The 55,485-nt window shown below is 68.5% G+C and carries 56 protein-coding genes (2 of these 56 only partly in view); 31 read left to right on the plus strand and 25 right to left on the minus strand.

Annotated elements, in window-relative coordinates; genetic code table 11:
• From ACFV2O_RS06670 to ACFV2O_RS06680, 3 genes are all read right to left on the minus strand, one after another.
• Positions 1-394: the 5' portion of an MspA family porin gene (locus tag ACFV2O_RS06670; RefSeq protein ID WP_379250705.1), read on the minus strand. It extends 371 nt beyond the left edge of the window; 394 of the gene's 765 nt are visible here — the first part of the coding sequence; it begins with the start codon at positions 392-394; its stop codon lies off the left edge, out of view.
• A gap of 378 nt (positions 395-772) precedes the next feature.
• The gene (locus tag ACFV2O_RS06675) at positions 773-2,014 is read right to left on the minus strand and encodes a hypothetical protein (RefSeq protein WP_379250707.1); all 1,242 of its coding nucleotides are present in this window, start codon (positions 2,012-2,014) and stop codon (positions 773-775) included.
• A 5-nt stretch (positions 2,015-2,019) separates the two neighbouring features.
• Complete coding sequence (locus ACFV2O_RS06680; protein ID WP_379250708.1) at positions 2,020-2,781, minus strand: crotonase/enoyl-CoA hydratase family protein; 762 nt, start codon at positions 2,779-2,781, stop codon at positions 2,020-2,022.
• A 66-nt stretch (positions 2,782-2,847) separates the two neighbouring features.
• Here ACFV2O_RS06680 and ACFV2O_RS06685 point away from each other — a divergent pair, with 66 nt between their 5' ends.
• Both ACFV2O_RS06685 and ACFV2O_RS06690 read left to right on the plus strand, forming a co-directional pair.
• On the plus strand, positions 2,848-3,498 hold the full coding sequence (locus ACFV2O_RS06685; protein ID WP_379250710.1) for a TetR/AcrR family transcriptional regulator: 651 nt from the start codon (positions 2,848-2,850) through the stop codon (positions 3,496-3,498).
• Positions 3,485-5,104, plus strand: a complete 1,620-nt coding sequence (locus ACFV2O_RS06690) for an acyl-CoA dehydrogenase family protein (RefSeq protein ID WP_364428727.1) — start codon at positions 3,485-3,487, stop codon at positions 5,102-5,104. Before ACFV2O_RS06685 ends, ACFV2O_RS06690 begins: the two co-directional genes overlap by 14 nt.
• 90 nt (positions 5,105-5,194) lie before the next feature.
• Here ACFV2O_RS06690 and ACFV2O_RS06695 read toward each other — a convergent pair whose 3' ends face one another.
• Positions 5,195-6,352, minus strand: a complete 1,158-nt coding sequence (locus tag ACFV2O_RS06695) for an alpha/beta fold hydrolase (RefSeq protein ID WP_379250712.1) — start codon at positions 6,350-6,352, stop codon at positions 5,195-5,197.
• 111 nt (positions 6,353-6,463) lie between these two features.
• Here ACFV2O_RS06695 and ACFV2O_RS06700 point away from each other — a divergent pair, with 111 nt between their 5' ends.
• Positions 6,464-7,057 (plus strand): TetR/AcrR family transcriptional regulator, encoded by a 594-nt coding sequence (locus ACFV2O_RS06700; protein ID WP_379250714.1) that lies wholly within the window; start codon positions 6,464-6,466, stop codon positions 7,055-7,057.
• Between the two features lie 10 nt (positions 7,058-7,067).
• Here ACFV2O_RS06700 and ACFV2O_RS06705 read toward each other — a convergent pair whose 3' ends face one another.
• Positions 7,068-7,469, minus strand: coding sequence for a nuclear transport factor 2 family protein (locus tag ACFV2O_RS06705; RefSeq protein ID WP_379250716.1), 402 nt, complete (start codon positions 7,467-7,469; stop codon positions 7,068-7,070).
• Positions 7,470-7,540: 71 nt separating this feature from the next.
• Between ACFV2O_RS06705 and ACFV2O_RS06710 the strand changes: the two genes are divergently transcribed.
• The 3 genes from ACFV2O_RS06710 to ACFV2O_RS06720 all read left to right on the plus strand — a co-directional run bounded on the left by ACFV2O_RS06710 (position 7,541) and on the right by ACFV2O_RS06720 (position 10,053).
• Positions 7,541-8,461, plus strand: a complete 921-nt coding sequence (locus tag ACFV2O_RS06710; RefSeq protein ID WP_379250718.1) for a LysR family transcriptional regulator — start codon at positions 7,541-7,543, stop codon at positions 8,459-8,461.
• Positions 8,462-8,705: 244 nt separating this feature from the next.
• A complete protein-coding gene (locus ACFV2O_RS06715; RefSeq protein WP_379250720.1) occupies positions 8,706-9,422 on the plus strand; it encodes a nucleoside/nucleotide kinase family protein in 717 nt (238 codons plus the stop codon).
• An 82-nt stretch (positions 9,423-9,504) separates the two neighbouring features.
• Positions 9,505-10,053 (plus strand): potassium channel family protein, encoded by a 549-nt coding sequence (locus ACFV2O_RS06720; protein ID WP_355074669.1) that lies wholly within the window; start codon positions 9,505-9,507, stop codon positions 10,051-10,053.
• A gap of 19 nt (positions 10,054-10,072) precedes the next feature.
• On the opposite strand, the gene pgi is transcribed toward ACFV2O_RS06720, so the two are convergent.
• A complete protein-coding gene (pgi, locus tag ACFV2O_RS06725) occupies positions 10,073-11,710 on the minus strand; it encodes a glucose-6-phosphate isomerase (protein WP_355074667.1) in 1,638 nt (545 codons plus the stop codon).
• A gap of 214 nt (positions 11,711-11,924) precedes the next feature.
• Here pgi and ACFV2O_RS06730 point away from each other — a divergent pair, with 214 nt between their 5' ends.
• The gene (locus ACFV2O_RS06730) at positions 11,925-13,382 is read left to right on the plus strand and encodes an NAD-dependent succinate-semialdehyde dehydrogenase (protein WP_356963818.1); all 1,458 of its coding nucleotides are present in this window, start codon (positions 11,925-11,927) and stop codon (positions 13,380-13,382) included.
• Between the two features lie 199 nt (positions 13,383-13,581).
• Positions 13,582-14,790, plus strand: a complete 1,209-nt coding sequence (locus ACFV2O_RS06735; RefSeq protein WP_379250723.1) for a hypothetical protein — start codon at positions 13,582-13,584, stop codon at positions 14,788-14,790.
• A 110-nt stretch (positions 14,791-14,900) separates the two neighbouring features.
• On the opposite strand, the gene ACFV2O_RS06740 is transcribed toward ACFV2O_RS06735, so the two are convergent.
• Positions 14,901-15,194, minus strand: coding sequence for a chorismate mutase (locus ACFV2O_RS06740; RefSeq protein ID WP_062977356.1), 294 nt, complete (start codon positions 15,192-15,194; stop codon positions 14,901-14,903).
• A 384-nt stretch (positions 15,195-15,578) separates the two neighbouring features.
• Between ACFV2O_RS06740 and pcrA the strand changes: the two genes are divergently transcribed.
• Complete coding sequence (gene pcrA, locus ACFV2O_RS06745) at positions 15,579-18,164, plus strand: DNA helicase PcrA (protein ID WP_379250725.1); 2,586 nt, start codon at positions 15,579-15,581, stop codon at positions 18,162-18,164.
• A gap of 57 nt (positions 18,165-18,221) precedes the next feature.
• On the plus strand, positions 18,222-18,647 hold the full coding sequence (locus ACFV2O_RS06750; RefSeq protein ID WP_379250727.1) for a hypothetical protein: 426 nt from the start codon (positions 18,222-18,224) through the stop codon (positions 18,645-18,647).
• A 190-nt stretch (positions 18,648-18,837) separates the two neighbouring features.
• On the opposite strand, the gene ACFV2O_RS06755 is transcribed toward ACFV2O_RS06750, so the two are convergent.
• Complete coding sequence (locus ACFV2O_RS06755) at positions 18,838-19,152, minus strand: hypothetical protein (protein ID WP_379250729.1); 315 nt, start codon at positions 19,150-19,152, stop codon at positions 18,838-18,840.
• A 682-nt stretch (positions 19,153-19,834) separates the two neighbouring features.
• Between ACFV2O_RS06755 and ACFV2O_RS06760 the strand changes: the two genes are divergently transcribed.
• On the plus strand, positions 19,835-20,149 hold the full coding sequence (locus ACFV2O_RS06760; RefSeq protein WP_379250731.1) for a hypothetical protein: 315 nt from the start codon (positions 19,835-19,837) through the stop codon (positions 20,147-20,149).
• Between the two features lie 112 nt (positions 20,150-20,261).
• On the opposite strand, the gene ACFV2O_RS06765 is transcribed toward ACFV2O_RS06760, so the two are convergent.
• Positions 20,262-21,644 carry a DUF1731 domain-containing protein gene (locus ACFV2O_RS06765; RefSeq protein WP_379250733.1) on the minus strand — a complete coding sequence of 461 codons (1,383 nt, stop codon included), beginning with the start codon at positions 21,642-21,644 and terminating at the stop codon, positions 20,262-20,264.
• Positions 21,645-21,864: 220 nt separating this feature from the next.
• Positions 21,865-23,154, minus strand: a complete 1,290-nt coding sequence (locus ACFV2O_RS06770; RefSeq protein ID WP_379250735.1) for a M23 family metallopeptidase — start codon at positions 23,152-23,154, stop codon at positions 21,865-21,867.
• A 537-nt stretch (positions 23,155-23,691) separates the two neighbouring features.
• On the opposite strand from ACFV2O_RS06770, the gene sucC reads away from it, so the two are divergent.
• From sucC to purH, 6 genes are all read left to right on the plus strand, one after another.
• Entirely contained in the window at positions 23,692-24,858 is a 1,167-nt protein-coding gene (sucC, locus tag ACFV2O_RS06775; protein WP_039801161.1) for an ADP-forming succinate--CoA ligase subunit beta, read from the plus strand.
• Between the two features lie 26 nt (positions 24,859-24,884).
• Positions 24,885-25,799, plus strand: a complete 915-nt coding sequence (gene sucD, locus ACFV2O_RS06780; RefSeq protein WP_379250737.1) for a succinate--CoA ligase subunit alpha — start codon at positions 24,885-24,887, stop codon at positions 25,797-25,799.
• 410 nt (positions 25,800-26,209) lie between these two features.
• On the plus strand, positions 26,210-27,283 hold the full coding sequence (locus ACFV2O_RS06785) for a DUF5336 domain-containing protein (protein WP_379250739.1): 1,074 nt from the start codon (positions 26,210-26,212) through the stop codon (positions 27,281-27,283).
• A 92-nt stretch (positions 27,284-27,375) separates the two neighbouring features.
• Positions 27,376-28,869 carry a DUF6350 family protein gene (locus ACFV2O_RS06790; RefSeq protein WP_379250741.1) on the plus strand — a complete coding sequence of 498 codons (1,494 nt, stop codon included), beginning with the start codon at positions 27,376-27,378 and terminating at the stop codon, positions 28,867-28,869.
• Between the two features lie 87 nt (positions 28,870-28,956).
• On the plus strand, positions 28,957-29,583 hold the full coding sequence (purN, locus tag ACFV2O_RS06795) for a phosphoribosylglycinamide formyltransferase (protein ID WP_379250743.1): 627 nt from the start codon (positions 28,957-28,959) through the stop codon (positions 29,581-29,583).
• Complete coding sequence (gene purH / locus ACFV2O_RS06800) at positions 29,580-31,151, plus strand: bifunctional phosphoribosylaminoimidazolecarboxamide formyltransferase/IMP cyclohydrolase (RefSeq protein ID WP_355074642.1); 1,572 nt, start codon at positions 29,580-29,582, stop codon at positions 31,149-31,151. The genes purN and purH overlap by 4 nt, the downstream gene beginning before the upstream one ends.
• Before the next feature lie 219 nt (positions 31,152-31,370).
• Here purH and ACFV2O_RS06805 read toward each other — a convergent pair whose 3' ends face one another.
• Positions 31,371-31,832, minus strand: a complete 462-nt coding sequence (locus tag ACFV2O_RS06805; protein ID WP_379250745.1) for a hypothetical protein — start codon at positions 31,830-31,832, stop codon at positions 31,371-31,373.
• A gap of 212 nt (positions 31,833-32,044) precedes the next feature.
• Here ACFV2O_RS06805 and ACFV2O_RS06810 point away from each other — a divergent pair, with 212 nt between their 5' ends.
• Both ACFV2O_RS06810 and ACFV2O_RS06815 read left to right on the plus strand, forming a co-directional pair.
• The gene (locus ACFV2O_RS06810; RefSeq protein ID WP_379250747.1) at positions 32,045-32,629 is read left to right on the plus strand and encodes a LysM peptidoglycan-binding domain-containing protein; all 585 of its coding nucleotides are present in this window, start codon (positions 32,045-32,047) and stop codon (positions 32,627-32,629) included.
• 140 nt (positions 32,630-32,769) lie between these two features.
• Positions 32,770-33,981, plus strand: coding sequence for an IS30 family transposase (locus ACFV2O_RS06815; protein WP_379250852.1), 1,212 nt, complete (start codon positions 32,770-32,772; stop codon positions 33,979-33,981).
• Positions 33,982-34,057: 76 nt separating this feature from the next.
• Here the strand turns inward: ACFV2O_RS06815 and rpsR are convergent, their stop codons facing one another.
• From rpsR to rpmB, 4 genes are read right to left on the minus strand one after another with little or no spacing between them, the layout of a single operon-like run.
• Positions 34,058-34,312, minus strand: coding sequence for a 30S ribosomal protein S18 (rpsR, locus tag ACFV2O_RS06820; RefSeq protein WP_011211513.1), 255 nt, complete (start codon positions 34,310-34,312; stop codon positions 34,058-34,060).
• A gap of 34 nt (positions 34,313-34,346) precedes the next feature.
• Positions 34,347-34,652: a 30S ribosomal protein S14 gene (rpsN, locus tag ACFV2O_RS06825; RefSeq protein WP_379250749.1), complete on the minus strand. Its 306-nt coding sequence runs from the start codon at positions 34,650-34,652 to the stop codon at positions 34,347-34,349.
• 1 nt (position 34,653) lies between these two features.
• Positions 34,654-34,824, minus strand: coding sequence for a 50S ribosomal protein L33 (gene rpmG, locus ACFV2O_RS06830; RefSeq protein ID WP_327110225.1), 171 nt, complete (start codon positions 34,822-34,824; stop codon positions 34,654-34,656).
• 10 nt (positions 34,825-34,834) lie between these two features.
• Positions 34,835-35,071: a 50S ribosomal protein L28 gene (rpmB, locus tag ACFV2O_RS06835; RefSeq protein ID WP_379250752.1), complete on the minus strand. Its 237-nt coding sequence runs from the start codon at positions 35,069-35,071 to the stop codon at positions 34,835-34,837.
• Positions 35,072-35,173: 102 nt separating this feature from the next.
• Here rpmB and mrf point away from each other — a divergent pair, with 102 nt between their 5' ends.
• From mrf to rpmF, 3 genes are read left to right on the plus strand one after another with little or no spacing between them, the layout of a single operon-like run.
• Positions 35,174-36,520, plus strand: coding sequence for a ribosome hibernation factor-recruiting GTPase MRF (gene mrf, locus ACFV2O_RS06840; protein WP_379250754.1), 1,347 nt, complete (start codon positions 35,174-35,176; stop codon positions 36,518-36,520).
• Positions 36,517-36,777: a type B 50S ribosomal protein L31 gene (locus ACFV2O_RS06845; RefSeq protein ID WP_356963833.1), complete on the plus strand. Its 261-nt coding sequence runs from the start codon at positions 36,517-36,519 to the stop codon at positions 36,775-36,777. Before mrf ends, ACFV2O_RS06845 begins: the two co-directional genes overlap by 4 nt.
• Position 36,778: 1 nt before the next feature.
• Positions 36,779-36,952, plus strand: a complete 174-nt coding sequence (gene rpmF / locus ACFV2O_RS06850; protein WP_355074628.1) for a 50S ribosomal protein L32 — start codon at positions 36,779-36,781, stop codon at positions 36,950-36,952.
• 423 nt (positions 36,953-37,375) lie between these two features.
• Here rpmF and ACFV2O_RS06855 read toward each other — a convergent pair whose 3' ends face one another.
• The 6 genes from ACFV2O_RS06855 to ACFV2O_RS06880 all read right to left on the minus strand — a co-directional run bounded on the left by ACFV2O_RS06855 (position 37,376) and on the right by ACFV2O_RS06880 (position 43,598).
• Positions 37,376-38,473: a glycoside hydrolase domain-containing protein gene (locus ACFV2O_RS06855; RefSeq protein WP_379250756.1), complete on the minus strand. Its 1,098-nt coding sequence runs from the start codon at positions 38,471-38,473 to the stop codon at positions 37,376-37,378.
• A 119-nt stretch (positions 38,474-38,592) separates the two neighbouring features.
• The gene (locus ACFV2O_RS06860; RefSeq protein ID WP_355074624.1) at positions 38,593-39,402 is read right to left on the minus strand and encodes an MHYT domain-containing protein; all 810 of its coding nucleotides are present in this window, start codon (positions 39,400-39,402) and stop codon (positions 38,593-38,595) included.
• Positions 39,395-39,952 carry an ATP/GTP-binding protein gene (locus tag ACFV2O_RS06865; protein ID WP_039801302.1) on the minus strand — a complete coding sequence of 186 codons (558 nt, stop codon included), beginning with the start codon at positions 39,950-39,952 and terminating at the stop codon, positions 39,395-39,397. Before ACFV2O_RS06865 ends, ACFV2O_RS06860 begins: the two co-directional genes overlap by 8 nt.
• Positions 39,953-40,052: 100 nt before the next feature.
• Positions 40,053-40,424, minus strand: coding sequence for a DUF742 domain-containing protein (locus tag ACFV2O_RS06870; protein ID WP_040782732.1), 372 nt, complete (start codon positions 40,422-40,424; stop codon positions 40,053-40,055).
• A gap of 7 nt (positions 40,425-40,431) precedes the next feature.
• Positions 40,432-40,842 (minus strand): roadblock/LC7 domain-containing protein, encoded by a 411-nt coding sequence (locus ACFV2O_RS06875; protein ID WP_355074622.1) that lies wholly within the window; start codon positions 40,840-40,842, stop codon positions 40,432-40,434.
• Entirely contained in the window at positions 40,839-43,598 is a 2,760-nt protein-coding gene (locus tag ACFV2O_RS06880; RefSeq protein WP_379250759.1) for an ATP-binding protein, read from the minus strand. The genes ACFV2O_RS06875 and ACFV2O_RS06880 overlap by 4 nt, the downstream gene beginning before the upstream one ends.
• A gap of 356 nt (positions 43,599-43,954) precedes the next feature.
• On the opposite strand from ACFV2O_RS06880, the gene ACFV2O_RS06885 reads away from it, so the two are divergent.
• The 8 genes from ACFV2O_RS06885 to ACFV2O_RS06920 all read left to right on the plus strand — a co-directional run bounded on the left by ACFV2O_RS06885 (position 43,955) and on the right by ACFV2O_RS06920 (position 52,162).
• Entirely contained in the window at positions 43,955-44,641 is a 687-nt protein-coding gene (locus ACFV2O_RS06885) for a response regulator transcription factor (RefSeq protein ID WP_355074618.1), read from the plus strand.
• Between the two features lie 10 nt (positions 44,642-44,651).
• On the plus strand, positions 44,652-46,106 hold the full coding sequence (locus tag ACFV2O_RS06890) for an ATP-binding protein (RefSeq protein WP_379250761.1): 1,455 nt from the start codon (positions 44,652-44,654) through the stop codon (positions 46,104-46,106).
• 247 nt (positions 46,107-46,353) lie between these two features.
• Positions 46,354-47,724: a S1C family serine protease gene (locus ACFV2O_RS06895; protein ID WP_379250763.1), complete on the plus strand. Its 1,371-nt coding sequence runs from the start codon at positions 46,354-46,356 to the stop codon at positions 47,722-47,724.
• Between the two features lie 29 nt (positions 47,725-47,753).
• Entirely contained in the window at positions 47,754-48,320 is a 567-nt protein-coding gene (locus ACFV2O_RS06900; protein ID WP_355074614.1) for a MogA/MoaB family molybdenum cofactor biosynthesis protein, read from the plus strand.
• Between the two features lie 693 nt (positions 48,321-49,013).
• Positions 49,014-49,688: an MspA family porin gene (locus ACFV2O_RS06905; protein ID WP_355074612.1), complete on the plus strand. Its 675-nt coding sequence runs from the start codon at positions 49,014-49,016 to the stop codon at positions 49,686-49,688.
• Between the two features lie 66 nt (positions 49,689-49,754).
• Positions 49,755-50,426: an MspA family porin gene (locus ACFV2O_RS06910; protein WP_364428815.1), complete on the plus strand. Its 672-nt coding sequence runs from the start codon at positions 49,755-49,757 to the stop codon at positions 50,424-50,426.
• Positions 50,427-50,750: 324 nt separating this feature from the next.
• Complete coding sequence (locus ACFV2O_RS06915; protein ID WP_379250765.1) at positions 50,751-51,425, plus strand: MspA family porin; 675 nt, start codon at positions 50,751-50,753, stop codon at positions 51,423-51,425.
• A 65-nt stretch (positions 51,426-51,490) separates the two neighbouring features.
• Complete coding sequence (locus tag ACFV2O_RS06920; protein ID WP_356963840.1) at positions 51,491-52,162, plus strand: MspA family porin; 672 nt, start codon at positions 51,491-51,493, stop codon at positions 52,160-52,162.
• A 66-nt stretch (positions 52,163-52,228) separates the two neighbouring features.
• Here ACFV2O_RS06920 and mscL read toward each other — a convergent pair whose 3' ends face one another.
• From mscL to ACFV2O_RS06940, 4 genes are all read right to left on the minus strand, one after another.
• Positions 52,229-52,633, minus strand: a complete 405-nt coding sequence (gene mscL, locus ACFV2O_RS06925; RefSeq protein ID WP_379250767.1) for a large conductance mechanosensitive channel protein MscL — start codon at positions 52,631-52,633, stop codon at positions 52,229-52,231.
• Positions 52,634-52,750: 117 nt separating this feature from the next.
• Complete coding sequence (locus ACFV2O_RS06930; protein WP_356963841.1) at positions 52,751-53,413, minus strand: SAF domain-containing protein; 663 nt, start codon at positions 53,411-53,413, stop codon at positions 52,751-52,753.
• A gap of 87 nt (positions 53,414-53,500) precedes the next feature.
• On the minus strand, positions 53,501-53,800 hold the full coding sequence (locus tag ACFV2O_RS06935) for an FmdB family zinc ribbon protein (protein ID WP_355074600.1): 300 nt from the start codon (positions 53,798-53,800) through the stop codon (positions 53,501-53,503).
• A 69-nt stretch (positions 53,801-53,869) separates the two neighbouring features.
• Positions 53,870-54,478, minus strand: coding sequence for a 5-formyltetrahydrofolate cyclo-ligase (locus ACFV2O_RS06940; protein WP_364428823.1), 609 nt, complete (start codon positions 54,476-54,478; stop codon positions 53,870-53,872).
• 67 nt (positions 54,479-54,545) lie between these two features.
• Between ACFV2O_RS06940 and ACFV2O_RS06945 the strand changes: the two genes are divergently transcribed.
• Positions 54,546-55,485, plus strand: the 5' portion of a protein-coding gene (locus ACFV2O_RS06945; RefSeq protein WP_356963843.1) for a UTP--glucose-1-phosphate uridylyltransferase. The gene runs 17 nt beyond the window's last position; the window shows 940 of its 957 coding nt (coding positions 1-940); its start codon is at positions 54,546-54,548; its stop codon lies off the right edge, out of view.

Consider the following 55,485-nt stretch of genomic DNA (forward strand, 5'->3'; position numbering starts at 1 on the left):
ATGTAAGGGAGCCCTCCAGGCCGAAGGAGGGCGCGATCCCGGCGTTGATTCCGACGCTGGGTGAGATACCGATCGAGATGCCGTTGGAGATGTCGACCGCGCAGCCGACCAGATATCCGACGGCGATCTCTCCGCCGCGCAGCGCCGTGGGGCCGTCGAGAGACACCGAGAAGTCTCCGGACACCCGCACCGAGTGCACGAACGGAATTCCCGGCGCGATGTCACCGGCGGCCGCGAAGTTATTGGCGTTCGCCGACGCGATCAGATGCAGTCCACCGGCGTTGATCTCTCCTGGCGCGGCGCCCGCTGCGGAATCGGAAACAGCGAAAGCGCCGGTAGCGGTCACAACCACCGCGATGATCGCGGCGAGAGTACGTGAATGCCTTCGGTTCATCATGCTCCAGTCGAGTATCGATGGAATCGGAACTTCTTGCGCGAAACGGACTTGCACGGCAAATGGGTCGTCGCGGCCCTCGCTCGGCATACGCCGCAGACTTTATCGGGCAGTGCCGCCGCCGACGGTGATCCTGCCGACACGGCGAGTCGGCCGACCCGACCGATCGCGGTCGTCGGCATTCGCGCGAACCGCCGTGAGCGGCGAGCGAAACTATCGGATTTCATACCAGGTCGACAAAACTCACCGCTGTTCGCCGAAATTTTGCGCGTGTCGGGTGAACTCGCCGCGCGAAAATCCGTGAGTCGGCTGCGCGCCCGTGGATATGCCCGCCGCTCGGCGGGCGCGCCCGTGGCTCGGCGCGTCAGTTCGCGGGATTCACCACGCGGAGGCGTGCAAGCCCGCGGAATTCACCGCGCGCACCGCCAGTTCGCGCAGCGTACCGGCGGACTCGATCCGCTCCGGGTCGAGGGAGACCAGGCTGAGCACGTAATCGTCGCCGATACGGCAAAGGTATCCGGAGAGGCGGGTGCGGGGCAGTCGCGCGGTGGTGAGGCCGGGATGGATGGCGCGAGCGGCGACGCCGGTGCAGCGGTGCGGGCCGAGTTCGAGCAACGATGCAGGGAGCGTGCCGATATTGGAGCACAGGATGTCTCGTTCGCCCGCTCCCTTCGACAGCGCGTAGGCCCAGCGATCCGGAATCACCTGAAGGAGTTCCTCGGGCATGCCGCCCGGTGCGGACATGCGGTGCTCGTAGGCGGAACGAGCCAGTGCGCGGATCGTCGCCGGGGTGTCGGCGCGGGTGATCGCGATGCGCGTCATGGCGAGGTCGTTGTCGACGCGGGGTTCGTCGCGTGTGTCGACGGGCAGACTGGTCTCGATCGTGTCGCCGGGAAAACCGCTGTCCCGGAGCACGGTCGCGACGAGGTGGATGAACAGGCTGTTGGCTGTGCCGCCGTCGCGCGCCGCCACACGATCCCACTCCGCAGCCGGGCATTGCAGGATCGCGCTGTGGGTCGCGTTGTCGGCCCCGCGCGGCTGCTCGTCCCGGCTCGGTGCGCCCGGTTGCCGCGGAACCCCGTGCCGTAGCGCCGCCGCGGTACCGCGCAGGACGATCGACCACTGGCGGCGGGCGTCGGCCCAATCCGATTCCCGTCCGGAGAGATCCGCCGGACGTACCCGAGCGCCGCCCAGTGCGTCGTCCACCGCGAGCACCAGCGCGCGCCCGTCGGCCAGCACGTGCGAGCACGTGAGGGAGACGACCGAACCGCCGTCATCCAGCGCCGCGGTCGAAAGCCGCCACCCCGGGCCGTATTCCGGATCGAGCCCGGCGCCCTGCGCGTCGGCCCAGCCGAGCAGGTCCGCGACCGGGAGGACGCCCTCGGCGCGGCGTATCGGATACGCCCGGACATTCGGCCGCCAGGCCCGGCGAGCTCCCGGCACGCGCGGGCGAACCACTCTGCGTCCCAACGGGCCCGACCGCAACGCCTCGTGCACCCGCACCAGCAGCGCGGGGTCCACCCGGTCGGCTGTCCGCCACAGCCCCTGCAAGGCGATCGGCGTGCCGAGCCCTCGGTGGCCGCGCAGGAAGATCTCGTCGACGACGCTCAGCCGGCCCATGGGGCTCAGGCGCGAGCGCCGTGCCGGCCCGCGCCGGCCGCGAAGCGCTGCGCGCCGTCCAGCGCGCCGCCGGCCAGCGCCGTCAGCCCGTGGCGGAATTCGTTGCGCAGCGCGGACTCCTCGGTCATCCCCTCCTGCTCCAGCATCGACATCCGGTCCGAGCGCAGGCAGGTCTGCGGCAGCGCGGCCAATTCGGCGGCAAGCGCCTCCGCCGCGCGGCGGGCTTCACCGGTGGGCACCACGCGATTCACCAGCCCGATTCGCAGCGCCTCCTCGGCGTCGACCGCGCGGCCGGTGAGCACCAGGTCCATGGCGCGGCCCGCGCCGATGATCTGCGGCAGCCGGACGGTGCCGCCATCGATCAGCGGGACGCCCCAGCGGCGGCAGAAGACGCCGAAGGTGCTGTCCTGTTCGGCGACCCGCAGATCGCACCACAACGCGAGCTCGAGCCCGCCCGCCACCGCGTAGCCGGAGACCGCGGCGATCACCGGCTTGGACAGCCGCATCCTGGTCGGTCCCATCGGGCCGTCACCGTCCTCGGCGGCCCGGTTGGAGCGCTCGGTACCGAGTGCCTTCAGGTCGGCTCCCGCGCAGAAGGTGCCGCCGTCGCCCCATAGCACCGCGACCGCCGCATCGGGGTCGGCGTCGAACTCACGGAAGGCGTCGGCCAGCGCCGCGGCGGTCGGCCCGTCCACGGCGTTGCGTGCTTCGGGCCGGTGCAGGATCACGGTCGTCACAGGGCCGTTGCGTTCGATGAGTACCGTCACGCGCTCGACCATACGCCCGTGAAAGCACCCTTGTGTGAAGAAATGAATTCATGCTTCACTTCTTGGGTGGCCTACCGCAGAACTCCCGCTGTGCAGGCCCGCCTGGACGCTCAGGCGGGGCTGATCGTGCAGGCCGCGACGAAGGTGCTTTCGCGCGGCGGCTACGCCGCGCTGTCCATGGCGGCGGTCGCGACCGAGGCGGGCTTGGCCACCGGCACCGTCTACAAGAACTTCGATGGCAAGTCCGCGTTGGTGCGCGCGGTGTTCCGGAAGGTGGTCGCCCGCGAAGTCGCCGCCGTGGCCGCGGCGGGCGCGCTCGGAACGGCCGTCGAGCGGGTCACCGCGGCCGTGGAGACCTTCGCGGGCCGCGCGCTGAAGAACCCGAACCTGGCCTACGTGCTGCTCGCCGAGCCGGTCGACGCGGCCGTGGACAGTGAACGCCTGCACTTCCGGCGGGCGTTCGCCGAGACCTTCGAATCGGCGGTGGCCGAGGGCATCGCGCGGGGCGAGATCCCGCCGCAGGACCCGAGGATCAGCGCGGCCGCGTTGGTCGGCGCGATCGGCGAGGTGCTGGTCGGGCCGCTCGCCGACGCGCCGCACGGCGAATCCGTCGTCCCCGAACTCACCGCTTTCGCGATGCGCGCACTTGGCGTGCGCGACGACCCGGGCGCGGGTGGCGCCCGGCTGGAATCAGGAGTGTCAGATGCAGACGCATGAAGTCTTCAACCAGGTGCCCGACATCGTGCCGTTCGACGTGTCGCGCAATCCGGCGCTGCTCGAGGGTTTGCACCGGGAAGGGGCGGGCTGGGCGGAAGCCGAAGTGCGAGAACTGGGCGCGCTCGCAGGCGGCGCGCAGGCGCAGGAGTGGGGCAGGCTGGCCAACGAATACCCGCCGGTGCTGCGCACGCACGACCGTTACGGGCACCGCATCGATGAGGTCGAGTTCCATCCGCACTGGCACGACCTGATGCGCGTGGCCGTCGAGCACGGCCTGCACGGCGCCCCGTGGCTGGACGACCGGCCGGGCGCGCACGTGGCGCGTGCGGCGAAGTTCTACACCTGGGGCACCGCCGACGCGGGCCACATGTGCCCGATCTCGATGACCTACGCGGTGGTCCCCGCGTTGCGGCACAACCGGGAACTGGCGGCGAAATACGAGCCGCTGCTCGGCTCCCGCGTCTACGAATTCGGGTTGCGCGAGCCGTCCACCAAGGCCGGGCTGATCGCGGGCATGTCGATGACCGAGAAGCAGGGCGGCTCGGACGTGCGCGCCAACACGACCACCGCGACGCCGCAGCCGGACGGCTCCTACCGGATCGTCGGCCACAAGTGGTTCACCTCCGCGCCGATGTCGGACATGTTCCTCACCCTGGCGCAGGCGCCCGGCGGCCTGTCCTGTTTCCTGCTGCCCCGGGTGTTGCCGGACGGCACCCGCAACCCGATCCGCATCCAGCGACTGAAGGACAAGCTGGGCAACAAGTCCAATGCCTCTTCGGAGATCGAGTACGAGAACGCCTCGGGCTGGCTGGTCGGCGCGGAGGGCGCGGGCGTCAAGACCATCATCGAGATGGTGAACATGACCAGGCTGGACTGCGTGATCGGCTCCGCGACCGGGATGCGGGCGGGCGCGGTGTACGCGGTGCACCACGCGCGGCACCGGAAAGTGTTCGGCGCCGAGCTGATCGACCAGCCCGCCATGCGCAACGTGCTGGCCGACCTGGTGATCGAGTCCGACGCCGCGACCACCGTGATGATGCGCCTGGCCGGGGCCACCGACCGGGCGGGCGGCGATCCGGCCGAGGCGGCACTGCGGCGCATCGCGCTCGCGGTCACCAAATACTGGGTGTGCAAGCGGGCGCCCGCGCATGCGGCCGAGGCGCTGGAATGCTTCGGCGGCAACGGATATGCCGAGGAATCCGGTATGCCACGGCTGTACCGGGAGGCGCCGCTGATGTCGATCTGGGAGGGGTCGGGCAATGTCGCGGCGCTGGACGCGCTGCGTGCCATGGGGCGTCAGCCTGAGACGGTCGAGGCGTACTTCAACGAAGTGTCGCTCGCCAAGGGCGAGAATCCGCGCCTGGACGACGCGATCGCCCGGGTCGGCAAGGAGTTGTCGGATCTCAACGACATCGAGTACCGCGCGAGGCGCGTCGTCGAACTCATGGCGCTGGTGCTGCAAGGCGCGCAGCTGGTCCGGCACGGTCATCCCGCCGTCGCCGACGCGTTCTGCGCGACCCGGCTCGGCGACGACTGGGGCATCGCGTTCGGCACACTGCCCACCGGCGTCGACACCGGCGCGATCATCGAACGGGCATTCGTCTGAGCTTGCCGAGCAACCGGGGACCGATTCAGGTGAAGCGGTCCCCGGAGGCGAGGTGTTCGAATCGGCCCAGGAGACCCCACGCCGCAGATCTCAGAGGGCGTCGAGCCAGGTGAACATGTGGTGGAGCAGGGTGGAACGGGCGCCGTAGGCGCAGTGCTCCCCGGCGCCATCGACACTGTGCAGGGGAACCAACGTTGTGGGGCAGGTCAATTCGCGGTGTAGGCGCTCGGGCTGGCCTGCGAAGAAGTGGTCGTTGTCCGGGGCGAAGATGAGGGTGGGCGCCGTGATGCGATCGGCGAGGCCGTCGAGGGTGTATTCCCTTGTGCGGCGCAGATATTCGGAAATGGTGGCGGTGCCGAAGGACCACGGGCCGTTGCGCAGCGCCCACCGTGTGCCGGTGTGGTTGGCCATCATCAGATGTGCGACCGGATCCGCGACGTCATCGCGGCCTGCCATGACCCACTCGGCGGCGACGGCCGGGATGCTCGCGAAGTTCACGTCGTAGTAGCTGTAGATGCCGCCGTCGAGAATCAGCCCGGCGACGCGGTGTTCGAAGGCGGCGGCCCGCGGGGTCAGGAAGCCGCCGAGGCTGTAGCCGTAGAGGTAGACGTGCTCGGCGTCCACTTCTGCCCGCGTCAACGCGTAGTCCACGACCGGGGTGAGGACCGCTTCCCAGTCGGGGCGGAAGAACAATCGCTGATGCCGCAACGCGGCACCCTGACCGGGGCCGTCGTAGGCGAGGACGTTGTAGCCGCGCGGCAGTGCCGCGGCCGCGAGGGCGAAGTACGCCTCCTCGGCCGGGGAATCGAAGCCGCTGGTGAGAATGATGGTCGGCCGGGGTGTGCCGGAGTCGTCGGCCAGGAACAGCAGGCCGGGCAGATGGGTGTCCTGGTAAGGGATCTCGACTGCCTCCACGGGCGTGTCCATGAGTTGGGCGGCTTCGGCAAAGGTGTCCTGGGCCCGTGCGAACAGGTCCCTCGCGACGGGATCGTCGAACGGATCGTCGCGGCGGAAGAACTCGGCGGTGCGGTAGTAGTTCGAGGCGCGCAGCAGCGCCTGTCTACCTCCGAGCGCGCGCGCCCGGTCTCCCGCGACGGTCCACTGTGTGCACCATGCCTCCTCGTCACCGTCGGGAACGGCGCGTGCGACAGCCAGCACTTCGCCGAGATCGGCGCCGCCGAACTCGGCGAAGCAGGCGGTCCGCAGCGCCTCGAAGGCAAAGGACTCGTCATCGAACAGGAACTTCACCGGAATCTCCTACGTCTATCCGACTACGTCAACACGATGGCGTATCGACGTTAAAACCGTAGATTACAACTACGTGTAAACGCAACCGTATCGTCGTGGCATGATGGGGGCATGACAGCCGAACGACGCCGTCCCGCCGGGGCCGCCGTAATGCAACCGCAGGTGACGGAGGCCATCACCGAAGCGGTGCTCGCCGAATTGGCAGAGGTCGGCTACGGCCGGCTCTCGATGGAGGCGGTGGCGCGGCGGGCCGGCGTCAGCAAGCCGACGGTCTACCGGCGTTGGCGATCGAAGGAGGAGATGGTGGCCGCTCTCGCCTCGACTCTGGCGGTCGCGGCCGCCGAGACTCCGGACACCGGCACCCTGCGCGGTGATGTCCGGGCCTATCTGGAGTCGGCGGCGGGCATGCTATCACATCCGTTGGCGGCCAGGGTTATTCCCGATCTGTTGGCGGAGGCGTCGCGCAATCCGACACTGGCGCAGTCGCTTCTGGTCGGTGCGCGGGATACGCGGCGCGAGCGGGCCGCCGACATGCTGCGGCGGGCTATCGCCCGCGGCGAGCTGCCCGTGGATCTGAACATCGATCTGGCGCTGGACATGCTCGCCGGACCGCTTTATTGGCGGCTGATGATCGTGGGGATCCCGATCGAGCCGGATTATTTGGGCCGGCTCACCGACTTGCTCATCGCGGGTTGGCGAGGCTGAGTCCTACATCTCAGGCGGGGCGGGTCAGCACGCGTTCGACCAACGCGGTGTCGCAGTACTCGACCACCTCGCGCAGCTTCCCGTCGGCGACCCGAAAGACGAAGCAATAGGTCTGGTTGTAGGTCTCCCCGCGCGTGGTCACGGCCTCGGCGCGGGCCTGCACGACGACGCGGTCGTCGGCTGCGACGATCATGTCGGCGGCCGAGCGGTATTCGGCGAACTGAGCCATGAGCGGACGCAGGAGTCCTTCCAGCACAGCTGATTTCGGCTGCCACGTACCGCTCCAGGACCAGTCGCCGGGGAAGACCCAGCGGAAGTCGTCGGCCATGGCGTCGCTGAGTGCGCGGGTATTGCCGAGGGACATCTGCTCGAAGATTTCGGTGAGCAGCCTCTTGTTGTCGATCGCGGTCATGCCCACGACGCTAGGGGCGTCCGAGATATGCGACAAGCGACTGTCTCGCATATGTGGTATGAGCGTTGCGCATGGATGAGTTCACCGTCTCCGGTCTCCGCGTGGTGCGGGAAGCCGCCGCCTGCGGGTCCTTCTCGACGGCCGCGGAGAACCTCGGTTACACCCAGTCCGCGGTGTCCAGGCAGATCGCGCTCATGGAGCGGGCGGCGGGCCGCGCGCTGTTCGAGCGACACGCCCGCGGCGTGCAGCCCACCGAGGCGGGGCGGATCGTGCTGCGGCACGCGGACGTGGTCCTCGGCGAACTGGAGCAGGCCCGGCACGACATCCGTCATCTCACGGCGCGCCCGGCGGGCCGCCTGCGCGTCGGTGCGTTCTCCACCGCGATGGCCGCCTTGGTGCCCGGAGCGATCTCCGCGACCCATGACCGGCAGGTGCGGATCTCGCTGCGCGAGGGGCTCAGTCCCAGACTGCTCACCGCCGTCTCGCGCGGACGCCTCGACCTCGCCGTGGTGACCGCGCCGGACCCCTTGCCCTCCGGCGTGGAGATCGAACCCCTGGTGGACGATCCGTTGGTGGTCGTGGTCCCGCCCACGCATCCGCTCGCGGGCGCCACCAGCGCGACCCCCGACGTATTGCGCGATGAGCGATGGATCGCGGGCAGCCAGGAGCCGTCCGCCACCCTCCTCGGTGCTTGGCGCGACCCGGACTGGGAGCCGGACATCGCGTTCGTCGCGCGTGATTGGTTCGCCAAACTCGGTCTCGTCGCGGCCGGACTCGGTATCACGGTGGTTCCCGGCATCGCCGTCCCCGTGCTGCCGCCGACCGTCGCGCTGCTGCGCATCGACCACCCCGCCGCGGTTCGGCGCACGGTCATCGCGCATCGCGGCGACCGCGGAGCCGCCGATTCGCGCGGTGCGTTCGCCGAAGCGCTGCGCGACCGAGCGGCCGACTTGTCCGCCCAGGTACGCCAGCGCCTTCGCGCCGGCGTGTGATCGCCGCGTTGTTCTCGTGGACCGGAACCACGGGGGTAGCGCCGCGAACGGACACGGCGACAAGCCCGCGTCGCATACGCGTCCGCTCCCGCCCTCCTGGAGCGTGATCCGCGCCTTGCCCAGCTGGAGCCGGGCAAGCGCGCGCGGCATCACGCTGTGGACGAGTGTGGATACCTTTGCGAGGCGAGCGCCGGTCAGCGGAAGTGGCGATCCGAAGCGGTAGACCGCCGGTAGTGTGGCGGCGGTGGCAGGGCAGTTCGTCGACAGACCGTTGAGCTGGCTGGTCCGGCGGGTGCTGGATCGGGCCGGGCGGGGAAGGTATCTGCTCGGCATCACGGGGCCGCCCGGCGCGGGCAAATCCGCCTTGTCGATCGCGTTGCGCGACGCGATCAATACCGACGTGGACGGAGCGGTCGCCGAAATCGCGCCCATGGACGGATTCCACCTGTCCAACGACGTCCTGCGGGCGGCAGGAAGCTCTGCGCGCAAGGGTGAGCCGGACACTTTCGATGTCGACGGTTACGTTTCGGAGCTGCGCCGCCTGCGCACCACGCCGGTAGGCGAGCCGGTGCCGTGGCCCACCTTCGACCGGTCCATTGATGCCCCGGTTCCCGGTGGCGTGGTGTTCGACCGGCAGTCCATCGTCCTCACCGAGGGCAACTACCTACTGCTCGACGACTTCGGGACGCGGCGGTGGTCCGCGGTTCGCCCATTGCTGGACGAGTGCTGGTACCTGGACGCCGCGCGCGACGTGATCGAGAATCGCCTGCTGGACCGGCACATTCGCGGTGGCCGCACTCCCGCGGCGGCACACGACAAAGTGCACCACAGCGACTTGCGCAACGCTGACCTGGTCGCGACCACCCGCGAGCGCGCCGACCTCTTGCTGCGCTGGCATGCGGGAGGCTATGCGGTGGCCGGTCCGCCCCGGGCATCAGCAGTCGATCCGAGCGTCTCGTAGCCGACGCATCCCTGGGATCGCAACGCGCATCGTCCGGCGCGTGCGGCGTCTCTTGCGCTCCACCTGGGCCGATGATGGAGGAATGACGGAGAATCGCGCAGTCGGCAGGTTGTCGCGTGCCTTGCACAACCTGCTGGCCGTGGTGTGCGCTCTGCTGTTCTACTACTTCCTGCCGCTGAAGGCTTTGCATCTGGGCCGGTTGTCCGGCGTGTCGGCGTTGCTCGCGTTCGTCGTCGGCGTCGCGGGTTTGATCTGGCTGGCCCGGTGGCGCATCCGGCGGTACATCATGGATCCGCGCGCGACCGTCGGGCGCATCAACGACGTCCTGCTCGTGGTCTGTGTCGTCGTCACGTTCTTCGCCCTGTACTACTACGTGCTGGAATCGCGCGCACCCGGCCAGTTCGAGGGCCTGCACACGCGGACCGACGCGCTCTACTACACGATGGTCACGCTGGGCACGATCGGCTACGGCGACGTGCACGCGGTCGGGACCGCCGCCAAGGTGGCCACCATGGTGCAGGTCGCCTTCGACCTGGGCGTCATCGGCATCCTGATCGCGATATCGACCTCACACATCATCCAGCAGTTGAACGAGGCGCAGCGCAACCGTCCGACGGGCGGCGGCGACTAGCGCCGAGCGTCGCACGCGATCAGCGGTTGGCGCGGTACCAGCGAATGAGCGAATCGGTCGACGAGTCGTCCTGCGGTTCGGGGTCTTCCGCCGACGTGAGCAGCGGCGCCAAGGCGAGCGCCTGCTGTTTGCCGAGTTCGACACCCCATTGGTCGAAACTGTCGATGCCCCAGATAGTGCCCTCCACGAACACCTGATGCTCGTAGAGCGCGATCAGCTGACCCACGACCGACGGGGTGAGTCGCGGCGCGAGGATGGTGGTGGAGGGACGGTTGCCCGGCATCACCTTGTGCGGCACGATCGCCGGATCGGTGCCCTCGGCGGCGATCTCCTCCGCGGTCTTCCCGAAGGCGAGCACTTTGGTCTGCGCGAACAGATTGCTCATCAGGATGTCGTGCATGCTGCCGGTGCCGTCGCTGGTCGCCAGATCGTCGGTGGGCTGGGCGAATCCGATGAAATCCGCCGGAATGAGGCGGGTGCCCTGGTGCAGCAATTGGTAGAAGGCGTGCTGGCCGTTGGTGCCCGGCTCGCCCCAGAAGATCTCGCCGGTGGAGGTGGAGACCGGGGTGCCGTCGGCGCGGACCGACTTCCCGTTCGACTCCATGGTCAACTGCTGCAGGTAGGCGGGGAAGCGGGCCAGATCGTTCGAGTACGGCAGCACCGCATGCGATTCCGCCCCGAAGAAGTTCGAGTACCAGACACCGAGCAGGCCGAGCAGCACCGGAGCGTTCGCCTCCAGCGGCGCCTCGGCGAAGTGCCGATCCACCGCGTGCATGCCGGCGAGGAACTCCGCGAAGCGCTCCTTGCCGACGGTCGCCATCACCGACAGGCCGATCGCGGAGTCCACCGAGTAGCGGCCGCCGACCCAGTCCCAGAAACCGAACATGTTCGCGGTGTCGATGCCGAACCTCGCGACCCGCTCGGCATTGGTGGACACCGCGACGAAGTGCTTGGCCACGGCGTCCTCACCGAGCGCGGCGACCAGCCAGCGCCGGGCCGCGGTCGCGTTGGTGAGCGTCTCCAGGGTGGAGAAGGTCTTGGACGCGACGATGAACAGGGTGGTGGCCGGGTCGAGCCCGGCCAGCTTCGCGACCAGGTCGGCGGGATCGACGTTGGAGACGAACCTGGCGCCGATGCCCGCGTCCTCGTAGTGCCGCAGCGCCTGGTGCACCATTACCGGACCCAGATCCGATCCGCCGATGCCGATGTTGACCACCGTCGTGATGCGCTCGCCGGTCGCTCCCCGCCACGCGCCGGAGCGCAGCGCGTCGGTGAACTCGCCCATCCGCCGCAGCACCTCGTGCACCTCGGCGCCCGCGTCGACGCCGTCGATGACCATGGTCTCGCCTTCGGGCAACCGCAGCGCGACGTGGCCGACCGCGCGGTCCTCGGAGGTGTTGATGTGCTCGCCACGGAACATCGCGTCGCGACGATCGGGCACGCCCGCCTCGCGCGCCAATTCCACCAGCAGATGCAGGGTTTCGCGGTTCACGCGGTGCTTGCTGTAGTCGATGCGCAGGTCCGCGACCTGGACGGTCAGCTCGCTGCCCCGGGCCGGGTCGTCGGCGAAGAACTCCCTGAGGTGTCGTCCCGCGACGGTGCCGTGGTGATCGTGCAGTTTCCGCCATGCCGCCGTCGCGGTGATGTCGCTGCTCACGTTCGCCGAGACTACAAGCAGGCACCGCCGCGCGCACGGCTGCGGGCGCGGAGAGTCGGTCGAATCGGCGTCGAAGGTGAACACCCGTTGCCACACCGGACTTACCGCGACCGTGCGCACGAGGGCACAACGCGCGAGCCCATGCGGTGGAGGTGGGTCCGATCCGGGGTCCGCGTCCGTTCCAGGATGAAGTCTCGCGGCATAGGCTGGCCGCATGGTGTCCGAACGTGAACTTCTCGAATCCGTGCCGACGCAGCTGTGGATCGGAGGGCGGGCCGTCGACGCCACCGGTGCGGGTACCTTCCCGGTGCACAATCCGGCGACCGGGGAGGTGCTGGCGAACGTCGCGGACGCGACGCCGGAGGACGCGCTGCGCGCGCTCGACGCGGCCGTCGCGGTGCAGGACGAGTGGGCGGCCACGCCCGCCAGGGAGCGCGGCGAGGTCCTGCGCGCGGTGTTCGAGCAGATCACCGCCCGCGCGGAGGAGTTCGCCCTGCTGATGACCCTGGAAATGGGCAAGGCGCTGCCGGAGAGCCGCAACGAGGTGCGCTACGGCGCCGAATTCTTCCGCTGGTTCAGCGAGGAGGCCGCCCGCGTGCACGGGCGCTATCTGCACGCGCCTTCGGGCACCGGCCGGATCATGGTGCACAAGCAGCCGGTAGGTCCCTGTCTGGCGATCACGCCGTGGAACTTCCCGCTCGCGATGGGCACACGCAAGATCGGCCCCGCGCTGGCGGCGGGCTGCACGATGATCGTCAAGCCCGCCTCGGCGACGCCGCTGACCATGCTGTTGCTCGGCAAGCTGTGCAGCGAGGCGGGACTGCCCGACGGCGTGCTTTCGGTGCTCACCTCCAGCCACTCCGGCGCGGTGACCCAACCGCTGATCGACGACGCCCGGCTGCGCAAGCTCACCTTCACCGGCTCCACCGAGGTGGGCAAGAAGCTGGTGGAGAAATCCGCGAACCGGCTGCTGCGCACCTCGATGGAACTCGGCGGGAACGCGCCGTTCGTGGTGTTCGCCGACGCCGACGTCGATGCCGCGGTACAGGGTGCGATGCTGGCGAAGCTGCGCAACGGCGGCGAGGCGTGCACCGCCGCCAACCGCTTCCACGTGCACAACAGCGTGCTTGAGGAGTTCACCACCAAGCTGGTCGAGGCGATATCCAGCAGTGTGCGGCTCGGGCCGGGCGCCGACCCGGACACGACGCTGGGCCCGCTGATCAACGAGGAGCAACTGCGCACGGTCGGCGAATTGGTCGACGACGCCGTCGCGAAGGGCGCACAGGTGCTGATCGGCGGTAAGGCGCCCGACGGCCCCGGCTGGTACTACCCGGCCACCGTGCTGCGCGACGTCCCGCCGCAAGCCAGGATCCTGCGCGAGGAGGTCTTCGGCCCGGTCGCGCCGATCGTCGGTTTCGACACCGAGGAAGAGGGGCTCGCCGCCGCCAACGACACCGAATTCGGGCTGGTCAGCTACGTCTACACCCGCGACCTCGATCGCGCGCTGCGCATCGCCGAGGGTTTGGAATCCGGCATGGTGGGCGTCAACCGCGGCGTCATCTCCGACCCCGCCGCCCCCTTCGGCGGCGTCAAGGAGTCCGGCTTCGGCCGGGAGGGCGGCACCGAGGGCATCGAGGAATACCTCTCCACCAAATACATCGCGCTCACGTGAGCGAGTGCCGCGGATTCCGCGCCACTGAAGGCGATCGATCGCGCACCTGAGGGTCGAATCCGGCCTGTCGGCGCCGACCGCCCAGCCGCCCATGCTTTCCGGGGGACGACTTCGGCGATCATCGACACTAGCCTCTACCTGGGGTCCGAGGAGGCGAAGGGGCTGATCGTGAGAAGGTGCGGGTGCCGGTGACGCCTGATTGAGCAACGGCATCGTCAGAGCCTTCTTGCGGGCCGTGGACGATCTGAAACGGCTGACCAAGAGGGAAGCCGAGGGCCTCGCGGATATGAAAACAGGCGCGGCCCGCGCTTCCCGGCAAGTCCTCGATGTGCACACGCACGGTGACGCCGACGGTGCGCTCGCGATCCGACGCGCGGCAGGTGGCGATGCCGGTCCCGGGCGGGATCTGTGCCCCCCGCCGCCGGACCGAGCGTCGGTGAGCCGGGCCGGACAGAGACTCGAAGCCGAACTGAATCGACGTTTCGGCGAGAAGGGACCGACCGACGACGAATGGAGCGACTTTCTAGCCGAACGTCGGCTGTCCCGGCTGGAGCAATACGCCATCCTCGACCGGAGAATCGAGGAAACAGCGGCTTCTCTCGGCCGGGACAGCGCCGACGTACGCGAGCAGATGCGGCGAGAGCTGAAGGACGCGCTCGACGGGAAACCGCTCGCTATCCGCGTCCGCGACAACGAACTCGTGGCAATCCTCGAGGAAGGGCGAATCAGGGGCATCCGCGACCCCGTGGGCGGTCGCGCCCATGCCGAAGCCGAGTGGTTCGGCCCGCACGTCCACGACAACCCGCCCGTCTACGGCTACGTTGCCATGGACGGTGTGCGCCCTTCACAAGACGGCATGATCGATGCCTTGTCGGAGCTGAACTACGGCGACAATCAGATCTACCTGAAGCCGGAGGTCCGGTCACGAACGACCATCACGCTCGGTGACTCGATGGTGGAGAGGGACTTGGCGATACCTTCCCCCGTGGACAACCCGTCGGAATACTCCTATGGCGCCGGAGCGCACGGTATGGCTCCCATCGGCCGCGACTATCTCGGAGCAGAGTTCCGCGCCAACCATTTCTTCGAAGCTCAGATGTTCGATCTCACGACCGCGGACATAGATTTCATCGGGTTGCACCAGCCACCCGGTACGGCGTTGCGACAGGCGCTGGACCAATCAGGAATAGATTGGCGTGTTCTGAACAATCGCACGATCGCGGCTGAGGGCACCCCCGCGGAACGAGCGGCCGCGATCGAACGGACGAGTCAGGACCTCGAGCATCTTCGCCATGTGCATCCCGCTATCCGCTCGCAAGCGGAACGTCTCGGAGCCGAGTTGAGGGCCGACCTGCGTGTCCTGAACGATTCCCCCACAGGGGAGGGACCGGCCGCGGAACCCGGATAGCGTCGGCGTGCGGGCACGTGGCGGACATGAAGCGACCGCCCCGGGGTGCTCGACACCCGGGGCGGCCTGTTCGGAAGCGACGATCTCGCGAACGCCGCGTGGCTATCGGTTCAGTGGCCGAGACGACCGCGGCCGAGGCGAAGCAGCAGCATGGCGAGGGTGTGACCCTCTTGGCCGAGCTCGCTGAAGCGCTCCAGCACCTTCATCTCGCGACTGTGCACGAGGCGCGGCCCGCCTGACGCCATGCGCGTCCGGCCGATGATCCGGGAGATCTCCGTCCGGCGCTTGATCGCGGCCAGGATCTCCGCGTCGAGACGGTCGATCTCCTTGCGGAGCTTGTCGATCTCGGCCTCGGTCTGCGGCAGCGCGGATTCGGACCCGGTCGTCGTGGCAGGGGTGCTCATCATTCATCTCCTCGTGTCAGAACATGGATCGGCGGGTGCCGACGGCTCGTTACCGATCAGTTCTTTCACCGTGAAACAGACCTGGTGGGGCCTTGTATTGTCCCCCCAGAAGGCGTGCTCAGGTACAGGCTCCGCGATCCCGGCGTTCGGCTGGCAGCCGAATCGGATGTCTTGCGAAAGCGCTGAGCATGTCGCCAGTGTGCCACGGGCAGGGGGGTATGCAAAACGTATACGTTTGGCAATGTCTCGAGAAACGCAGGTCGTTTCGCCCGCCCTTCCCACCAGGGGGAGTTCACCCGCCGTTCAGTCGACCGGCGCCGAACCGATACCGATGGCACCCGGGGCTTCATCTCTGTCGGTGCCCGCCGGTAGCGTGGATGGACGATGGACATCACGGTGGCTCCCAAGACGCAGGGCGGTCGGGTCGTGCACCCGGATCCGACATCGAAACCGCAGCTCGCCGGCGGTAACACGGTGGAGGGGTGGCAGCCTGCCTCCGTTCCCGAGGCGCCGCCCACGGACGCCGAGCGCGAACGGCAGCGCGTCGAGCGGGAACAGCGGCGCGCCGAGGAGGCCGAGCGCCTGCTCGACGGCCTGAATCCGCAGCAGCGCGCGGCGGTGGTGCACACCGGATCCCCGCTGCTCATCGTGGCGGGCGCGGGCTCGGGCAAGACGGCCGTGCTCACCCGCCGCATCGCCTACCTGCTGGCCGCCCGCGGCGTCACGCCGGGCCAGGTGCTGGCCATCACGTTCACCAACAAAGCCGCCGCGGAGATGCGGGAGCGGGTGACCGGGCTGGTCGGCCCGCGGGCGAACGCCATGTGGGTGTCGACGTTCCACTCCAGTTGCGTCCGCATCCTGCGGACCCAGGCGGCGCTGCTGCCCGGCCTGAACTCGAACTTCTCGATCTACGACGCCGACGATTCCCGGCGCCTGCTCACCATGATCAGCCGCGACCTGGACATCGACGTCAAGAAGTACTCGGCGCGCCTGCTCGCGACGGCGATCTCGAACCTCAAGAACGAACTCATCGACCCGGCCCGTGCCACCGCCGACGCGGAATCGGACGACACGGAGCTGCCCGGCCTGGTGGCCAAGGTCTACACCGAGTATCAGCGCAGACTGCGCTCGGCGAACGCGCTGGACTTCGACGACCTGATCGGCGAGACCGTGGCGCTGCTGCAGCACCACCCGCAGGTCGCCGAGTACTACCGCCGCCGGTTCCGGCACGTGCTGGTGGACGAGTACCAGGACACCAACCACGCGCAGTACGTCTTGATCCGCGAGCTGGTCGGCCACCACGTCGAAGGCGGCGACGAGGACCGGGTGCCGCCGAGCGAACTGTGTGTGGTGGGTGACGCCGATCAGTCCATCTACGCTTTCCGCGGCGCGACGATCCGCAATATCGAGGAGTTCGAGCGCGACTTCCCCGACGCCGAAACCATTCTGCTGGAGCAGAACTACCGCTCCACCCAGCACATCCTCTCCGCCGCCAACGCGGTGATCTCGCGCAACGAGAACCGGCGCGAGAAGAAGCTGTGGACCGATTCCGGCGAGGGCGACCTGATCACCGGTTACGTCGCCGACAACGAACACGACGAGGCGTCCTTCGTCGCCCGCGAGATCGACCGGCTGGTCGACCAGGGCGAGGCCAACTACGGCGACGTCGCGGTGTTCTACCGCACCAACAACAACTCTCGCGCGCTGGAAGAGATCTTCATCCGGATGGGCCTGCCCTACAAGGTGGTCGGCGGCGTCCGCTTCTACGAGCGCAAAGAGGTGCGCGACGTGGTCGCCTACCTGCGCGTGCTGGAGAACCCGGAGGACGCGGTGAGCATGCGCCGCATCCTCAATACGCCCCGCCGCGGCATCGGTGACCGAGCCGAAGCCTGCGTGGCGGTCCATGCCGAACAGCGCGGGATCGGTTTCGCCGCCGCCCTGCGCGACGCCGCCGAAGGCAAGGTGGCGCTGCTGAACACGCGCGCTCAGCGCGCCATCGCAGGCTTCCTGGAATTGCTCGACGACATCAGGGCCGCGGGCGAACAAGCGGAGTCCGACTTCCCCGACCTGGGCAACGTCGTCGACGCGGTGCTCGAGCGCACCGGTTATCGCGCCGAGTTGGAGGCGTCCGACGACCCGCAGGACGGCGCCCGGCTGGACAACCTCAACGAGTTGGTCAGCGTCGCGCGCGAGTTCAGCTCCGAGGCGCACAACAACGCGGAGGCCGCCCGGCAGGAGGGACTGTTGCCCGAGGTGGGCGAGGGCGAGCCGGATCCCGGTTCGCTCGCCGCGTTCCTCGAGCGGGTCTCGCTGGTGGCCGATACCGACCAGATTCCGGACGAGGGCTCCGGGGTGGTCACGATGATGACGCTGCACACCGCCAAGGGGCTGGAATTCCCGGTGGTGTTCGTGACGGGTTGGGAAGACGGGCAGTTCCCGCACATGCGCGCACTCGGTGATCCGACCGAGCTGGCCGAGGAACGCCGCCTCGCCTACGTCGGCATCACCAGGGCCCGGCGGCGGCTGTATCTGACGCGGGCGGTGGTGCGTTCCGGCTGGGGCCAGCCGGTGTCGAACCCGGAATCGCGTTTCCTGCAGGAAATTCCGGGTCATCTCATCGATTGGCGTCGGCTCGAGCCCGCCGGTTCACCCGCGACGAGGGGTCTGCGGCGGCGTGGCGGGGACGACGACGGGCTGGAGCGGGACTGGACCCGCGGCGACGGCTGGGCGGAGCCGCGTCCCGGCTTGCGTGATCGCGGTCCGCGCAGGCCCGCTCCCGGCGGCGCGACCCGCAACAACACGAATCTGGTCCTCGCCGTTGGCGATCGGGTCAGCGACGACAAGTACGGTCTCGGCCGCGTGATCGCGGCGGAGGGCTTCGGCCCACTGGCCACGGTGACCATCGACTTCGGCACCGCGGGCAAGATTCGGTTGATCCCGCAATACAGCCGGACGTTGGTCAAGCTATGAGCCGCGTGGGCCTTTCGACCCTGCCCTTGCCGGTGTCGCGCCGGTAGCGTCCGCCGCGTGGATACGATCGCACAGCATCTCCTGTGGTTCCTGCCCATGCTCTGGCTCGGCATGGTGCTGGCCATCTCGTTCCTGGAAGCGCCGCTGAAGTTCCGCGCACCGGGGGTCACGCTGCCGCTGGGGCTCGGCATCGGCCGCCTCGTGTTCCGCGCGCTGAACACCGTGGAGGCCGTGCTCGCGGTGCTGCTGGTGCTCGCCGCAGTGATCGTCGGCCCCGGCGCGGCGACGTGGGCGTGGCTGGGCCTCGCCGCGGCAGTGCTGGCCGTTCAAATCGTGGTGGTGCGCCCGCCGCTCTCACGCCGCTCCGATCGCGTGCTCGCGGGCGAGGAACTGCCGCGCTCCCACGCGCACTATTGGTACATCGGCCTGGAGGTCGTCAAGGTCGTCGCGTTAGTCGCCCTCGCGATCACGGCGGCGCCGTAGGCAACGCCGATCATCGACGGAGCAGGTGCGTCGATTTCCGCCGCCGTAGCTCAGCCAGGGACTTCGCTTGTCGTCGCCGTGGTCCGGGCATTCCGTCCATACTGCGCTCCTCGTGGGATGAGCGGAGCGCGCACCAGTCAGCCGAAATTCGCCAGCCCGACAGCTCGGCACGACCCGCCTTGAGATCGTGTCAGCGCGGCTCTCGCGAGGTGTCCGGCTTCATCCGCCCGGCCTCGATGAGCGTCTGCCGGGCCGCTGCCTTACGCGGGAATTGATCGGCTCGGCATGCCCTGTGCCGTTGCATGGTCTGATGCGCTTCCGGAACGCTCAACGGCGTTTCGGGAGCTTCGTGCGGCCAACCGGCAGGCCACAGCCCGGCGTCGGGCCGCTCGGCGCTGATCCGTTCGCGTTCGCGTGCGGCGCGCCACTCGGCGGCTACGCGATCGATGATCGCTTGCGCCGACATGTCGTCTTGCTCGCCGTCTCGCCACCAGTTGAACCCCATCGCGTGCGCCCCTGCTGTTCTCGCTCGTCATGTGGACGCACGCCACCCGGCGGGGTGATGGTCACCGCAGAGCGCTCACAGCTCGCGATGCGTCCGCTCGGAACGGAGGGACGCGCCCGCCGGGTGGGTGCGGCTGCCGGCGTCGCGCGAAAAACTTCCGTCGACATGTGGCGCTCCGCCTTACCCGCGTTGCACGCCGTCGATTCCGCGCGTACCACCGCTGCCTTGTGGAAGATTCGCCGCACGGCCCCCGAACTATTCGAGGACACAGCCCCCACCGGCACCCCCGCACTGTGAGCCGGTGCCGCCGCGCCGACATCGCAAAGGTTATGTGAAGGGTCGCTCCGGAATTGCTCGCCAGCACGGCAACGTGACAGCGCCCAGTACGTTGCTAGCGGCCCGTTGCTCGACGCTCTCCAGCCCAGACCAGTGGTCGTGACCTCCGCCCGGATGGGTTCGGCGCACGTCGGCATGCCGGACTGGGCGCGCGGCACCCAGAACGGCCGCGCCAGTAAATCGGGTGACGGCTTGCTCGTATGGTCGTAGCCTTCGCGACGTAGCCCGCTTGTACCGTCGAGGACTCCTGATGATCAGCGAAACGATTCCCATGTGGACCTCCCAGCGCACACTGGTCCCCCTGCGCGATTTGCTCGAGTTGTTCCCGCCGAACGACTGGCGGTGGGTGGTCGAGGAGTTCGACGGGACGTTCGGTCGATTGTCCACCGGAATCACTCGTCCCGCCTGGGCACAGTTCCAGGAGATGGTGTCCGCCGGTGCAGTGGCATTCGATTGGGATGGAATCCGACAGTTCGCGGACGGTGTCGATCAGATGATCGATGGCCGGATTGTCGCGACCGATGAGAACCACACCACTGTTGTTCAGTTGGACGCGTTCGACAGCACTGAATACGAAATCGTCATCGATCCGGGCTGGGGCGGAGCGGCTGCGTTCGTTTCCGCTGTCCGGTCCAAGTGGGCTCCCCGGGACGCATCGTAGGGGAGCAGTCCGGGGGCTCCGACGCTGCGTAGACGTGAGCGATACGGGTGCGTACTTCCCTGGCGTGGACCATCCTGCCGGAGAGGCCGCATGACCGGTCCGTTTCGCGGTGTCAATGCGGCAGCAGGTCTGCCAACGCCTTGTCGAGGGTGGGGTAGCGGAAGGTGAAACCTGCCTTCTTCAGTACCTCCGACGTGGCGTGACGGCCGGTCAGACCGAGGGCCGGATCGGAGCGCAGGAGGAGCGCGCCTAGCTTCAGCACGAATTCCGGGGTCGGCGGCGCGGGCGGCCGGTGCAGGCGCTTGCGGAGGACGCGCATCAGCTCGCGGTTGCGGACCGGCGTATCGGTGGCGGCCACCAGGATTCCGTTCGGCAGTTCGAGCGCCGGATCGAGGCCGAGTGCGGCGCGGACGATCGCGAGCCAGTCCTCGATGTGGATCCAGCTGAACCACTGCTCGCCGGAACCGACTCGACCGCCGAGGCCCGCTCGGGTGAGCTGGGAGAGGCGTCGCAGGGCGGGCGCTTGTGGGTCGAGCACGATCGAGGTGCGCAGAATCGTCCAGTGCGCCGCGCGGGCGGAGTCGAAGGCACGCTCCCACGGTTCGGCGACGCCGGTCATCTGCGGCAGCCCGATCGGCAGGGGAGTGCTTTCGGTGCAATGAGTTTCGCCCGCATCGGACCAGATCGCGGTAGTGCTCGCCTGCACCCAGTAGTCGATCGGCGCGTCCAGCGTCGCGGCGGCGGCAACCAGAGCGCGGGTGGAATCCACTCGGCTGGACCGTAATTCGGCGATGTTCTCCGGTGTCGGTCGGCAGTCGACCAGCTTCCCGGCGAGGTTGACGATCGCGGTCCGTCCTGGATTAGAAAGTGCCGCAACCCATTCGCCGACCGAATTGCCGTCCCACTCCGCTTGATCGAACGGCAGCTGGGGATCGCGACGGCGGGTGAGTATGACGGCGCGATGCCCACGACAGGTGAGGTCGGCGGCGACATGCCTGCCCAGCCCGCCGGTGCCGCCCGGGATGACCACCGTGAGCGCGTCGGCGGCGGGCTCGAGTCCGGCCGAGCGGGCCAAGCGGGCGAAACACACTCGCACATCGGTTTCCAGGAACGCGGCCTCGAGCAGCCGGGCCATACCGGCCGACGCGCCGAGGAAGGTCAACCGCTGGGTGATTTCGGTGCCGCCGTCGCGCGGCGTCAGCGTCCAGGTCAGCCGCATCCGCCCGAGCGGTTCGGGTTGCTCGATCCGCAGCTCCCGTTCCGGCCGGACAGCGGCGACGATGAACGGCAGCACGGCGCGCCCGTGCAAAGCGCGGTGGGCCTGCCCCTGCGGCACATAGCTTCCCGTACTGCCCACTGCGACCGGACTGTCCAGCCGCACCGACGCGATCCCCGGGTTCCATTCCGGCCATCGCGGCGGATCGGCGAGTACCTCCCAGATCCGTTCAGCAGGCAACGCGATGAATTGTGTGTACGTCGTTGTACGTCGTGCCATGGGCTCGACGCTAACCCGATGTCTGCCGCGGGGGAATCGTGTGCATCGTCATGTACCGCGACACACCTCGACCCAACGAGAATGCGCTGGCCAGGCTGCGCGGGCGAAGTCTCGCGCCACAGGGGGGCGCGCGATCCACCTCTAGCTTGTGCGATCCATGGTCCGCCGGGTCGCGGCCAGCCGACTGGGAAGGCGCGTCAGGCACGCGTCAAGGCGTCGCTCAGTCGCGCTGCGGGCCGAGGCTGATGCCACGGGTGGCCAGCCAGGGCAGCGGGTCGACCTTGTCGGTGCCGTTCAACCAGACCTCGAAGTGGCAGTGCGGGCCGGTGGAGAACCCGCGGTTGCCGATCGTGGCGATCTGGTCACCGGCGAGCACACGCTGGCCCGCCGACACCGTGGCGGTGTCGATGTGGCCGTAGATGGTGATGGTGCCGTCGTCGTGCAGCAGGCGGACCCACATGCCGAAGCCCGAGGCGGGACCGGCCTCGATCACGGTGGCGTCGGCGACGGCGTAGATCGGGGTGCCGATCGGGCCCGCGATGTCGATGCCGAGGTGTTGCACGCCCCAGCGGGCGCCGAAGCCGGAGGTGAAAGTGCCCGCGGCGAACCTGGTGAACAGCGGCCGAAGCTTCGAGGCCTCCTGGGCGGCGAGGTCCTCGGCGTACTTCTGGCCCTTTTGCAGGATGTCGTTGAACTGATCGAGGTTGGCCGGCGCGGAGACGCTCAGCACCTGCGGTGAGTCCGCCGCCGCCGTCGGGTCGGCAACGTTCATCGACTGCGCGGCGATCTCGTGGATCTGTCCGGCGGCTTCGTAGTCGACCGCCTGCGAGGGCTGGTCGGGCGAGGCGAACGCGGCCTGTCCGGCCGCTACGACTGCGCCAGCGGCGACGGCCGCCACCGCGGCGCGTCCCTTGAGCGCGGCGGGCGGCGCGGCCACCCGGTGCGCGCCACCGCGCTTGTTCGTGGCGCGGCGCCCCGGGATGACGGTCGGAAGAGCGCGTGCGCCCGGCTCCTCGTCGGACTCGGATTCGGGCTCGGCGGTCTCGGTCGCCCAGGACTCCTCGGGAGCCCAGCAGCCGGTGTCGGACACCCAGGCCCGCTCGTCGGGCGCCCAGGTCTCCTCTTCGGCCCACGCCTCGCCGGAGTTCCACGCCTGGCCGGAGTTCCACGCCTCGCCGGAGTTCCATGCCGCACCATCGGACCAGGCCTCTTGCTGGGCCCAATCTTGTTGCGGCCAGGCGTTGTTCGTGGCCCAGGAGTTGTCGGAGGCCGCGTTCGCGTGGACCGGCTGGTCGTAGCCCCCGTCGTGGACGGGCGACTCGGTCTCGAAGCCGTATCCGGCGCCGGCGGCCTGCAAGTCGTACTCGCCCTGCGGAGCCTCGTACCCGGCGTAGTGCGGGTCGAACGATGGCTCGGCATAGCTCGCCGGGGCGAAGGACTCGTCGTCGGGGCGGTAACGATGTCCCGTCCGCGAGCGATCAGTGGGAGCGAAGGTGGAACTGTGGTTCATCGGCGGTGCCACATCGTGAAGCTGGTGGAACTCGAAAGCCGCTTGACCAGCGGCGTCGATCGGTCGAATGCGGAGCGGCTCTCCGTCTGCGGAGCGCTGTGCTGCGTCAAAGCTTGCCGTCCTCCTAGTCGTGACCGTGTTGTGACATCGACCGCATTGACGGTAACGAAACGATTGAGCCGCGACAAGCGGTGCGCAGCTTCCGTAACAAACATGTGAGATTCATCACGCTTAGCCCGCGGAATATCTCACTGCGGTATGGGCACCCCTGAGAGGTCGTTCAACGACAAGTTGTAGTAGATTCCGGCGCGCTCCCGGGTTCGGTCCTCTACCTGGCGCGGTGCCAGCAACCTACTCGCCAGTAGTGTTGGCCAGCGGTTTTGCCGCTCCGGACGACGCCGGGTGACCTGCGCCACTTAGGATGAACGTGGCCGATTGGCCCTCCATGTGACTGGTTAGAGTCCGACCCGACCCGCTTCCGACGTCGGGCCGCCAACAAAGACGTTGTCATCACAACGCAGACGAGACGGTGAGTACATGGATCTCTTCGAATATCAGGCGAAGGAGCTCTTCGTTAAGCACGGAGTGCCTTCGTCCGAGGGCCGCGTCACGGACACGGCCGAGGACGCCCGCGCCATCGCGGAGGAAATCGGCAAGCCGGTGATGATCAAGGCTCAGGTGAAGGCCGGTGGCCGTGGCAAGGCCGGTGGCGTCAAGTACGCCGCGACCCCGGACGACGCGCTCACGCACGCGCAGAACATCATCGGCCTGGACATCAAGGGCCACATCACCAAGAAGATCCTGGTGGCCGAGGCCAAGGACATCGCGGAGGAGTACTACATCTCCTTCCTGCTGGACCGGGCCAACCGGACCTACCTGGCCATGTGCTCGGTCGAGGGCGGCATGGAGATCGAAGAGGTCGCCGCGACCAAGCCGGAGCGGCTGGCGAAGGTTCCGGTCGACGCGGTCAAGGGCGTCGACCTGGCGTTCGCGCGCTCGATCGCCGAGCAGGGCCACCTGCCCGCCGACGTGCTGGACGCCGCGGCCGTGACCATCCAGAAGCTGTGGGAGGTGTTCGTCGCGGAGGACGCCACCCTGGTCGAGGTCAACCCGCTGGTGCGCACCCCGCAGGACGAGATCCTCGCGCTGGACGGCAAGGTCACCCTCGACGAGAACGCCGGATTCCGCCACCCGGAGCACGAGGCGTTCGCGGACAAGGACGCGACCGACCCGCTCGAGCTCAAGGCCAAGGAGAACGACCTCAACTACGTCAAGCTCGACGGCGAGGTCGGCATCATCGGCAACGGCGCAGGCCTGGTCATGTCCACCCTGGACGTCGTCGCCTACGCGGGCGAGGGCCACGGCGGCGTGAAGCCGGCCAACTTCCTGGACATCGGCGGCGGCGCCTCGGCCGAGGTGATGGCAGCGGGTCTGGACGTCATCCTGAACGACAGCCAGGTCAAGAGCGTGTTCGTCAACGTGTTCGGCGGCATCACCGCGTGCGACGCGGTCGCCAACGGCATCGTGAAGGCGCTGGAGATCCTGGGCGACGAGGCCAACAAGCCGCTGGTCGTCCGCCTGGACGGCAACCGCGTCGACGAGGGCCGCAAGATCCTGGCCGACGCAAACCACCCGCTGGTGACGCTGGCGCAGACAATGGACGAAGGCGCCGACAAGGCCGCCGAACTGGCAGCCGCCCGATAACGACGGCCGAGTAAGGACGAAAAGAAATGTCTATCTTCCTGAACAAGGACTCCAAGGTCATCGTCCAGGGCATCACCGGCGGCGAGGGCACCAAGCACACCGCGCTGATGCTGAAGGCGGGCACCCAGATCGTCGGCGGTGTGAACGCGCGCAAGGCGGGCACCACCGTCGCGCACGCCGACAAGGACGGCAACGCGGTCGAGCTGCCGGTGTTCGGCACCGTCGCCGAGGCCATCAAGGAGACCGGCGCCGACGTGTCCATCGCGTTCGTGCCGCCGAAGTTCGCCAAGGACGCCATCATCGAGGCCATCGACGCGGAGATCCCGCTGCTGGTGGTCATCACCGAGGGCATCCCGGTGCAGGACACCGCCTACGCGTGGGCCTACAACGTGGAGAAGGGCGGCAAGACCCGGATCATCGGCCCGAACTGCCCCGGCATCATCACCCCCGGCGAGTCGCTGGTCGGCATCACCCCGGCCAACATCACCGGCAAGGGCCCGATCGGCCTGGTGTCCAAGTCGGGCACGCTGACCTACCAGATGATGTACGAGCTGCGCGACTTCGGCTTCTCGACCTCCATCGGCATCGGCGGCGACCCGGTCATCGGCACCACCCACATCGACGCCATCGAGGCGTTCGAGAAGGACCCGGAGACCAAGCTGATCGTGATGATCGGCGAGATCGGCGGCGACGCCGAGGAGCGGGCCGCGGCCTACATCAAGGCCAACGTCACCAAGCCGGTCGTCGGCTACGTGGCAGGCTTCACCGCCCCCGAGGGCAAGACGATGGGCCACGCGGGCGCCATCGTGTCCGGCTCCTCGGGCACCGCCCAGGCGAAGAAGGACGCGCTGGAGGCCGCGGGCGTGAAGGTCGGCAAGACGCCGTCCGAGACCGCCGCGCTGGCTCGCGAGATCCTGGAGAAGGCCAGCATCAGCGCCTGATCTCCGCACCGTGCACGAAGGCCGCCTCCGAATTCGGGGGGCGGCCTTCGTCATGTGTGGCGGGGGCTCAGGCTTGGGCAGAAGCCGAGCGTCCGGTCCAGCCACTCGCGGTTCTCCTCGCTATCCATCACGAGGCAGCCGGGCGGATGGTTCATCTCGTTGTCACCGGGAATTCCCCGCTATTGAGAATCCGTGTGGTGTGAAAAGCGCCATCGCGGGCAACAGTTTCAAGGAGCGGTAGGTGGTCTCGCTAGGAGCTTCGCGCCGGACACCGCCGCGACCTGCCGTGATGCGGGCGAATCCGCTCGCCGCGGCCGTCGCGGCGGGATGACCTCGGCGAGGGAGTGCAGTAGCGTCAGAAGTAATCCAGCCGTGAAGACCATGTACGACTCGATTTAGGAGACGACGACATGTCCTACCCGACCGGGGGCTCTGGGTACAACACACCCTCGCCCTCAGCGCCATCCAGCCAGAGTTCGGCCGCGGGTGGTGCCACTTCAGGTTCGAGCGCTACCGGTTCCGATGCCAAAGGTCTGCCGTTCTTCCTGGTGGTCGGCGTAGCGGCGCTCGGCGTGATCAACTTCCTGCTCGGCTTCCTGCCGTTCCTGGGCAGGAAGCCGATCGATATCGGCGGCCGCACGGTCAGCACGACGGAGACGGCCAACCTCTTCGAGGTCGCGTCCGGCTCGCCGCTGCTCGGCCTGCTGCTGCTCGGCGGTCTGCTCGCCGGACTGTCGCTGCTGCCCAAGCAGAACTGGACCGGTGCGGCCGCGGCGGCCTCGACCGCGGGCTTCGTCGCGTTGCTGTTCCAGTCGTTCAACTTCGGTTCGGGCAGCGAGCTGAAGGTCGGTGCGTTCGTCCTGCTCGTGCTGTCCTTCGTGCAGGCAGCGGTGGCGATCGCCGCGACGCTGTTCGAGGTGGGCATCCTCAAGGCGCCCGCGCCGCGCCCCGCCGCCGCGCCGAGCGGGTTCGGTCAGGGCGGCTACGGCCAGCAGCCGTCGTACGGCCCGGGGCAGCAGTCCTACGGGCAGCCGGGTCAGCAGCCCGGCTACGGCGCGAGCCCCTACGGGCAGGCCGGGTACGGCGCGCAGTCCGCGCCGCCGCAGTTCCCGTCCCAGCAGGGGCAGCCGTCGCCTTACGGGCAGAGCCAGCCGAGCTACGGACAGAGCCAGCAGGGCCAGGCGTACGGACAGCCGCAGTCGCCTTACGGGCAGAGCCAGCCGACCACGGCCTACGGCGCGCCCCAGCAGCCGGGTTCGCCGTACGGCGCGCAGCCGCGCCCCGACGAGAGCGTGACCCAGCACTTCGGCGGCCAGCAGCAGTCCGGTCAGCAGTCGCCCTACGGTTCCCCGAGCTACGGCCAGCAGCAGGCTCAGACCGGCCAGCCGAGCCAGCAGAGCGGTCCGTTCGGCGGCGAGCAGAGCGGCGACCCATCCTCGGACGCCACCCAGGCATTCCGCCCTTCGGACGACAAGAACAAGTAGGGAACTCAGCGGCGTCCTCCCCGGTGCGGCGATCGCGTGCCTGCGGCGCGCCTGACCCGTTCGCGCCGGGGAGGATGCCACGCTGAAATGCCATGAGCTCCTCCAGAAACTCCTCGGCCCGCCGGATCGGCGGGCCGCGCTCGTCGCAGCCGCACCCCGACGCGGACGAAGCCGGGTTTCTGTCCCTCACCCCGGAGCGGTCCAGGGTGCTCATCGCCGTAGCGGGCCGCCCGTCCGCCTTCGGGCTGACCACCCTCGTCGTCCTCGTGCTCGCCACGCTCCTGGCGGCGGGCAGCGATCTGGACGGCGCCTCCGGCGCGATCGCCGCCTCCTGGTTGGGCGTGCACCAGGTTCCGCTGGTGATCGGCAAGACCTCGCTCGGCTTGCTTCCGCTGTTGCCGACCGCCCTGCTGGTCTGGCTGGCCGCGCGGGAATGCGCGCGCGCCGTGGAACCGCAATGCACTCGAGCGGATCTCGGGTGGATCGTCGGCGCCGCGGTGGGCGGTCCGCTGCTGGTCACCATCGTCTGCCTCGCGGTCACCGAAGACGCTTCCGGTGTCATCGCGCTGCAACCGCCGAACACCCTCGCCGCCTTCGTGTGGGTCGCCGCGTTGTATCTGCTCGCCGCCGCCATCGGCATCGCCGTCCGTCTCCGGCGCGAGTTGTTCGTGCTGCTGCGCCTGCCCGATTGGGCGGTCTCCGGCCTCTACGGCGCGGGCCGGTCCGTCCTGCGCCTGCTGGGTTGCGCGAGCGCCGTGGTGGTGGTTTCGTTCCTCGCCCACGTTTCGCGGCTCGGTGACATGTATCAGTCGGCGGGCAATGCCGGCGGCGTCCTCGGCCTGACGCTGCTCTCGCTGGCGTATCTGCCGAACCTGGTGATCCACACCGTCGGTGTGCTGGTCGGTTCCAGCGCGCAGATCGGCGTCGCCTCGTTCGGGGTGTTCTCCGTCGTCGGCGGCCCGATCCCGGCGTTTCCGTTGCTCGCGGCAGTGCCGACCGGTCCGGCGGCGGGTTGGTGGCCGGTGGTGCTGCTGATCCCCGCGGCGGTCGGCGTGCTCGGCGGGCTGGACATCGCGCGCACTTCCACCGACCGGATCGGCGCGCCGTGGGCCACGCTCGTCTCCGCCGCGCTCGCCGCGCTCGCGCTGACCGTGGCGGGCGCGGTCGCGGGCGGCGAACTCGGCGAGGTGGGCCGGGTCGGCCTGCACCTGCCGATCTTCGCCTCGGTCACGTTCGCCTGGCTGGCGATCCCCGGCTACGCGGGCCTGGCGTTCGCCCGCTGGTTCCTCGTGCCGGTCGGCGTCCCACCGGCGGACTACACCGATCCGTACGACGATTACCCCGACGACGACGCAGACTACGACGGCTACTACGAGACCGACGACGGCGACTACTACGAGGACGACGACTACTACGACGACTACGACCGGCCCGCGCTGGAGGCCCCGCTGGACGCCGAACTCGTCGACGAGCCGCCCGCGATCGAGACCGTCGGTCGGTCTCACGACCACGCCGCGGGCGACATCGTCGACGCCGAAGTGGTCGAGGCGGACCTGCCGGACAGTGACCGGGTGGACGGTCGTTAGGCTCTAACCCGGCGGTGCCGCATCCGTCCGCTATCCGATCGATCAGGGAGTAGAGCGCTGACGTCCCCGTATGCCTCGTGGAAGCCCGTGACGACGCCGGCCACCGTCGTCGTCCTGGCGTCGGGCACCGGTTCGCTGCTGCACGCCCTGCTGGACGCCGCGGCCGCGCCCGGCTATCCGGCGAAGGTCGTCGCGGTCGGCGTCGACCGGCTGTGCGCGGCCACCACCCATGCCGACGCCGCGGGCGTACCGCATTTCCGGGTGGCGCTGAAGGACTTTCCGGACCGCGCCGCGTGGGATGCCGAGCTCACCGAGGCGGTCGCCGAGCACCAGCCGGATCTGGTGGTGTCGGCGGGCTTCATGAAGTTGCTCGGTCCCGCTTTCCTGGACCGGTTCGGCGGACGGATCATCAACACCCACCCCGCCCTGCTGCCCGCGTTCCCCGGCGCGCACGGCGTGCGGGACGCGCTCGCCTACGGTGCGCGGGTCACCGGCTGCACCGTGCACCTGGTCGACGAGGGCGTGGACACCGGGCCGATCCTGGCGCAGGAGGCGGTGCCGGTGCTGCAGGGTGACGACGAGGCCACCCTGCACGAGCGCATCAAGATCGTCGAGCGACGGTTGCTGGCGGAGGTCGTCGCCGCCGTCGCGACGCGAGGCATTGTCTCCGATGGACGAAAGGCAGTTATCCCAGATGAGCGAGTTCTCCGGTGAGTGAACGCAAGCCGATCAGCAGGGCGCTGGTGAGCGTCTACGACAAGACGGGTCTCGTGGAGCTCGCGACCGGTCTGCACGCGGCGGGCATCGAGCTGGTCTCGACCGGGTCCACCGCGGGCAGGATCGCGGACGCGGGCATCCCGGTGACCAAGGTCGAGGACCTGACCGGGTTCCCGGAGACCCTCGACGGCCGGGTCAAGACCCTGCACCCGCGGGTGCACGCGGGCATCCTGGCGGACTCGCGCAAGCAGGAGCACGTCGATCAGCTGGTCGAGCTCGGCGTCGAGGCGTTCCAGCTGGTGGTGGTGAACCTCTACCCGTTCACGCAGACCGTGGCCAGTGGTGCGACGCCGGACGAGTGCGTGGAGCAGATCGATATCGGTGGCCCGTCCATGGTGCGCGCCGCGGCGAAGAACCACCCGTCGGTGGCGGTGGTCGTGGACAGCGGCGACTACGACGACGTGCTCGCCGCGGTGAAATCCGGCGGCTTCACCTTGGCCGAGCGCACAGCCTTGGCGGCCAAGGCTTTCCAGCACACCGCGAGTTATGACGTGGCGGTCGCGAGCTGGATGACCAACGTGCTGAGCGCGGGCGACACGGCCGAGGACACGGCGGTCCGGTTTCCCGAGTGGCTCGGCGGCACTTGGGAGCGGTCGGCGGTGCTGCGTTACGGCGAGAACCCGCATCAGTCCGCGGCCCTGTACACCAACGGCGACGGCAGCCCTGGGCTGGCGCAGGCGCGGCAGTTGCACGGCAAGGAGATGTCGTATAACAACTACGTCGACGCCGACGCGGCCTGGCGCGCCGCCTACGACCACGAGGCTCCGGCCGTGGCGATCATCAAGCACGCCAACCCGTGCGGCATCGCGCTCGGCGCCGACATCGCGGAGGCGCACCGCAAGGCGCACGCCTGCGATCCGGTGAGCGCGTACGGCGGGGTGATCGCGGCGAACCGCGAGGTCACCGTGGAACTGGCCGAGCAGGTCGCCGAGATCTTCACCGAGGTGATCGTCGCGCCGTCCTACGCCGACGGCGCGGTGGAGGTGTTGCAGCGCAAGAAGAACGTGCGCATCCTCGTGGCCGAGCCGCCGACGCGCGCGGGCGCCGAACTGCGTCCGATCAGCGGCGGCGCCCTGCTGCAACAGCGTGACGTGCTGGACGCGCCGGGCGACGACCCGGCTCATTGGACCTTGGCCGCTGGCGAGGCCGCCGACGCGGAAACGCTCGCCGATCTGGCGTTCGCCTGGCGCGCTTGCCGGGCCGTGAAGTCCAACGCCATTCTGCTCGCGCACGACGGCGCTTCGGTCGGTGTCGGCATGGGCCAGGTCAACCGCGTGGACGCGGTGGGTCTCGCGGTCCAGCGGGCCGGGGACCGGGCCAAGGGGTCGGTGGCGGCCTCCGACGCCTACTTCCCGTTCCCGGACGGTCCGCAGACCTTGATCGCGGCCGGTGTCCGCGCCATCGTGCAGCCCGGCGGTTCGGTGCGCGACCGGGAGACCATCGACGTCGCCCGCGAGGCGGGCGTCACCCTCTATCTCACCGGGGCCCGCCACTTCGCCCACTGAGCTCGATGGTTCCGCGACGCCGCGTCGGATCGAGGATCCGGCGCGGCGTTCTTCGTTCGATTCCCGCCCGTATCGCGCGGTCGGGCAAGGGTTTCGGTGGTCCCCTCCGAGAACTGTGCTCGGGCGCATCAGGAGTCGTGCGAGGCGGCCCGTCGCAAGCCGGCAGCTATTCGGTTACGAGTGAACCGTGCGGGACCAGCCTGTCGTGCGCACCGAGCGCTAGACCGCGCTGAGCACCGTGCGGTTTCCGAGTGGCTCTTTCAGCGGTACCTCCAGCGTGCCGAAGACCGCGATCATCGCGCACATCCGGCCCACCGCCTCGGCGCGGCTGCCGGAGCGCAGTTCGACCGTGACCGTCGACGCGGTCTCGGTGACCGTGGCGTCCACGCCGTAGCACTCCGGCGAACCGGTTTCGAAGTTCACGGCTATCTTGTTGTCTCCCAATCGAGTCCACGATCGGAATGGGATCGGATGCGCGCCGACGATGGACGGGTCGGCGGTGAATTCGTTGCCCTGGTTCCCGCGCGGGTCCTCGGTGGGCGTGTGCGCCGCCGCGCTCGGAGAGGCGCTCGTGCTCGGCGTTTTCCCTTCGTCGTCCGAGCCGCCGCAGCCCGCGGCGGCAAGACAGGCGAGCACTACGGCGACAGCTGTGGCGGCGCGTCCGGCCTGGATCCGATCCATACCGACACCCTAGTCCCGGCGTCGGTTCACATACCGCACAGCGGGTGCGTCGTGCACTGGGACGAACCCCACAGTGAACGTTCCGCGAACCCTGCGCGTAATAGCTCCCAAAGTCGTTCGGGGGCAGTAAGTTCTGCGGGGATGCGCGCCGGAGCCGTTGCGGCGCTCATCATGTCGGATGCTCTACCAGCTTTTTCCGGAAAGGAAGTATCGTGGTCGACACGCTGCGCGTAGGCGAAGAACTCGGGCGAGGGCAGTCCCTCCAGGGCGGGGCTTACACCCTCACCCTCCAGGACGACGGCAATCTAGTGCTGTCCGAGCCGGGCGGGAATGTCGTGTGGGCCACCCAGACGCACGACCAAGGCGTGGAGCGGGCCGTGCTGCAGCACGACGGCAACTTCGTCCTCTACAAGAGCGACGGCGCGGTCTGGGCGACGGAGACCAACGACCAGGCCGCCGATCGGCTGGTCGTGCAAGCGGATCGCAATGTCGTGCTGTACGGCACGGACGGCAGCGCGCTGTGGGCTTCCGGAACCGACACCGACACTCCGCTGCCCGCCCCGGAGCCGGAAGCGGAACCGGTGCAAGAGCAGGTCGCGGCTCCCGCCGCCGAGGAGGTGCCGCCTCCGCCGCCCGCGCCGGAGCCGCGCACCTACACCGTCGAGCCGGGCGACACCCTGTGGGCCATCGCCGAGCGTTTCTACGGCGACGGCAACCGCTACCAGGAGATCGCGGACGCCAGTGGCATCCCGAACCCGGACGCGATCAACCCCGGCCAGGTCCTGACCATCCCGTGACCCGGCCGGTTCGGTAGCGACGACGACAAAGACCCCCGGTGCTCGCGCGTGGGTTCTAGCGGTCGTTGCAACACCCCGAACGATGCGGGGATGCGATGGGCTTCGAGATCCGTACGAGCCGGAAGCCGCAGGGGCCGAGGATGCTTGCCGAGGAACGTGCTTTGTACCTTGCTTTGGTGCAGCAGGGTTTCAGCAATCGGCAGGCTTGCGCCGTGGTCGGTGTGAACGAGCGGACCGGGCGTGAGTGGAGGTATGGGCGTCCGGTCGGACGTAAGAAGGGGCCACGATTGCCAGCCCATGAGGCTGGGGTCGTGGCCTCGTCCGATCGATGCGCCAGGGCGATCGAGGCCGGTGGATCGTCGCGATACCTGGGTGAAGAGGAGCGGATTCGGATCGCCGATCGGTTGAGGGAGAAGGCGAGCGTTCGGGCGATCGCTGCCGAGTTGGGCCGCAGCCCGTCCACGATCAGCCGGGAGATTCGTCGCAACAGCCATCCTGAGTCCGCTGCCTACCGGCCACATGCCGCACATGCCCGCGCCAAGGCGCGGCGCCCGCGGCCGAAACCGGGCAAGATCGGGCAGAATCAGCAATTGCGCGAGATAGTGCAGCATTGGTTGACCCTCAGGTGGAGCCCGGAGCAGATCAGCAGGAAGCTGCGGTTGCGGTTCCCGGACCGCCCGGAGATGCATGTGACTCACGAGACGATCTACCAGGCGCTCTACGTTCAGGGTCGCGGCGAACTTCGCCGCGAGCTGACCCGGGCGCTGCGTACCGGCCGGGCGCTGCGCCGGCCGCGCCGCGCACCTGATCAGCGGGCGCCGCGATTCGCGGCACCGATGGTGATGATCAGTGAGCGTCCCCCCGAGGCCGCCGACCGGGCAGTGCCCGGCCATTGGGAAGGCGACCTGATCATCGGTAAGGACCAGGGGTCTGCCATCGGTACCCTGGTCGAACGCGCAACCCGTTATGTCATGCTCGTGCACTTGCCCGGCAACCGGGAAGCGGTCACTGTCCGTGATGCTCTCATCGAGACCATGCGCGAGCTGCCAGCTCACCTCAAACGTTCACTCACCTGGGATCAAGGTGCCGAGATGGGGCTACACCATCAGTTCTCGCTGGCCGCCGATATCCCCGTCTACTTCTGTGACCCACACTCACCTTGGCAACGTGGCTCCAACGAGAACACCAACGGTTTGTTGCGCCAGTACTTTCCGAAGGGCACCGACCTGTCGGTCCACAACCGCGAACACCTCCACGCCGTCGCGGCAGAACTCAACGGCCGTCCACGCAAAACGCTCGGCTGGGATACCCCAGCCGAGCGCCTGGCTATGCTCTTGTCCACCACCAACTAGCAGCGGTGTTGCAACGACCCTTGGAATCCGCCGCGCATCGGGGGTCTTTCCGGTTCGCTCGTGTCGCGGAGTGCGTTCAGCGGCTGGTGAACGGCAGCAGCGCCATCTCACGGGCGTTCTTCACCGCGACGGCGACCTGGCGCTGCTGCTGCGGGGTGAGCCCGGTGACCCGGCGGCTGCGGATCTTGCCGCGATCGGAGATGAACGTACGCAGCAGGTTCACGTCTTTGTAGTCGACCGTCTCGATGCCGGCGGCGATGAGCGGGTTCTTCTTCGGACGGCGGGCCTGCTCTGCGCGAACCTTCTTCGACGGTGCTCGCTTGACTGCCATATGACGAGTTCCTTCTCACGAGATCAGTGGTTGTCTACCAGCTCGATTTGTGCACACCGGGCAACTCGCCCCGGTGGGCCATCTCGCGCACACGCACACGGGAGAGTCCGAACTTCCGGAGGTGACCGCGCGGTCGTCCGTCGGCGGCGTCCCGATTGCGCAATCGTACCGGACTGGCGTCGCGCGGCTGCCGCCGCAGTTCGGCCTGGGCAGCCGCGCGTTCGGCCTCCGGTGTGCCCGGCTTCCGGATGAGCTCCTTCAGTTCGGCGCGGCGTCCCGCGTAGCGCGCCACGATCGTCCTGCGCTGCTGATCGCGCGCTATCTTCGACTTCTTCGCCATCTCAGCGCTCCTCACGGAAGTCGACGTGTCGGCGCACCACTGGATCGTATTTGCGCAGCACGAGGCGGTCCGGGTCGTTGCGGCGATTCTTGCGGGTCACGTAGGTGTACCCGGTGCCCGCCGTGGACTTCAGCTTGACGATCGGGCGGATGTCGGTCGATTTCGACGCCATGGGTCGCTCCTCAGATCTTGTCGCCACGGGCCCGGAGCCGCGCCACCACGGCCTCGATCCCGTCCCGATCGATGGTCTTGATGCCCTTGGCGGAGACGGTCAGCGTGATGCGCCGGTCTTCGCTGGGCAGGTAGTAGGTCTTGCGCTGGACGTTCGGGTTCCAGCGGCGGCTGGTCCGCTTGTGCGAGTGCGACACGGACTTGCCGAATCCGGGCTTGCGCCCGGTGACCTGGCAGTGGGCTGACATCCGGACTCCCTCCAGTAGTTGATAATCATTTTCGACAACGGCTGCTCGACAATGTACCGTTGCCGTACAGCAAATGAAAATCATTACTGAAAGGGGTTCCCGGTGGCTGCGGATTCCACCCTGGTCCCATCCGGCTCCGACCGCAGAACGCCCGTGCTGGTGCTCGCCGGTTTCGCCGGACTCGCCGCGGCGGGCGTGGATCGCGCGGCCGCGGTGCTGGGTGCGGCCGCGGGCACCGTCGTGGTCCGCCACGATCTGACCCAGCTGCGGGAGGGCGTCGTGCGTCGCACGGTGCGCACCGCGACGCAGGAGACCTCGGCCGTGCTCGAACTCGCGCACGGCTGTGTCTCCTGCACCCTGCGGATGGATCTGCTTCCGCTGCTGTGCACCCTTTCTAAGCGGCAGTCGGTGGATCGCATCGTGCTCGCGCTCGACCCCGCGTTCGAGGCCGAGGCGGTGTGCCGAGCCATCGAGCAGGTAGTGGTCACCGGCGTGCACGGTCGCATCGACGGCCCGGCCGGGCGCGACGTCCGGGTGGACGCGGTCCTGACCTGCCTGGACGCCGGCGTCTGGCTCGCCGACGCGACCGGTGACGAGACGCTCGCCGAACGCGGTCTCGCGGCCGCCGAGGACGACCGGACGGTGGCGCAGGTCGCGGTGGGGCAGGTCGATTTCGCCGATGCCGTCCTCGTCCTCGGCGCCGCCGCGGACGGAGCGCTGCTCGTCGACGCGGCGGTCGAGCGAGGCAAGCTCGCCGCGGTCCTGGCCAGGCTGGTTCCCGGCGCGCCGATCGCCTGGGTGGACGAGCCGGGTTCCGTCACGCCCGCGCTGGTCGAAACGCTGCTCGTGCGCGTCCCCGCCGATTCGCGCCGGGGGCGGGTCTTCGACGCGCATGCACCGCTTCTGCGTGGCCGGCCGCCCTTGACCAGTGACTACGGCGTCGAACTCGTGGAGTTCGCCGCGGCGCGGCCGTTCCATCCCGCCCGCCTGCACGAGGCGCTCGACGTATTGTTCGACGGCGTCGTGACCGCGCGCGGCCGCCTGTGGCTGGCCACCCAGCCCGACGAGGTGGTGTGGCTCGAATCCGCCGGCGGTGGCCTGCGGGTGGGCGGTGCGGGGCGCTGGCTGGCCGCGATGCCGGAAGCGGAACGGGCCGAGGAGGACCCGGAGCGTCTCGCGATGGCCGCCCTGCGCTGGGACGAGCGATTCGGCGACCGGGACGTCTCGCTGTCGATCCTGGTCCACGACGCCGATCCGGCACAGATCCGGGAGGCGCTGCACTGGGCGCTGGTGGAGGACGACGAACTGCGCCTGGTCGAGCGCGCGCCGGAGCGGGTCGCCCGGTGGGAGGACCCGTTCGGCGAGTGGCACGCCGATCCGTGCGCGAGTGACGGGGAGGCGGAGCACCCCGCGCAGGACCTGAAAACCCCGAAAGGAGAGGCGAAATGAAGAAGGGTATCCATCCGGACTACCACCCGGTGGTCTTCGAGGACGTGAGCACCGGCAAGCGGTTTCTCACCCGGTCCACGGCAACCGGTACGCGCACCGTGGAGTGGGCCGACGGCAACACCTATCCGTTGCTGACGGTGGACGTCACCGCCGATTCGCACCCGTTCTGGACCGGTGCGCACCGCGTGCTGGACGCCCAGGGGCGGGTGGAGAAGTTCGAACGCAAATACGGCAAGCGCGTGCGGAAGGAGGCCTGAGATGGCGGTGCCGAAGCGGAAGATGTCGCGGTCGAACACCCGTAGCCGCCGGTCGAACTGGAAGGCCGCACCGGTGGATCTGGTGGCGGTGACCGTCGGAGGCGTCGTGCGTCGGGTGCCGCGCAGGTTGGTCGCGGCCGTGCGGCGCGGTTTGATCGACGTCGAGAAACTCTGAGCGTTAGGCCCGCACGGAGATCGTAGGAGCTTCCCCGCCCGAGGCCGCGAGCGACGGCCGATTGCTCGACCGATGCCGACCTCGCCTCGAACGGGCCGGATACTGGTCTACTGTCCGGAAACGGGCACGTCGGTGCCCTTCGGAAAAAAATTTCCGGTCGGTTATCGGCAGTATAGCTATCTTCTAGCTATCAATGTGGCCCGCATCACGTCGCACTATTGCGCCGGAAGTGATTGCGGCTGGATAGCCATACGCGGAATCCCGGACTGTCGGTCGGTTTTCGGCCGAGGAAAAGTTCGCCGAAAATGATGCGCGCGCAGCCCGATACCGGTACCCTCGTCGTCGAGGGCGGGTTCTCTTGGTTTCCAAGAGAACCCGCTCATCGCCAATTTCGGGGCCGTTCAGCCGGTTTCGCTCGCCCCGTCAATCCCGCTCACCGAGCCGCGCGCGTTCGTTGATCGCGCCGGTGTGGGTTCGGTCTTGCGAGGTCAACGCCGTAGGCCCGGCGTCGCCGCCCGGTGCGCGCCGCTCGCCGTCGTGCCCGGGCAGGCCGGGAAAGTCCGGCAGCAGCGCCTCGAGGCGGGCCAGCTGTTCACCGACAAGCGCCGCGGGACCCTCGATCAGCGACAGCGGCCACGGCCAGTGTCGTCCGTTCCAGCGCTCCACCTGCTCGGTCAGCTCGGCCGTCGTCGCCTCCAGTTCGCTGATCTCGGTACGCAATTCGCCTACTTGCGTTCGCAACTCGACGGATTCGCGCTCCAGCGCGGCTATTCGGGTCAGCGCCGCGGCCAGTCCGTCCACCAGCGTCCGATTCCGGCCGTCCGCGTCGGCGCCCAGCTGCGGCCAGCCGGACAAGTCGGGTCCGCGCAGCTGAATCTGGATGTCGCGCAGCACTGCCTCTTGTTCCGGCGTCACGTCCGGCTCCTCCTGTTCCACGAAATCCCACTGGCCGAAATCGATCGTCTCGGCCTCGTTCACGTCACAGCGCACGCCGCCGACCGTCACCTGGCGGCGCGTCTGATGAATGGCACGCCTGGTCTCCACGTTCGTGCCGGACCAGGCGTCGGTCTGCCACGCCCAGGTCGCGTACCCGGCGTCCAGTGCGCGGCTGACCGCCCAATACCCGCCGTAGATACCGACGTTCGCGCGGCCGAGCACGGTCGCGGCACCGTCCAGATAGGCGTTGACGCGCAACTGGTCCTGTTGCGTCGCGTCGAAATCCGCGGAGAAATAGATCGGCCGGTCCACCCGGCCGCCGCAGCGCAGCACCTGGGCGAGGGCCGCACGCGCGTCGACGATGCCCGCGCCGTAGCCGTCCAGCATCCGCGCGGCCGTGGTCTCCCAGTTCGAGACGAGCGAGATACCGTGCGCCCGCAGGTCGTTCGCTTCGGACGGAGTGAGCAGCTTGCCGGGCAGGCTCGGGCCGCCGTCGGACAGATACCGCACCACGAAGTCGTACCCCGCCGCCCGAATCGCCGCGCCCCCTGGACGACCCGCGGCGTAATCGAGACCGAAACGCATGGCTTCCACTGTAAGTGGGCCGGGCGAGTGAATCCGTGGCATCGCCGAATCCAGCCCGCCCACGGGGATCGGTCAGCGGAAAACGGTCGATCCGCCCCGAATCGCGCCGCGAAACCGGATCAGCGGGCTGGCTCCAGCTTCGGCCTGCGCGGCTTCGGTGGCGCGGCCAACTCGCGGCGATCCGGTGCGATCAGCACCGCGGAGATCGGCACGGTCAGCGCGAGCAAGCCGATGACGAACATCGGGAACACGAAGTCGAACAGCTCCACGCCGTCGGGCACCTTCGCCGACCGATTGACGTCGAAATGCAACGCGGCCACCGCTGTGTAGTAGGTGGCGGCCACGCCGACGCCGAACAGCAGCACCGTCGCGGCGCGGGCCATCGGGAAGCGCAAGGTCTGGAACAGCCACAACGTCGCCGTCGCGGTGATCACCCCGATCACGGCGGAGACGACGGCCAGCCAGGTCGTCACGCCCACCGAACCCTGGATCTCCAGTGAGCCGATGCCCAGGTAGTGCGTGACGCCGATGCCGAGGCCAAGTACCAAGCCGCCGGGCAGCAGCAGCGCGAGCCGGGGCGTGCGCCCGATGATCAGCAGTGCCGCGAAGACGGCCACGATGGACACCACCAGCGCCGCGACCAGCCTGCCCGGGTCGTAACGCATCGCGCTGCCGGGCACTTTCAGGCCCAGCATGGCCACCGAGGTGGCCAGCCACGCACCGACGCCGCCTAGTGATATCGCCGCCGAAACCAACCACACCAGCCGGAACTGGACCGAGCGCGCGCCGTGCACGATGCAGGCGAGGCCGACCACCGCGCCGAGGACGGAAATGCCCACCGACAGCCCGACCAGCCAATAGCCGAGCGCGAACTGGTCGACGGACGTGGTGGCGGCACTACCCGCGGCCAGCACCGCGACCTCACGCATGGCGGGCCGTTCCTTCCAGTTCGCTGGCCTTCAGCTGGGCGATCGCGTACTCGGTGACCGCGGCGAGCGCCTGGCGCACCTCGATCGCGTTGCGCGCGTCGATGTCCACGATCGGGACGCCCTCGCGCACCGAGAGCGCCTCGCGCAGTTCCGCGATGGGGAAACGCGGTGCGTCGGGGAAGCGGTTGACCGCGATCAGGAACGGCAGCTTGCGCGCCTCGAAGAAGTCGACCGCGGCGAAGCTGTCCTCCAGCCGCCTGGTGTCGATCAGCACCACGGCGCCGATCGCGCCGCGGATCAGGTCGTCCCACATGAACCAGAACCGCCGCTGGCCGGGCGTGCCGAACAGGTAGAGCACCAGGTTGCCGGGCAGGATGATCCGGCCGAAATCCATGGCGACCGTGGTGGTCTCCTTCTCCGGCGTCTCGGCGAGATCATCGATGCCGTCGGAGTAGCGGGTCACCATCGCCTCGGTGCGCAGCGGAACGATTTCCGAGACCGCGCCGACGAACGTGGTCTTACCCGCGCCGAAGCCACCCGCGACGACGATCTTCGTCGAGGCGACCCGGTTCTCGAAGCCATCCGGGCCGGGGGCGTTGCCCGATCCGAGATTTCCACTTGGCCCGGGGTGTCCACTGGGCCCCGGATTCCTATAGGGCGCGGAGTCCACGCAATGTCCTTTCCATCAGGGAACGGCGCTCGTCATAGCTCGCCTCTTCGGTCAGGGTCGAATGCACGCGCATGGTGCCGTCGACGACCAGGTCGCCGATCACCACACGGACCATGCCGAGCGGCCGGTCCAGATGTGCCGCGATCTCCGCGACCGACAACCGATGTGTGCCGAGTCGCAGTATCTCGGTACGGATGTCGCCGGTCGGCCAGTCGAGATGTGCAGTGTACGACAAGGTTTCGATGACCGCCTCCAACGGCAGGTCGATCGCGGGTTCGGTGCGCCCCGAGGTCAGGGCGTAAGGCCGGACGCGCGTGGTGGGTCGTGGTCCGGGACCGTATGGGTTGGACATCTCACGCTCAGACAGCGGTGCGCGCGGTGGCGGTGACCACCGAGCCCACCCGATCGACCAGCAGTGCCATCTCGTAGCCGATCCGGCCGATGTCGTGCGTCTTGTTCGCCAGCACGGCCAGATGCGAGCCGTTTCCGACGCTCATCACGAGCAGGTAGCCGCGCTGCATCTCCACGATGGACTGCATCACCTTGCCGCCGTCGAACAGCGACGCCGCGCCCATGGAAAGGCTGGCGAGTCCGGCCGTGACGGCGGAGAGCTGTTCGGCACGGTCGCTGGGCAGGTGCGGACTGGTGGCCTGCAACAAGCCGTCCGCCGATACGAGCACCGCATGGGACACGCCGGGCACATCGCGGGTGAAGCGGGCGACCAGCCAGTTCAGATTCTCGTCCGTGGTGCTGTTTTTCGCGTTGGTCATGCAAGCCCTCCGTCGTTGTACTGCGCATTGGCCCGCCCGCTGCGGACCCCACTGAGATGCCTGGTCAAATTGTTGCGGATTTCTTCCGGATCGCGCGGGCCCGCGTCGTCCGCGGGCGCCAGGCCGCCGGGCACCAACTGGGCGCCCGGCCTGCGAATCGGCAGCCCGCCGACAGTGCGCGCGGTGGTGGTCGGATGGCTGGCATCCTCGGCGGCCAGCCAGCCCGCGTCACCAGGCGAGGACCACGAGCTTTCCGGCGATTGCGAGGTCGAGGGCTCGACCAGCCATTCCGAGACCATGCGTTGATAGATAGGGGTCGGGGAGGCGCCCGCGACCGGCTGCAACCGGGAGGAAGTCACCGTCGCGGGTTCCGGCGCCGCCTCCTGCGGTGGCTCGACGGGCGCCGCCGGCTTCCGGATGGGCAGACCGGAGCGGGCGGTGGTCTGCGGCGCGGGCGGCTGGCTCGGCACGGTGGGTGTGGGACCGGTCGTCGGCTCGTCGTCCTTGACCTCGGTCCACAGATCGGTGCGGGTGGGGTGCTGCTCGACGGCGTGCTCTCCCGCGGTGGGCGTCACCGCGGCGAACGGACCGGTGGGTGTGCGGTCGTCCGCGCGCGGCGTGAGCACCGGCCACGGCTGGGTGGCGGGCTGATCCGCCGGGTTGACCGCTCGCCCGACCGGCGTGGAGACCGTGGGCTGGTCGGGAGTGTCGGCGACGCGGATGGCCGGACGGCGCTGCGGCAGGCCGGAACTCGTCACGCCGAAACGCGCGGTGTCGCGCTGTGGCAGGCTCGGCACCGGAACCAGGTTGCGCGGCTGCGCGCCGGTGGGCGGCGTGACCAGGGAGGGCAGCTGGTGCTCGGCGGTGATATCGAGCGGCTTGCCCGCCGGATCGGTGACGTCCATCGGCGGCGCGACCAGCGCGCCGGGTAGGTGCACGCTTGCGGTGATGCCGGGCTGCTGCGCCATCGTGGACGTGCGGCGCAGGCTGACCGTGATGGTGTGCCGCTTGGCCAGGCGGCCCACGACGAACAGGCCCATGCGGCGCGCGGTCTCGACGGTGACCTCACCACCGGAGGCGAGCCGGTCGTTGGTCGTCTGCAGGTCTTCCAGGGACATGCCGAGTCCGCGGTCGGTGATCTCGATCAGGTAGCCGCCGTCCACCGCGCGCGAAACCATCACGGTGACCGGCGTGGTCGGCGGGGAGTATCGCAGCGCGTTGTCGATCAACTCGGCGAGCAGGTGCTCGATGTCGACGGCCGGCTCGCCCGCGACGATGCCGTCGGGCACTGCGCCGATCTCGACGCGCTGGTAGTCCTCCACCTGGGAAACCGCGCTCCACAGCATGTCCGACAGCGGCACCGGGTGCAGCTGGCCGCGGCGCAAGGCGGTACCGGCGAGCACCAGCAGGTTGTCGCCGTTACGGCGCATGCGGGTGGCCAGGTGGTCGAGGCGGAACAGGCTCTGCAACCGGTCGGTGTCGTCCTCGTCGTGCTCGAGGTCCTCGATCAGCGCCAGCTGCTGCTCGACCAGCGATTGGCTGCGGCGCGAGAGGGTCTCGAACATGTTCCCGATCTGCAGGCGCAGACGGGCCTGGTCGGCGGCGAGGTTGAGCGCCTGCTCGTGGATCTCGTCCACGGCGCGGGCCAGCTGGCCGATCTCGTCGGTGGAGTGCACCGCGACCGGGGTGATCTCGGGCGTGGTGCCGCCCGCGCGGACCACGGCGAGTTCGTCGGGCAGCTTGATGTGCGCGACCTCGAGCGCGTCCCGCCGCAGGCGGCGGACCGGGACGACCAGGGTACGAGCGACCGAGAGCGCCAGGGCGAGACCCGCGAGCAGCATGCCGATGACGATCGTCGTCTCGCGCAGCGCACCGGCTTGCGCTTCGGTGGTGCGCGCGGCCAAGGCGCTGTCGATGGTGTCGATCAGCTGCGCGGTGGTCTTCTCATAGGTGTCCGAGCTGATCAGCAGCGAATCGATGACGGCGGGATTGGTCGCCGGATCGGCGGCGTTCTGGCTGAAGGTGCCGAGACGCGTCTGCACCGCGTCGAGCAGCGGGCGCATGTTGCCCGCGTAGTCCGGCAGGATCTGCGCGTACTGGTAGATCATCGTGATCTCGGCGCCCGCGGCGACCAGCACGCGGGGCCGCACGCTCGGGTTGCGGCCCGCGTCCGGCGAGCCGATCAGCATGCGCTGCTGGGTGAGCACGCGCCGCGCGGTCTGCACCGAAGCCAGCTGCAGGAAGTACCGTTGGATGACCAGGTCGTCCACTGACGGCGAGAGCGCGAGCGCGTTGCCGATGCGGACCATGATCTCGTCGGACTGCTCGCCGACCATGGCGGGCGAGCCGTTGCGCAGGCTGTTGCGCATCGTGGTGCCGGTGGCGATGGCCGAGGCGAGTTCGGAGGTGACCCGGCCGCTGACCTTGGTGGTCTGCAAGGCGGCTTCCAGCTCGGCCAGTGCCTGGTCGAACTTCGTCAGCGCGGCGTCGGTCTGCGGGTCCGCGGCGTTGCCCCAGGTGGCGGTCGCGGTGACGCCGAGTTGCTCGGTGGCCGAACCGAACTTGACGATCGGCCGGATGATGATGGCTTGTTCGGTCGCCGCGTCCAACTGCGACATGGTACGCAGCTCGTTGTTGATTCGGAGCACGGCGAAGACCGTCGCCAGCAGCACCGGAAGCACCAGCACCACGCCAACCTTGCGGGTGACCGACCAGTTCGACAGGCTGAATTGCCAGGACCGCGGTGCAGCTTCCATCCGCTTCCGTCGCCTCCGCTTCACCAGTGACCTCGGGCGCGCGTGGCTGTTCGGTATTGATTCAACCCGCAAAGAACCAACTAGAGGTCTTCTTTTTACCGCACGGAACATACCGTGCAGAGTGGTCATCGGCAATCCGGGGGAGCCGCCGCGCAAATTACCGAATATGGCTATAGAGAACGAGTTTCGCGGTGGAATGCGTAAGGGACGCGTCAACTTCTCCGCGGGGCCGTGGAAGACCCTGGTCACCCCCGGTTGACGGGGGCGACGCGCCGTGGCGTGTCGTGGCTGCTCACCACGGCGTGTCGGGAGCGCCCTCTCAGTTACCTCTCAGTCGGTGCGGTCAAACTGGTGGCATGCGCATTCTGGTGGTCGATGACGATCGGGCGGTCCGGGAATCGCTGCGCCGGTCGCTCACCTTCAACGGCTACTCCGTCGATCTCGCGGTGGACGGTGTGGACGCGCTGGAGAAGGCAACTGTCCAGCGACCCGACGCGCTCGTCCTGGACGTGATGATGCCCCGGCTGGACGGGCTCGAGGTCTGCCGCCGTCTCCGGAGCACGGGCGATGATTTGCCGATACTGGTTCTCACCGCGCGGGATTCGGTATCGGAGCGGGTCGCCGGGCTCGATGCCGGGGCGGACGACTATTTGCCGAAGCCGTTCGCGCTGGAGGAACTGCTGGCCAGGCTGCGCGCGCTGTTGCGGCGCACGGCCGCGGGCCCAGGGGACGCGTCGGAGGCGATGAAGTTCGCCGACCTGTCGCTGGATCCGGTGACCCGCGAGGTGTCCCGCGGCGCCAGGCAGATCAGTCTCACTCGTACCGAGTTCTCACTGCTGGAAATGCTGATGGCGAACCCGCGCCGCGTGCTCACCCGTAGCCGCATTCTCGAGGAAGTCTGGGGCTACGATTTCCCGACCTCGGGAAACGCGCTCGAGGTCTACATCGGTTATCTGCGCCGCAAAACCGAGGCCGAGGGCGAGCCGCGGCTGATCCACACGGTGCGCGGCGTCGGCTATGTGCTGCGTGAAACGCCGCCGTAGGTCCTCGGTCATGGCACGAACACCTCCCAAGCGTCCCGCCGTCGCCGCACTCGGCCAGCGTCCGTCCGAGCCCGTGGACATGCGGCCGCCCATGCCGTTGACGCGGTCGGTCTCCCTGCGGTGGCGGGTGACGCTGCTGGCCGCCTCCGTGGTGGCGATCGCGGTGGCGGTCACCTCGATCGCGGCGTACGCGCTGGTGGCGCGCGCGTTGTACGCCGACGTGGACGCCCAGTTGCGCAGCCGGTCCACGGCGGTGATCGCCAGCAACCCGTACGGGTTCAACAACCTGAATCTGATGGTCGCCGCCGCCTTCTACGACGACACCGGCATCGCGCTGATCTATCCCGATCTACGGCGCTGGCTGCCGCCGCAGTCCACCGATCCGCCGGTGGGGCCGCAGGAGGTGGCCGTGGCCCGCGGGGAACGCAGTTCGTCGCTGCGCACCGACGGCGATCAGCGCGTGCTCGCGGTCTACACCAACTCCGGTGCGACGCTGGTCATCTCCCAGCGCCTGGACCGCACGAGGGAGGTGCTCGACCGGCTCGCCTGGCTGTTGTTCGTGGTCGGCGGCTGCGGCGTCATACTGGCCGCCGCGGCGGGCACGGCGGTCGGCCGCACGGGCCTGCGGCCCATCGCGCGGCTGACGGCGGCCACCGAGCGCATCGCCCGGACCGACGACCTGACCCCGATCCCGGTGACCGGTGACGACGAACTGGCAAGGCTCACAGAGAGTTTCAACACGATGCTGCGCGCACTCACGGAGTCGCGCGACCGGCAGCGCAGGCTCGTCGCCGACGCCGGGCACGAGCTGCGCACGCCGCTGACGTCCCTGCGGACCAACATGGAACTGCTCATCGCGTCGAGCCGTCCCGGCGCTCCGCGCATCCCGGACGAGGACATGGCCGGACTGCGCGCCGACGTGATGGCGCAGATCGAGGAGTTGTCCACGCTCGTGGGCGACCTGGTCGATCTCGCGCGGGAGGACGCGCCGGAGACCGTCTACGAGCGCGTGGATCTGGGCGAGGTCGTGGAACGCGCGCTCGAGCGCGCCCGCCGTCGCCGCACCGGCATCGAGTTCATCGCCGACCTACGGCCCTGGTTCGTCTACGGGCACGAGGCGGGCTTGGAGCGTGCGGTGCTGAACGTGCTCGACAACGCGGCCAAGTGGAGCCCGGCGGGCGCGCAGGTGCGCATTCTGATGCGGGAGAGCGGCCCGGGGTTGCTGGAACTGTCCATCGACGACGCCGGTCCCGGTATTCCGGCGGCGGAACGCGAGCTGGTGTTCGAGCGTTTCTATCGGGTCATGTCGTCGCGATCGATGCCGGGCTCGGGCCTCGGCCTGGCGATCGTCAAACAGGTGGTGACGAAACACGGCGGTACGATCGCCATTGATACCTCGCAACGCGGCGGCGCCGTCGTTCGCATCGTGTTGCCCGGCGAGCCGGGCGCGCCGGTATCCGATTGACGCAATAGCGAGCGGCGGAACTCCATTTCCGACACAATCTCGAGTTCTGTGCGGAATATTCGTCGTCGGTGAGGTATTTCGGACAATGCTCCGATTGGTTTGCGGCAGGATTTGAGACATCAAGTTGCTGGTGATTCTATTTCGCACCGGCTCCTTGGCAGCTCTCGGAAAACTGAAAGCGCGGTCTCAGTCCGCTCTCAGTCCCCGCGGCCAACCTGGACGAGACGTGAGCAGAAACGAGGAGTCCATGACCGAGGATTCGAAGGATCGCCGGGAGCCGGGTGCGCCGGACGCGAGCGCGTTCGGGCCGGGGGAGGCGCACGCCCCCGGTTACGGCCCGCAGGCAGCGCAGCATCCCACCGCGCAGTTCCCTCCGCAGCACCATCCGGCCGCGCCGTTCCCCGGGTATCCGGCGTCCTTCGGTCCACCGGCCGACGCCACGCAACCGCACGGCCCCTACGGCACACCGCCCGCACCGGCCCGGCGTCCGTTCCGCGCGGGCCTCGCCGCGGGCGCGGTCGCGCTCGCGCTGGTCAGCGGCGGTATCGGCGGTGCGGTCGGTGCGCTGGTCACGCACGGCGACGACGGTCGGGCACCGGTGACCAACGCGCTGGACGCTCCGAAGCCGAACGTGAGCAACGCCGTGAACGCTCCGGCCGGTTCCACCCAGGCGGTCGCGCAGAAGGTGCTGCCCAGCGTCGTGATGATCAAGGTGGCCAGCAGTAAGGCCGAGGGGGAGGGCTCCGGGGTGATCCTGTCCTCCGACGGCCTGATCCTGACCAACAACCACGTCGCCGCGGGCGGCGGGCCCAGCGCCAAGATGGAGGTCGTGTTCTCCGACGGCAGCAGCGCGCCCGCCACGCTGGTCGGCGCCGATCCGGTTTCCGACCTGGCCGTCATCAAGGTATCCGGGAAGACCGGCCTCACTCCCATCGAGCTGGGTGGCTCGGCGAATCTGCAAGTCGGCCAGCCGGTCGTCGCGATCGGGTCGCCGCTCGGCCTTGCGGGCACGGTCACCACGGGCATCGTGTCGGCGCTGAACCGGCCCGTCGTGACCACCGGCGACGGAAGCGAGGCGGGCGCCGCGGTCAGCCCGGTGATCGACGCGATCCAGACCGATGCCGCGATCAACCCGGGCAACTCGGGTGGCGCGCTGGTGGACGGCAGCGGCAAGCTGATCGGCATCAACACCGCCATCGCGACGCTCGGGCCCGCCGAGACAGCGGGCGGCCAGACCGGATCGATCGGACTCGGGTTCGCGATCCCCGTCGATCAGGCGCGCCGGGTGGCCGACGAACTGATCAAGACCGGCAAGGCCACCTACGCGCAGATCGGGATCACGGTGTCGCGGCAGCAGGACCCGGCACAGCAGGTTTCCGGGGCGAAGGTTCGCGACGTCACGGCGGACGGCCCCGCCGCGCGCGCGGGTATCCCGCCGGGGGCGGTCGTGACGAAGGTCGACGACCGCCCGATCGATTCCGGGAACGCGCTCGTCGCCGCGGTGCGCTCGCACCAACCGGGAGACAAGGTGAAAGTCACCTACACCGATGATCAAGGCAACAATGCCAAGACCGTCGAGGTGACCCTCTCCGGCGCGCCCGCGGACGGCGGCCGGTGATGCGCGCGGTGCCCGGCGGGCCTGGGCCGATGATCGATGTGGACGCCGACGTTCTCGGTGCGGCCGCCGAGTTGCTGGACGCAGGCGCTACGGTGAGCACCATGGAAATCGATGCTCCTGTGGCGGGGCGTGCTCTGGTGGTGGTCGTGGACGATCGGACGGCGCATGGAGGTGTTGACTCGCTCGGCCCGCTGGTCACCGAGCTGCTCACCGAAGCGGGTTTCCTCGTGGACGCGTCGGTGTCGGTGCAGGCCGACGAGGTCGAGATCCGCAACGCGCTCAACACGGCGGTGATCGGCGGCGTCGATCTGGTGATCTCCGTCGGCGGTACGGGCATGTCCCCGCGCGACGTGACGCCGGAGGCCACCTCGCAGGTGCTCGACCGCGAGTTGCCGGGGATCAGCGAAGCCCTTCGTTCCTCCGGCCGGGTGGCGGGCTCGCTGGACGCGGGCCTCTCCCGCGGTGTGGCAGGCGTGTCCGGAAGCACCTTGGTGGTCAACCTGCCCGGCACCCGTTCCGCCGTTCGCGACGGCATGGCGACGCTCGGCCCGCTCGCCAGCCGGGTGATCGGTGAACTCTCCGGATTGGTCGAGTAATCACCGCCCCCACGCCTTCTGAGCACCCTCGCCCGGCGGCGCGCCGGGCGAGGGATGCCGCGCGCTTGGCGAAGGTCTTCGGCGACGCGCTGCCCGACACCACCGCCGACGAGCGCGACGAACGCGACGACGTCCGGTCCGCTGACGACTGGCTGCGCGCCCAGGTTCCCCCACATCACGGCTGAGTCCGTTATCTACGTAGTAGCTACGTAGTCCTTTCCCCGGCTTCGAAACACGCCAGTGATCATTTCTGACCGGAAGTAATCCGGACGAGATCCTTACGGTCGTGTCCCGTATCCGTACGCTGGCCCTTCTGTGCCGCCATCTCGGTTTTCTCACCTGAACCTGCTGTAGCGAACCGGTATTTATGCACGTCAAGCCATATTCGGATGTGCGCAAGTGTGATGCGGGTCACCTTGAACTTTACGAAACTTTTCGTTGCGGCGGTCGTTACGAACCGTTTAATCTCCCATCGAGCCATTCACAATGGGACCCGCAGTCGTGGGTGCCGGCACGCGTGAAAGCCCACTCGGCGGAACCCGGCTCGGTTCCGTTGCCTCCCTGCCCGTTGCGCCGAAATAACAACCGGTTACACATCGGCAACAAAGGGGCGACACACTGAGCTGGGCCTGAGAGGACCACTGTCCAGCCTCGATGGTCGAGGTTGACTGTTTGAACCTGATGAGGGGAAGTATGAGCGAGAACCGCACCAAAGGTCTGCGCCGCGGTGCCCGCGTCGCGGGCGTAGGCGCTGCCGCGGCTGTTGCCATGGGCCTGCTTTCGACCGGTGCCGCCAATGCCGATACCTTCGTGCCGTTGCCGGACGGCCAGAAGGTAGGGCCCGGCGTGACGATCACCCGGAACGGAGAGCGGGCCCTGATTTCGCCGTCGCTGGCCGCCAACGGCGCAGGCCGGGTGGTCTGGGTGTCGGGCAACGCCGTCGCCGATGTCGCCGAGACGCCGGAAGGCACCGTCGGCCCCAACAACGGTCCGACGGGCAACCCCGGAACCAACAACTCCTCGACGCATGGTTCGTCGCAGTTGAGCACCGGTTACATCGTCGGCTGCCAGGTCAGCATCGCCGACGACGCGATCTCCGCCGGTGTGTCGGGCAGCGTGAACCTCAGCGGCGCGAGCGCCGGTGGTTCGATCGGCGTCAACCTCGGTCCCGGCGAAGTGAAGTTCGTTCAGATCGACTACAAGGACATCCTCAAGGCCGGTGTCTACTCCGTCGAATACCAGGATGCCGAGATCCAGATTCAGGGCTGCGCGGGTTACGCGCAGGCGCGTTCGTACACGGTCGTCGAGATCATCGGCGATCACTACTCGAAGACCACCCTCTACGGGATGCCGTTCAGCATCGGCTGACGTCTGTCGAATCCAACGAACCATCTTCCCGCTGAAGCGGACTCAACCCTCGAGGGATATCAAACCATGATCAACCGTAAGAACCTGGCGCGGATGGCCGGCCTCGGCGCCGCTGCCACCATCGCCATGGGCCTGTTCTCCACCGGTGCGGCGAATGCCGACACCTTCGTTCCGCTGCCGGGTGGGGAGCTGACCAAGACGCTGTCCGATGGCACCGTTGTGACCATCCGTCTGGTCGGCGAATCGGCCAACATCAGCCCGTCCATGGGTGCGACGCCGTTGCACCGCAACGCATGGGTCTCGGGCAGCGCGCAGGTCGAGCTCTCCGGTGCGGCCGGGGGCAAGATCTTCCCGGGTTACACCGTGGGCTGCCAGGTGAATATCGCCGGTGGCGGTGCGACCGGTGGTGTGGACGGCAATGTCGATTGGAGCGACGGCCAGAACGTCACCGGTGGCGTGGGTGCCAACTCCGGCGGCAACCTCTCGCTCGGCCCCGGCCAGGCGAAGTCGTTCTACGTCTTGGACCTGGAGCAGGCCGACGATTTCGGTAACGAGACGCACAAGACCCGTAATGCCTTCAAGGGCACGAGTGGTTCGGTGACGTGGGCTGATGAGACCATCGGTCTCAACGGCTGCGGGGGCTATGCCCAGGCGCGGGCCTTTGTCAGCGTCGAGGTCGAGACCGACAATGTCATCACGTGGGTGACGTTATGGGGACAGCCTTTCAGCCTCGGCTGAGTGAACGGCGGGTGAAAAACCCATAGCGACAGATGAAATGGACCCCTCGCAGCGCGGCGGGTCCATTTCGTCATGAATTCGAATGTGCCGCAAGGGCTGCGCGATCCTAGTCGGATCCGTTACTTCGCGAGACGAATTGCCTGAATTTCCGGAAAAGTCTGGTTGATACCGAATAGCATTGTTTCGTCCGAGATCGCTCGATGACGCGATGGGCCGGCGGAACGTCTGGTGGACAACACATTCCACTGCGTGCCGTCGGCTTTGGAGGGACACGTCCCGCCTCGACACCCTGGGGCGGGCGGATGCAACCTGATGAGGAAAAACATGAGCAAGTACCGCATCAACGGTCTGTCTCGAGGCGTCCGCGTCGCGGGCGCCGCCGCCGTGGCGGCCGTAGCTACCGGTCTGTTGTCGACCGGCGCTGCCAATGCCGATACCTTCGTGCCGTTGCCGGACGGTCACAAGGCAGGACCTGGCGTGAACATCGCTCGCACCGGTGAGCGCGCCCTGATCTCCCCATCCCTTGCCGCGAACGGTGCCGGCCGTGTCGTGTGGGTTTCGGGGAACGCTATCGCCGATGTAGCCGTCACCCCTGAAGGAACGATCGGGCCGAACAACGGTCCGACCGGGAATCCGGGAACGAATAATTCGTCCACTCACGGTGCCTCGCAGTTGAGCACCGGTTACGTCGTCGGCTGCCAGGTCAGCATCGCCGACGACGCGATCTCCGCCGGTGTGTCGGGCAGCGTGAACCTCAGCGGCGCGAGCGCCGGTGGTTCGATCGGCGTCAACCTCGGTCCCGGCGAAGTGAAGTTCGTTCAGATCGATTACAAGGACATCCTGAAGCCCGGTGTGTATGCGGTGGAGTACCAGGATGCCGAGATCCAGATCCAGGGCTGCGCGGGTTACGCGCAGGCGCGTTCGTACACGGTCGTCGAGATCATCGGCGATCACTACTCGAAGACCACCCTCTACGGGATGCCGTTCAGCATCGGCTGACGCGGGTCGGATCCATCAATCTCTTTTCGCTGAAGCGAACTCGAATCTTTAGGGGAATCACCGTCATGTTCGATCGTAAAATGTCGGCACGCGCGGCCGGGCTGTGCGCGTCCGCGGCCATCGCGGTAGGCCTGCTCTCGACGGGTGCGGCGAATGCCGACACCTTCGTTCCGCTGCCGGGTGGGGAGCTGACCAAGACGCTGTCCGATGGCACCGTTGTGACCATCCGTCTGGTCGGCGAGTCGGCCAACATCAGCCCGTCCATGGGCGCGACACCCTTGCACCGCAACGCATGGGTGTCCGGTAGCGCGCAAGTGGACCTGTCGGGTACGGCCGGGGGCAAGATCTTCCCGGGTTACACCGTGGGCTGCCAGGTGAATATCGCCGGTGGCGGTGCCACCGGTGGTGTGGATGGCAATCTGGACTGGAGCGACGGCCAGAATGTCACCGGTGGCGTGGGTGCCAACTCCGGCGGCAACTTGTCGTTGGGTCCGGGTCAGGCGAAGTCGTTCTATGTGCTCGATTTGGAGCAGGCCGACGATTTCGGTAACGAGACGCACAAGACCCGTAATGCCTTCAAGGGCACGAGTGGTTCGGTGACGTGGGCTGATGAGACCATCGGCTTGAACGGCTGCGGGGGCTATGCCCAGGCGCGGGCCTTTGTCAGCGTCGAGGTCGAGACCGACAATGTCATCACGTGGGTGACGTTGTGGGGACAGCCTTTCAGCCTCGGCTGAGCGCGGGATACTCATACGAACGGGCCCGTCGCCGACGGGCCCGTTTCGCATGCGGCACAGTGGAACTCAGAATTCGTGCCGCCCGCCCGAGCTGGTCTGGCCTTCGGCGAGCAGGTCGCGAATCTGGATCAGCACCTCGGAATCGGTGAGTGTGGTGTCGTCGGGCCGGAAGCGCTTCTTCAATCGCGCGGCGGGCAGCACCAGCACGAAGAACAGCACCGCGGCGATGATCAGGAAATTGATCACGGCCGTGATGATGGGACCGACCTGGACAAAGGTCGCCGGCTTGTCGGCCGCCAACCGGAAACCGAGGCCGATATCGCCGGGGCCGCCGATGACGGCGAGCAGCGGATTGATGATTCCGTTGCTGATCGCGGTGATGATCGCGACGAACGCCGTACCGATGACCACGGCGACCGCCAGGTCGATCACATTCCCGCGGAACAGAAAATCTCTGAACTCTTTGAGCATGGCCGGTGTCTCCTCTTTTCCGTGGAGCTGGGCAGTCCTGCTCGGCGGTACCCGCGCGCCGGTAGGCCCGATGCTAATGAGCCATCGGCGAATATTCGGCGAAGCATGATCGGCGGGTCAGTGGAAGACGACGGTGAGTGCGGTGCGCAGGGACGCGCCCGCGACGGCGGTGGCGTGCTCGGCGTCCATCGCGACCAAGACCACGCGTTCGGCGGCTCCCCTCCCCGCGCCGGCGCCTGAGACGAGCACTACGGCGGCATCGGTGGCGAGCGTGCGGGCGGGACGGGCGCCGGGCCCACCCGCGTCTTCGGCGCCGATCACGTCGACGCGATCGCCCGCGCGCAAGATGTCGGCGACCGCCGTATCGGCGAGGCGGACGGGCACGATCCGCGCCTCGCGGGAACCGGCCGCCGCCGCGGCCAAGCGCGGGCCGACGACGCGCAGGTCGGTGAATACCTCGCCTCGGCGCATGGCGCCGGTCAGCGTCGCGCCGACGAGCGCGCCGGGATCGGTGACCGCGCCCGCCGGTAGCGTGCCCGCCTCGCGCGGGACGGCGCGCAGATCATCTGCCTCGAGAAGTCGTCCTGGCGCGAGGTCCCGGCCCGCGACGAGCACCGTGGTGCGTTCGGCGCCGGGATCACCACGAAGGAAGAGGAACGCCGCGAGCGCGGCGAGAACGGCGGCCAGCAATCGTCGGGCGAGGACGGCGTCGGCCCAGGGCGGGCGCTGCCACCCGGAGACATTCCAGCCGCGGCCGAGATCGGCGAGTGCGCGAGTCATGGCCGGATCCTATGGCCGGACGTGCGCTCGCCCGGCCAGGATCAAGGTGGGCTGTGGATAGGTGACCGGCTGTGGAAAACCGCCGAATCAGCTGGCTACGGCCGTGCTGGTGGACGCGGTCGACCCGCTCGACGAGCCGGAGTCGGAAGAAGTGGAAGAGGAACTCGAGCTGCTGTCGGACTTGGCGGGCTCGCTGGCGGTGGAGGAGCCACCACGGCTGTCGGTGCGGTAGAAGCCGCTGCCCTTGAAGACGATGCCGACCGAGTTGAACAGCTTGCGCAGCTTCCCGGAGCACTCCGAGCACACGGTCAGCGCTTCGTCCGTGAACGACTGAACGATGTCGAAGCGGTTGTCACACTGGGTGCACGCATACGAGTAAGTAGGCACAGGATCCTCCGCGGTGTTCGTCGATCTGGCACTCTACAGCCGACAGTGCCAACACCGCCAATCGGTGTTTCATTCCCCAGGGTAATCGTCGCCCAGCCGGCGCAAGCCACCGCGCGGCGTGAGCGCCCAGCCCATGCGCAGGTCGTGCGGTTCCTCCGGCAATCGGTCGACCAGTTCGTCGTCCCGGACCACCGCGACCAGGCGCGCGTCCGGCCGTGCGGCGGGTAGCGTGCGGTCGTAGTAACCGGCGCCGCGGCCGAGCCGCACGCCGCGCAGGTCCACGGCGAGAGCGGGGACGAGGATCAGTTCGGCGCGGGTGACGGTCTCCGGCGGCAGCACGGCGCCGGTGGGTTCCAGCAATCCGTAGCGGGCGCGGCGCATGGCGCTCGCTCCGGTGTATTCGGCCCAGCTCAGCGGTCCCGGTGGCCCGGTGACCGGCAGCAGTACCCGCGCACCACCGGCCAGCAGCGCGTCCAGCATCGCGGTCGATCCCGGTTCGCCCGCCACCGGTACATACGCGCAGACCCACCCGCGAGCGCTGACCGCTTCGACCGCTGCGGCCAGGGCGAACGCTTCCTTTTCGCGTTCCGTGGCAGGTATCACAGCTCGGCGGGCGAGGAGTTCGGTGCGCCATGCATGTTTGTCGCGCTCGCCGGGCATCTTCACAGTGATCACCATAGGCTCACCCCGGGACCGGTCGGCGCGACGCCGATCCGGCGGCGTGATGGATGGATAGGGTATGCGTATGACAGCAAAGGCCGGACAGCCCGGTGACGCCGCAGTGGTGTCGTGCTTCCGCACGGCCGTGGTGCCCGCTGCCGGGCTCGGAACGCGGTTCCTGCCCGCAACCAAGACGGTGCCCAAGGAACTTCTTCCTGTGGTGGACACACCCGGCATCGAGTTGGTCGCCGCCGAGGCGGCGGGTTCAGGCGCGGAGCGGCTGGTGATCGTCACGTCTCCGGGCAAGGACGGCGTCGTCGCGCACTTCGTCGAGGACCTGGTGCTGGAGAGCACGCTGGAGGAGCGCGGCAAGTTCAAGCTGCTGGAGAAGGTGCGCAAAGCGCCGGGACTGCTCGATGTCACCTCGGTGGTGCAGGAGGAGCCGCTCGGGCTCGGGCACGCCGTGGCCCAGGCCGAGCGGGCCCTCGACGACGACGAGGACGTCATCGCCGTCCTGCTGCCCGACGACCTCGTGCTGCCCCGCGGCGTGCTGGATGTGATGTGCCGGGTGCGCCGCAAGCGCGGTGGAACGGTGCTGTGCGCCATCGACGTCCCCAAGGACGAGGTCAGCGCCTACGGTGTCTTCGACGTCGCGCCCGTGCCCGACGCGGTGAACCCGAATGTGCTGCGCGTCAAGGGCATGGTGGAGAAGCCCGCGCTCGCCGACGCGCCGTCGACGTTCGCCGCCGCGGGCCGGTACCTGCTCGATCGCGCGATCTTCGACGCGCTGCGCCGCATCGAGCCCGGCGCTGGCGGCGAACTGCAACTCACCGACGCCATCGCACTGTTGATCGCCGAGGGGCATCCGGTTCATGTGGTGGTGCACCGTGGGTCGCGCCACGATTTGGGCAACCCGGGCGGTTATCTTCGTGCTGCGGTCGATTTCGCACTGGAACGAGAGGAATACGGCCCCGCTCTGCGGGAGTGGCTGCAGCACCGCCTCGGTCCGGACTGGGATCCGCAGC

The organism is Nocardia sp. NPDC059691 (assembly GCF_042733915.1).
GTDB classification, from domain to species: Bacteria; Actinomycetota; Actinomycetes; order Mycobacteriales; family Mycobacteriaceae; genus Nocardia; species Nocardia sichangensis.

Coding starts and splice junctions, on each gene's coding strand:
- ACFV2O_RS06675 (WP_379250707.1), bottom strand. CDS start 2,014: ATGGGCCGGCTGAGCGTCGTCGACGAGATCTTCCTGCGCGGCCACCGA.
- ACFV2O_RS06690 (WP_364428727.1), top strand. CDS start 3,485: ATGCAGACGCATGAAGTCTTCAACCAGGTGCCCGACATCGTGCCGTTC.
- ACFV2O_RS06700 (WP_379250714.1), top strand. CDS start 6,464: ATGACAGCCGAACGACGCCGTCCCGCCGGGGCCGCCGTAATGCAACCG.
- ACFV2O_RS06705 (WP_379250716.1), bottom strand. CDS start 7,469: ATGACCGCGATCGACAACAAGAGGCTGCTCACCGAAATCTTCGAGCAG.
- ACFV2O_RS06710 (WP_379250718.1), top strand. CDS start 7,541: ATGGATGAGTTCACCGTCTCCGGTCTCCGCGTGGTGCGGGAAGCCGCC.
- ACFV2O_RS06720 (WP_355074669.1), top strand. CDS start 9,505: ATGACGGAGAATCGCGCAGTCGGCAGGTTGTCGCGTGCCTTGCACAAC.
- ACFV2O_RS06730 (WP_356963818.1), top strand. CDS start 11,925: ATGGTGTCCGAACGTGAACTTCTCGAATCCGTGCCGACGCAGCTGTGG.
- ACFV2O_RS06740 (WP_062977356.1), bottom strand. CDS start 15,194: ATGAGCACCCCTGCCACGACGACCGGGTCCGAATCCGCGCTGCCGCAG.
- pcrA (WP_379250725.1), top strand. CDS start 15,579: ATGGACATCACGGTGGCTCCCAAGACGCAGGGCGGTCGGGTCGTGCAC.
- ACFV2O_RS06755 (WP_379250729.1), bottom strand. CDS start 19,152: ATGGGGTTCAACTGGTGGCGAGACGGCGAGCAAGACGACATGTCGGCG.
- ACFV2O_RS06765 (WP_379250733.1), bottom strand. CDS start 21,644: ATGGCACGACGTACAACGACGTACACACAATTCATCGCGTTGCCTGCT.
- ACFV2O_RS06770 (WP_379250735.1), bottom strand. CDS start 23,154: ATGAACCACAGTTCCACCTTCGCTCCCACTGATCGCTCGCGGACGGGA.
- sucC (WP_039801161.1), top strand. CDS start 23,692: ATGGATCTCTTCGAATATCAGGCGAAGGAGCTCTTCGTTAAGCACGGA.
- sucD (WP_379250737.1), top strand. CDS start 24,885: ATGTCTATCTTCCTGAACAAGGACTCCAAGGTCATCGTCCAGGGCATC.
- ACFV2O_RS06785 (WP_379250739.1), top strand. CDS start 26,210: ATGTCCTACCCGACCGGGGGCTCTGGGTACAACACACCCTCGCCCTCA.
- ACFV2O_RS06790 (WP_379250741.1), top strand. CDS start 27,376: ATGAGCTCCTCCAGAAACTCCTCGGCCCGCCGGATCGGCGGGCCGCGC.
- ACFV2O_RS06805 (WP_379250745.1), bottom strand. CDS start 31,832: ATGGATCGGATCCAGGCCGGACGCGCCGCCACAGCTGTCGCCGTAGTG.
- ACFV2O_RS06815 (WP_379250852.1), top strand. CDS start 32,770: ATGCTTGCCGAGGAACGTGCTTTGTACCTTGCTTTGGTGCAGCAGGGT.
- rpsR (WP_011211513.1), bottom strand. CDS start 34,312: ATGGCAGTCAAGCGAGCACCGTCGAAGAAGGTTCGCGCAGAGCAGGCC.
- rpsN (WP_379250749.1), bottom strand. CDS start 34,652: ATGGCGAAGAAGTCGAAGATAGCGCGCGATCAGCAGCGCAGGACGATC.
- rpmG (WP_327110225.1), bottom strand. CDS start 34,824: ATGGCGTCGAAATCGACCGACATCCGCCCGATCGTCAAGCTGAAGTCC.
- rpmB (WP_379250752.1), bottom strand. CDS start 35,071: ATGTCAGCCCACTGCCAGGTCACCGGGCGCAAGCCCGGATTCGGCAAG.
- ACFV2O_RS06845 (WP_356963833.1), top strand. CDS start 36,517: ATGAAGAAGGGTATCCATCCGGACTACCACCCGGTGGTCTTCGAGGAC.
- rpmF (WP_355074628.1), top strand. CDS start 36,779: ATGGCGGTGCCGAAGCGGAAGATGTCGCGGTCGAACACCCGTAGCCGC.
- ACFV2O_RS06855 (WP_379250756.1), bottom strand. CDS start 38,473: ATGCGTTTCGGTCTCGATTACGCCGCGGGTCGTCCAGGGGGCGCGGCG.
- ACFV2O_RS06860 (WP_355074624.1), bottom strand. CDS start 39,402: ATGCGTGAGGTCGCGGTGCTGGCCGCGGGTAGTGCCGCCACCACGTCC.
- ACFV2O_RS06870 (WP_040782732.1), bottom strand. CDS start 40,424: ATGTCCAACCCATACGGTCCCGGACCACGACCCACCACGCGCGTCCGG.
- ACFV2O_RS06875 (WP_355074622.1), bottom strand. CDS start 40,842: ATGACCAACGCGAAAAACAGCACCACGGACGAGAATCTGAACTGGCTG.
- ACFV2O_RS06880 (WP_379250759.1), bottom strand. CDS start 43,598: ATGGAAGCTGCACCGCGGTCCTGGCAATTCAGCCTGTCGAACTGGTCG.
- ACFV2O_RS06885 (WP_355074618.1), top strand. CDS start 43,955: ATGCGCATTCTGGTGGTCGATGACGATCGGGCGGTCCGGGAATCGCTG.
- ACFV2O_RS06890 (WP_379250761.1), top strand. CDS start 44,652: ATGGCACGAACACCTCCCAAGCGTCCCGCCGTCGCCGCACTCGGCCAG.
- ACFV2O_RS06895 (WP_379250763.1), top strand. CDS start 46,354: ATGACCGAGGATTCGAAGGATCGCCGGGAGCCGGGTGCGCCGGACGCG.
- ACFV2O_RS06900 (WP_355074614.1), top strand. CDS start 47,754: ATGATCGATGTGGACGCCGACGTTCTCGGTGCGGCCGCCGAGTTGCTG.
- ACFV2O_RS06905 (WP_355074612.1), top strand. CDS start 49,014: ATGAGCGAGAACCGCACCAAAGGTCTGCGCCGCGGTGCCCGCGTCGCG.
- ACFV2O_RS06910 (WP_364428815.1), top strand. CDS start 49,755: ATGATCAACCGTAAGAACCTGGCGCGGATGGCCGGCCTCGGCGCCGCT.
- ACFV2O_RS06915 (WP_379250765.1), top strand. CDS start 50,751: ATGAGCAAGTACCGCATCAACGGTCTGTCTCGAGGCGTCCGCGTCGCG.
- ACFV2O_RS06920 (WP_356963840.1), top strand. CDS start 51,491: ATGTTCGATCGTAAAATGTCGGCACGCGCGGCCGGGCTGTGCGCGTCC.
- mscL (WP_379250767.1), bottom strand. CDS start 52,633: ATGCTCAAAGAGTTCAGAGATTTTCTGTTCCGCGGGAATGTGATCGAC.
- ACFV2O_RS06930 (WP_356963841.1), bottom strand. CDS start 53,413: ATGACTCGCGCACTCGCCGATCTCGGCCGCGGCTGGAATGTCTCCGGG.
- ACFV2O_RS06940 (WP_364428823.1), bottom strand. CDS start 54,478: ATGGTGATCACTGTGAAGATGCCCGGCGAGCGCGACAAACATGCATGG.